This is a genomic window from Vibrio sp. Vb1755 (assembly GCF_033338635.1).
Lineage (GTDB): Bacteria > Pseudomonadota > Gammaproteobacteria > Enterobacterales > Vibrionaceae > Vibrio > Vibrio alginolyticus.
This window is the reverse complement of record NZ_JAWOTA010000010.1, coordinates 1-57,671: the sequence shown is the minus strand read 5'-3', so window position 1 is coordinate 57,671 and position 57,671 is coordinate 1. Positions and strand designations below refer to the sequence as shown.

At 45.4% G+C, this 57,671-nt stretch carries 45 protein-coding genes and 1 tRNA gene (1 of these 46 running past the window's edge); 26 read left to right on the top strand and 20 right to left on the bottom strand.

Annotated features, from left to right (window positions below; translation table 11 throughout):
* From R7E00_RS11275 to R7E00_RS11240, 8 genes are all read left to right on the top strand, one after another.
* Window positions 1-372 carry the 3' portion of an SH3 domain-containing protein gene (locus R7E00_RS11275; protein ID WP_054574255.1) on the top strand. Its footprint begins 426 nt before the window's first position, so only the last 372 of its 798 coding nucleotides appear in the window; its start codon lies off the left edge, out of view; its stop codon occupies window positions 370-372.
* 152 nt (window positions 373-524) lie between these two features.
* The gene (locus tag R7E00_RS11270) at window positions 525-1,073 is read left to right on the top strand and encodes a phosphatase PAP2 family protein (protein ID WP_005379690.1); all 549 of its coding nucleotides are present in this window, start codon (window positions 525-527) and stop codon (window positions 1,071-1,073) included.
* Between the two features lie 3 nt (window positions 1,074-1,076).
* Window positions 1,077-2,123, top strand: a complete 1,047-nt coding sequence (locus R7E00_RS11265) for an MJ1255/VC2487 family glycosyltransferase (protein ID WP_158173627.1) — start codon at window positions 1,077-1,079, stop codon at window positions 2,121-2,123.
* A gap of 541 nt (window positions 2,124-2,664) precedes the next feature.
* Window positions 2,665-3,624, top strand: a complete 960-nt coding sequence (gene calR / locus R7E00_RS11260) for a LysR family transcriptional regulator CalR (RefSeq protein ID WP_005379693.1) — start codon at window positions 2,665-2,667, stop codon at window positions 3,622-3,624.
* A 293-nt stretch (window positions 3,625-3,917) separates the two neighbouring features.
* Window positions 3,918-5,726, top strand: a complete 1,809-nt coding sequence (locus R7E00_RS11255; RefSeq protein ID WP_005379694.1) for an AMP-dependent synthetase/ligase — start codon at window positions 3,918-3,920, stop codon at window positions 5,724-5,726.
* A 449-nt stretch (window positions 5,727-6,175) separates the two neighbouring features.
* On the top strand, window positions 6,176-7,900 hold the full coding sequence (locus R7E00_RS11250; RefSeq protein ID WP_005379695.1) for an acetolactate synthase 3 large subunit: 1,725 nt from the start codon (window positions 6,176-6,178) through the stop codon (window positions 7,898-7,900).
* A gap of 1 nt (window position 7,901) precedes the next feature.
* The gene (ilvN, locus tag R7E00_RS11245; protein WP_005379697.1) at window positions 7,902-8,396 is read left to right on the top strand and encodes an acetolactate synthase small subunit; all 495 of its coding nucleotides are present in this window, start codon (window positions 7,902-7,904) and stop codon (window positions 8,394-8,396) included.
* Between the two features lie 110 nt (window positions 8,397-8,506).
* Window positions 8,507-10,387, top strand: coding sequence for a GGDEF domain-containing protein (locus tag R7E00_RS11240; RefSeq protein WP_005379698.1), 1,881 nt, complete (start codon window positions 8,507-8,509; stop codon window positions 10,385-10,387).
* Between the two features lie 54 nt (window positions 10,388-10,441).
* Here R7E00_RS11240 and R7E00_RS11235 read toward each other — a convergent pair whose 3' ends face one another.
* Both R7E00_RS11235 and pykF read right to left on the bottom strand, forming a co-directional pair.
* Window positions 10,442-11,128, bottom strand: coding sequence for a GntR family transcriptional regulator (locus R7E00_RS11235; protein WP_262606263.1), 687 nt, complete (start codon window positions 11,126-11,128; stop codon window positions 10,442-10,444).
* 157 nt (window positions 11,129-11,285) lie between these two features.
* Window positions 11,286-12,698: a pyruvate kinase PykF gene (gene pykF, locus R7E00_RS11230; RefSeq protein ID WP_213889106.1), complete on the bottom strand. Its 1,413-nt coding sequence runs from the start codon at window positions 12,696-12,698 to the stop codon at window positions 11,286-11,288.
* 433 nt (window positions 12,699-13,131) lie between these two features.
* Between pykF and R7E00_RS11225 the strand changes: the two genes are divergently transcribed.
* Together R7E00_RS11225 and glmS are read left to right on the top strand one after the other, a co-directional pair.
* Window positions 13,132-13,893, top strand: coding sequence for a DeoR/GlpR family DNA-binding transcription regulator (locus tag R7E00_RS11225; RefSeq protein WP_005379701.1), 762 nt, complete (start codon window positions 13,132-13,134; stop codon window positions 13,891-13,893).
* A 110-nt stretch (window positions 13,894-14,003) separates the two neighbouring features.
* Window positions 14,004-15,836, top strand: coding sequence for a glutamine--fructose-6-phosphate transaminase (isomerizing) (gene glmS, locus R7E00_RS11220; RefSeq protein WP_005379702.1), 1,833 nt, complete (start codon window positions 14,004-14,006; stop codon window positions 15,834-15,836).
* Between the two features lie 82 nt (window positions 15,837-15,918).
* Here glmS and R7E00_RS11215 read toward each other — a convergent pair whose 3' ends face one another.
* Window positions 15,919-17,001: a glycerol dehydrogenase gene (locus tag R7E00_RS11215; RefSeq protein ID WP_262606262.1), complete on the bottom strand. Its 1,083-nt coding sequence runs from the start codon at window positions 16,999-17,001 to the stop codon at window positions 15,919-15,921.
* Window positions 17,002-17,353: 352 nt separating this feature from the next.
* On the opposite strand from R7E00_RS11215, the gene dhaK reads away from it, so the two are divergent.
* Genes dhaK through ptsP form a run of 3 tightly spaced genes read left to right on the top strand, consistent with a single transcriptional unit; the run spans window position 17,354 to window position 21,464 of the window.
* Window positions 17,354-18,412, top strand: coding sequence for a dihydroxyacetone kinase subunit DhaK (dhaK, locus tag R7E00_RS11210; RefSeq protein WP_005379704.1), 1,059 nt, complete (start codon window positions 17,354-17,356; stop codon window positions 18,410-18,412).
* 15 nt (window positions 18,413-18,427) lie between these two features.
* Window positions 18,428-19,063: a dihydroxyacetone kinase subunit DhaL gene (gene dhaL / locus R7E00_RS11205; protein ID WP_262606261.1), complete on the top strand. Its 636-nt coding sequence runs from the start codon at window positions 18,428-18,430 to the stop codon at window positions 19,061-19,063.
* A gap of 1 nt (window position 19,064) precedes the next feature.
* Window positions 19,065-21,464 (top strand): phosphoenolpyruvate--protein phosphotransferase, encoded by a 2,400-nt coding sequence (gene ptsP / locus R7E00_RS11200; RefSeq protein WP_064353602.1) that lies wholly within the window; start codon window positions 19,065-19,067, stop codon window positions 21,462-21,464.
* Between the two features lie 80 nt (window positions 21,465-21,544).
* Here ptsP and dhaR read toward each other — a convergent pair whose 3' ends face one another.
* The 5 genes from dhaR to R7E00_RS11175 form a co-directional block, all read right to left on the bottom strand.
* The gene (gene dhaR / locus R7E00_RS11195) at window positions 21,545-23,470 is read right to left on the bottom strand and encodes a dihydroxyacetone kinase operon transcriptional regulator DhaR (RefSeq protein ID WP_064353603.1); all 1,926 of its coding nucleotides are present in this window, start codon (window positions 23,468-23,470) and stop codon (window positions 21,545-21,547) included.
* A gap of 145 nt (window positions 23,471-23,615) precedes the next feature.
* Window positions 23,616-24,146 (bottom strand): MltR family transcriptional regulator, encoded by a 531-nt coding sequence (locus R7E00_RS11190; RefSeq protein ID WP_258641472.1) that lies wholly within the window; start codon window positions 24,144-24,146, stop codon window positions 23,616-23,618.
* Window positions 24,147-24,232: 86 nt separating this feature from the next.
* Window positions 24,233-25,381 carry a mannitol-1-phosphate 5-dehydrogenase gene (locus R7E00_RS11185; protein WP_262606260.1) on the bottom strand — a complete coding sequence of 383 codons (1,149 nt, stop codon included), beginning with the start codon at window positions 25,379-25,381 and terminating at the stop codon, window positions 24,233-24,235.
* Between the two features lie 111 nt (window positions 25,382-25,492).
* Window positions 25,493-27,445, bottom strand: coding sequence for a PTS mannitol transporter subunit IICBA (locus R7E00_RS11180; protein WP_033906054.1), 1,953 nt, complete (start codon window positions 27,443-27,445; stop codon window positions 25,493-25,495).
* A gap of 608 nt (window positions 27,446-28,053) precedes the next feature.
* On the bottom strand, window positions 28,054-29,805 hold the full coding sequence (locus tag R7E00_RS11175; RefSeq protein ID WP_238842881.1) for a lysophospholipid acyltransferase family protein: 1,752 nt from the start codon (window positions 29,803-29,805) through the stop codon (window positions 28,054-28,056).
* A 233-nt stretch (window positions 29,806-30,038) separates the two neighbouring features.
* On the opposite strand from R7E00_RS11175, the gene R7E00_RS11170 reads away from it, so the two are divergent.
* Both R7E00_RS11170 and R7E00_RS11165 read left to right on the top strand, forming a co-directional pair.
* The gene (locus tag R7E00_RS11170) at window positions 30,039-30,758 is read left to right on the top strand and encodes an SIMPL domain-containing protein (protein ID WP_005379714.1); all 720 of its coding nucleotides are present in this window, start codon (window positions 30,039-30,041) and stop codon (window positions 30,756-30,758) included.
* Between the two features lie 223 nt (window positions 30,759-30,981).
* Window positions 30,982-31,257, top strand: coding sequence for a hypothetical protein (locus tag R7E00_RS11165; protein WP_005383040.1), 276 nt, complete (start codon window positions 30,982-30,984; stop codon window positions 31,255-31,257).
* A gap of 94 nt (window positions 31,258-31,351) precedes the next feature.
* Here R7E00_RS11165 and R7E00_RS11160 read toward each other — a convergent pair whose 3' ends face one another.
* The 6 genes from R7E00_RS11160 to rpsU all read right to left on the bottom strand — a co-directional run bounded on the left by R7E00_RS11160 (window position 31,352) and on the right by rpsU (window position 37,213).
* Complete coding sequence (locus R7E00_RS11160) at window positions 31,352-32,155, bottom strand: MetQ/NlpA family ABC transporter substrate-binding protein (RefSeq protein WP_017633488.1); 804 nt, start codon at window positions 32,153-32,155, stop codon at window positions 31,352-31,354.
* Window positions 32,156-32,417: 262 nt separating this feature from the next.
* Window positions 32,418-32,493: transfer RNA gene (locus R7E00_RS11155), tRNA-Ile, on the bottom strand.
* A gap of 155 nt (window positions 32,494-32,648) precedes the next feature.
* Window positions 32,649-34,511: an RNA polymerase sigma factor RpoD gene (gene rpoD, locus R7E00_RS11150; protein ID WP_005395986.1), complete on the bottom strand. Its 1,863-nt coding sequence runs from the start codon at window positions 34,509-34,511 to the stop codon at window positions 32,649-32,651.
* A 99-nt stretch (window positions 34,512-34,610) separates the two neighbouring features.
* Window positions 34,611-36,377, bottom strand: a complete 1,767-nt coding sequence (gene dnaG, locus R7E00_RS11145) for a DNA primase (RefSeq protein WP_005379719.1) — start codon at window positions 36,375-36,377, stop codon at window positions 34,611-34,613.
* Window positions 36,378-36,526: 149 nt separating this feature from the next.
* Window positions 36,527-36,970: a GatB/YqeY domain-containing protein gene (locus R7E00_RS11140; RefSeq protein WP_005379720.1), complete on the bottom strand. Its 444-nt coding sequence runs from the start codon at window positions 36,968-36,970 to the stop codon at window positions 36,527-36,529.
* Between the two features lie 27 nt (window positions 36,971-36,997).
* Window positions 36,998-37,213 carry a 30S ribosomal protein S21 gene (gene rpsU / locus R7E00_RS11135; protein ID WP_001145625.1) on the bottom strand — a complete coding sequence of 72 codons (216 nt, stop codon included), beginning with the start codon at window positions 37,211-37,213 and terminating at the stop codon, window positions 36,998-37,000.
* 230 nt (window positions 37,214-37,443) lie between these two features.
* Here rpsU and tsaD point away from each other — a divergent pair, with 230 nt between their 5' ends.
* Window positions 37,444-38,460, top strand: coding sequence for a tRNA (adenosine(37)-N6)-threonylcarbamoyltransferase complex transferase subunit TsaD (gene tsaD / locus R7E00_RS11130; protein WP_005379854.1), 1,017 nt, complete (start codon window positions 37,444-37,446; stop codon window positions 38,458-38,460).
* Window positions 38,461-38,636: 176 nt separating this feature from the next.
* Complete coding sequence (locus R7E00_RS11125) at window positions 38,637-39,452, top strand: alpha/beta fold hydrolase (protein WP_065274166.1); 816 nt, start codon at window positions 38,637-38,639, stop codon at window positions 39,450-39,452.
* A gap of 34 nt (window positions 39,453-39,486) precedes the next feature.
* Here the strand turns inward: R7E00_RS11125 and plsY are convergent, their stop codons facing one another.
* Window positions 39,487-40,098 (bottom strand): glycerol-3-phosphate 1-O-acyltransferase PlsY, encoded by a 612-nt coding sequence (gene plsY, locus R7E00_RS11120; protein WP_005379857.1) that lies wholly within the window; start codon window positions 40,096-40,098, stop codon window positions 39,487-39,489.
* A gap of 250 nt (window positions 40,099-40,348) precedes the next feature.
* Between plsY and folB the strand changes: the two genes are divergently transcribed.
* The 3 genes from folB to R7E00_RS11105 are packed head-to-tail and all read left to right on the top strand — an operon-like array spanning window position 40,349 to window position 42,005.
* On the top strand, window positions 40,349-40,708 hold the full coding sequence (gene folB, locus R7E00_RS11115; protein ID WP_213867127.1) for a bifunctional dihydroneopterin aldolase/7,8-dihydroneopterin epimerase: 360 nt from the start codon (window positions 40,349-40,351) through the stop codon (window positions 40,706-40,708).
* A complete protein-coding gene (folK, locus tag R7E00_RS11110; RefSeq protein WP_005387457.1) occupies window positions 40,705-41,187 on the top strand; it encodes a 2-amino-4-hydroxy-6-hydroxymethyldihydropteridine diphosphokinase in 483 nt (160 codons plus the stop codon). Before folB ends, folK begins: the two co-directional genes overlap by 4 nt.
* A 14-nt stretch (window positions 41,188-41,201) precedes the next feature.
* The gene (locus R7E00_RS11105; RefSeq protein WP_033906080.1) at window positions 41,202-42,005 is read left to right on the top strand and encodes an undecaprenyl-diphosphate phosphatase; all 804 of its coding nucleotides are present in this window, start codon (window positions 41,202-41,204) and stop codon (window positions 42,003-42,005) included.
* A gap of 52 nt (window positions 42,006-42,057) precedes the next feature.
* Here the strand turns inward: R7E00_RS11105 and R7E00_RS11100 are convergent, their stop codons facing one another.
* The gene (locus tag R7E00_RS11100; RefSeq protein ID WP_053306866.1) at window positions 42,058-43,278 is read right to left on the bottom strand and encodes a multifunctional CCA addition/repair protein; all 1,221 of its coding nucleotides are present in this window, start codon (window positions 43,276-43,278) and stop codon (window positions 42,058-42,060) included.
* Between the two features lie 137 nt (window positions 43,279-43,415).
* On the opposite strand from R7E00_RS11100, the gene R7E00_RS11095 reads away from it, so the two are divergent.
* From R7E00_RS11095 to ggt, 3 genes are all read left to right on the top strand, one after another.
* Window positions 43,416-45,032: an ExeA family protein gene (locus tag R7E00_RS11095; RefSeq protein WP_025768392.1), complete on the top strand. Its 1,617-nt coding sequence runs from the start codon at window positions 43,416-43,418 to the stop codon at window positions 45,030-45,032.
* A complete protein-coding gene (locus tag R7E00_RS11090; protein ID WP_005379904.1) occupies window positions 45,032-45,718 on the top strand; it encodes a general secretion pathway protein GspB in 687 nt (228 codons plus the stop codon). The genes R7E00_RS11095 and R7E00_RS11090 overlap by 1 nt, the downstream gene beginning before the upstream one ends.
* Window positions 45,719-45,991: 273 nt before the next feature.
* Window positions 45,992-47,722, top strand: a complete 1,731-nt coding sequence (gene ggt, locus R7E00_RS11085; RefSeq protein WP_025768393.1) for a gamma-glutamyltransferase — start codon at window positions 45,992-45,994, stop codon at window positions 47,720-47,722.
* An 88-nt stretch (window positions 47,723-47,810) separates the two neighbouring features.
* Here the strand turns inward: ggt and R7E00_RS11080 are convergent, their stop codons facing one another.
* From R7E00_RS11080 to R7E00_RS11070, 3 genes are all read right to left on the bottom strand, one after another.
* Window positions 47,811-48,422: a TIGR04211 family SH3 domain-containing protein gene (locus R7E00_RS11080; protein WP_005379900.1), complete on the bottom strand. Its 612-nt coding sequence runs from the start codon at window positions 48,420-48,422 to the stop codon at window positions 47,811-47,813.
* A gap of 178 nt (window positions 48,423-48,600) precedes the next feature.
* Window positions 48,601-49,860 (bottom strand): inorganic phosphate transporter, encoded by a 1,260-nt coding sequence (locus R7E00_RS11075; RefSeq protein WP_005379898.1) that lies wholly within the window; start codon window positions 49,858-49,860, stop codon window positions 48,601-48,603.
* A 131-nt stretch (window positions 49,861-49,991) separates the two neighbouring features.
* Window positions 49,992-50,672, bottom strand: coding sequence for a TIGR00153 family protein (locus tag R7E00_RS11070; protein ID WP_005379896.1), 681 nt, complete (start codon window positions 50,670-50,672; stop codon window positions 49,992-49,994).
* Window positions 50,673-50,884: 212 nt separating this feature from the next.
* Here R7E00_RS11070 and R7E00_RS11065 point away from each other — a divergent pair, with 212 nt between their 5' ends.
* Window positions 50,885-52,417 (top strand): inorganic triphosphatase, encoded by a 1,533-nt coding sequence (locus R7E00_RS11065; RefSeq protein WP_005379894.1) that lies wholly within the window; start codon window positions 50,885-50,887, stop codon window positions 52,415-52,417.
* Window positions 52,418-52,458: 41 nt separating this feature from the next.
* Here R7E00_RS11065 and R7E00_RS11060 read toward each other — a convergent pair whose 3' ends face one another.
* A complete protein-coding gene (locus R7E00_RS11060) occupies window positions 52,459-53,232 on the bottom strand; it encodes a potassium channel family protein (protein WP_005387432.1) in 774 nt (257 codons plus the stop codon).
* A gap of 105 nt (window positions 53,233-53,337) precedes the next feature.
* Here R7E00_RS11060 and R7E00_RS11055 point away from each other — a divergent pair, with 105 nt between their 5' ends.
* Entirely contained in the window at window positions 53,338-54,594 is a 1,257-nt protein-coding gene (locus tag R7E00_RS11055) for a methyl-accepting chemotaxis protein (protein ID WP_005379890.1), read from the top strand.
* Between the two features lie 113 nt (window positions 54,595-54,707).
* Window positions 54,708-57,551, top strand: coding sequence for a bifunctional [glutamate--ammonia ligase]-adenylyl-L-tyrosine phosphorylase/[glutamate--ammonia-ligase] adenylyltransferase (gene glnE / locus R7E00_RS11050; protein ID WP_262606258.1), 2,844 nt, complete (start codon window positions 54,708-54,710; stop codon window positions 57,549-57,551).
* The last annotated feature ends 120 nt before the right edge of the window (window positions 57,552-57,671 follow it).

Genomic DNA, 57,671 nt, shown 5'->3' with positions numbered 1-57,671 from the left:
GGGGCAAAGCTTGGCGTATTATCGAAAGGGGAAGTCTTTAATGTGCTAGCAAAAGTGGTTGATCAACCTTGGTTTCTCGTTGAACAGAAAGGAGTGATAAAAGGTTATGTCCATAAGGATTATGCGCGCAGCAATGTGATAAATCGTGACATTTTATCTACTCAGCCTAACCCTCTACTAGAGCCTAACTCGAGTAAAACGGAGCAAACGAGTATAGAGCATGAACTGTCGGGAAACTATACTTGCCGCTCACTGAGCTATGAGCTTACAAAAGATGGCGACATGACGACGGGCTCTTTGCGCGCCTGCCGCAAGAAGAGAAAAGTCTGGTATATAGACACCCCTCAACCGCAACCATCAAACCCTTCTTAATGTTCTATTTTTATGGTTATGCCCAATAGATAAATTGTTGGGCACACCTTAATTTGGCCTTTGTCATTAATTGTCCAAACTCCCGTCATGCTGTTGTCACCTAAACCTCCTACTTTTCACACAAAGGCGTTGTCAAAGTAAGGAAAGGTCACATGCGAACCATAGAGACAATTACACAGCCAATTGCAACCATTGCTAAGTTTGATTTAGCGCTCTCTAGTGTTTGTCTTAAGCACCGTTTTAATCAACAAGTCGCCAATATCAGCAAAGGAGTCTCCCACAGTGGTGACGGGCACCTTTACTTGGTGTTGGGTTTATTAGCTTGGTATTTAGATAAGGAGCAAGGAGTCTGGTTTTTACTGGCGGGTTTACTTGCTTTTGCTATCGAGCTACCAATTTATTGGACGCTGAAAAATAGTTTTAAGCGTCGTCGTCCTGAAGAGCTTAGTGCACTCCTTCCTGCTTTTATTACCCCCTCTGATCGCTATAGTCTTCCTTCAGGACACACTGCCGCTGCGTTTGTCATGGCGACGCTGATTGACCATTTCTATCCGAGCCTAGGCGTTGCTGCATTCTTTTGGGCAAGTTTAATCGGAACCGCGCGAATCTTATTGGGTGTGCACTTTTTTACCGATGTCATCATTGGTGCACTGCTTGGCAGTCTTTGTGGTGGATTAGCGATTGCGATGTTGGGAGGCTAATTGATGAAAATCTTGTACGGTGTTCAAGGGACAGGAAACGGACATATTGCACGCGCAAGGGCGATGAGTCATGCGTTTAAAGAGCACGATGTTGAGGTCGACTTTTTGTTTTCTGGGCGAGCGCCGGAAAAATATTTTTCAATGGAAGCATTTGGCGATTACCAGACTCGCCGAGGCTTCACCTTTATTACCGAAAAAGGCTCTGTAAACTACGCGAAAACAGCATTGAATAACAATTTGGTGCAGTTTTTCAAAGAAGTTAAGCAACTCGATCTGTCGTCCTACGATCTTATCATTAATGATTTCGAACCTGTGACAGCGTGGGCAGCGAGACAACAAAATAAACCTTCTATTGGTATCAGCCACCAAAATGCTTTTCGTTATCCGGTGCCACTAAAGGGAGCAAGTTGGTTAGATAAATCCGTCATTGAATACTTTGCGCCTTCTCAACACCACCTTGGTTTGCATTGGCATCATTTTGATCAACCTTTGTTACCGCCGATAGTGCATACCGTCGATAGCCAAGCAGAAAACGACGACTTCGTGTTGGTGTATCTACCGTTCGAATCGATTGAAGATATCTCGGACTTATTGTTCCACTTTAATCAACAAGCGTTTATCTGTTATCACCCGGATGTGATCGAATGTGAGCAGGTAGAAAACATAGAACTGCGCCCTTTATGCCACAGCAACTTCCAACATCATTTGCATCGCTGTAGTGGTGTCATTGCTAATGGTGGGTTTGAGCTTCCTTCAGAAGCCTTGTCTTTGGGGAAAAAATTGTTACTAAAGCCACTCGCGGGTCAATTCGAGCAGCAGAGCAATGTTGCGACCTTAGAAGACTTAGGGCTTGCGATGTCGATGGAGAGCTTAGACATTTCCGTAGTACGCCAGTGGCTAAAGGAGCAACAAGCCGAAAGTGTGAAATACCCAGATGTTGCTCAGGCTATTGTTCATTGGGTACTGCAAGGTGCATGGGATTCAAAAGCAGAGTTATCCAGACAACTGTGGGAGCAGGTTGATTTTCCAAGTTACGTGTCGAACATTTAAGTACGTTGTTCCTTCCATTTTTGACACGATTTTGTTGCAGCCTTTCTGTTTGGAAGGCTGCATTTTTATTCTTCCTCTCTCATTTCTATTCAGTGTGTATTTGCTGATAATTTGACTGATAAGTGCAAAATTCAATCAGAGATATAGCTGTCATCTGTTGTTCTTATTTCAACTAATAACTGAGCTAAATGTATGCTTGTGTTGAACGCCTGTCCTATCAATTTGCTAAATACGTCCTCAAAGAATGCATTTTTACGTGTTTTATAGTTTTTTATGTTTTTATCAAGCTTTTGTTATTTAACAAATAAATACCTAATTGGCTAAAATTTACTGATTAAATATCAATCTAGTTGCGAAACCGCAATCGATTAGTTGATAGTACAGTTCGAGCCGGAAGTATCCGGACGATAAATATAATAAAAAGTTAGGTTATCTATTCGTAAAATGATTCGAATCCAGCCGCCGTCTTTTGTGCGAGATGGGATTCTATTCGTTATGAATTTAATGAACAAAGTTGACGATTACAAAAGAGGCGCACTCAATGTTAGAGAAGAAAGACGCGATGAGCGCAATTGCTAGCTACCGTATGGAAAGCACTTTGCGTGGTGTAGATTTAAACCTACTGACTGTATTTGATGCTGTAATGCAAGAGCAAAATATTACTCGTGCAGCACATAACCTAGGCATGTCTCAACCGGCGGTAAGTAACGCCGTGGCACGCTTAAAAGTGATGTTTAACGACGAGCTATTCATGCGCCAAGGCCGTGGTATTCAGCCTACGCAACGAGCTCGTCAACTGTTTGGCCCTATTCGCCAAGCACTACAGCTGATTCGCAATGAACTTCCTAGCTCTGTATTCCAACCAGAATCTTCGACTCGCTTATTCAAGCTTGCGATTTGCAGCCCTTGTGACATGCGTTTTGCTCCGAAGATCATGGCAAAAGTGAATCAACAAGCACCAAACGTTCAGCTTCATCTAGATGCAGAATTTGACCGTTTGTTGTCTGAGCGTATGCGCTACCAAGAAATTGATTTCGTGATCGACTACGCTCGTTTTGATGAGCAAGGTTTCTCAAGTACTGAAATCTTCAAAGATGAATTAGTGGTTATCGCATCAAAAACCCACCCACGCATTCAAGGTGGTGTGACGGCTGAGCAACTGCTTAACGAAAAGCATGCGAAGTTATCGAAAGTGCATGGCCAACGTAGTTTCTCAGAGCAAGCGTACCGTGAACTGGATTGCCAAGCGGCGTATGAAGGTTCTAGTTTAAGCAACCTACTATACGTGGTGGGTCAATCTGAGCTTGTGACTATTGCACCACGTTGGATGGCGGAAAATGCGGTAAACAGCGATCAACTGCAAATTCTTGATTTCCCATTTGCGAACAAAGAAATCAGCGGATTCTTAAGCTGGCATGAATCAAGTGAAAAAGATAAAGGCCACATTTGGCTACGCGATCAACTGATGATCACTTGTGGTGAAGTCGTTGCCGCAAAATAAGATGACGTTTGGTTTTCTCGATTAGACCATATTGGTAATCATCAATTTTTACAATTCATTGGTCCCCGAGCGATTTTTGTCTCTCGGGGCTTTTTGTTTTCGTAATCAACAATCGAAACAGTAAGTTAAATAGAGTAATCATTCAGCAATTTGAGGTACGTTCGCGACGTATAAGTGATAGTTGTCTCTTATTAGTGATAAGTTTGATACTGGTCAGTTGCGTTTTAGCAAGCCGTGAGTACACTTGTTCGCTCAATTAGCTTACGCCTGTAAGCCAAAAGGTAAGTAAAAGAATGGCCAAGTTAGATTTTCATATCGTTAAACGTATTCGTGAACAAATTGCGAACGGTGGTACACGCGTTGCACTCAAGCATAAAGTGGGTGAGGAGTGGCAAGGTATTACGTGGACGCAATTTGGTCAGCAAGTTGATGCTTTATCACTTGCACTTTTGGCTCAGGGATTAGGAGTCCAAGATAAGATCGGCATTTTCTCGAACAACATGCCGCAATGGACGATCGCTGATATCGCAGCACTGCAATTACGCAGCGTGACAGTACCTATTTACCCAACCAATACTGCCGCCCAGTCGGCGTACATCATTAACAATGCAGACGTCAAAGTTCTGTTTGTTGGTGAACAGCCTCAATTTGATGCAGCAGTGAGCATTTTCGACCAGTGCGAACAGTTAGAGCTCATTGTTGCGATGTCTGATGATATAGAACTTGGCGATCATGATTTCGTTATCTCTTGGCAAGCATTTGTTGCCAAAGGCGACGCTACATATCAAGTTGAATTGGACGCGCGTTTAGATCAGGCAAAAGAAGATGATCTACTCACGCTGATCTACACCTCGGGTACAACAGGCCAGCCAAAAGGCGTTATGTTGGACTACGCAAACATTGCGGCGCAATTGGAAGGGCACGATCAGCGCTTGAGCCTTTCTCAAAGTGACGTGTCATTATGTTTCCTTCCGTTGTCACACGTATTTGAGCGCGCTTGGACCTTTTATGTATTGTACAAAGGGGCGACCAACTGCTATTTGCAAGACACCATGCAAGTACGTGATGCACTGAGCCAGGTGCGACCTACCGTGATGTGTGCCGTACCGCGTTTCTATGAGAAGATCTTCTCTGCGATTCACGAGAAAGTGTCTCGCGCGCCGATTCACCGTAAGATCATGTTTACTTGGGCAGTCAACATGGGCGCAAAAATGGCCGCTTGTCATCAAGAAAAACGTCAGCCATCGCTCTTGCTGCGTAAGTCATACGCTTTGGCGGATAAGTTGGTTCTGAGCAAACTGCGTGCGCTACTTGGCGGGCAAATCAACTTTATGCCTTGTGGCGGTGCAAAGCTGGATGAAACCATCGGTCGATTCTTCCATGCGATTGGTATCAACGTTAAGTTGGGCTACGGCATGACTGAAACCACGGCGACAGTATCGTGTTGGGATGATAAATGTTTTAACCCCGACTCTATTGGTATGTCGATGCCTGGCGCACAGGTTAAGATCGGCGAAAACAACGAGATTCTGGTTCGTGGTCCAATGGTGATGCGTGGCTATTACAAAATGCCAGAAGAGACGGAAAAGACCTTTGATGAGCACGGTTTCCTAAAAACGGGCGACGCTGGTTACATTGATGAAAATGGCAACTTGTTCATCACCGACCGTATCAAAGAGTTGATGAAAACTTCAGGTGGTAAATACATCGCTCCACAAATGATTGAAGGTGCGATTGGTAAAGACCACTTTATCGAGCAAATCGCAGTCATTGCGGATACTCGTAAGTTTGTTTCTGCGCTTATCGTGCCTTGTTATGATTCGCTAGAAGAGTACGCGAAAGAGCTGAATATCAAATATCACGATCGCGTTGAGTTGATTAAGCACCACCAGGTGGTCGAAATGCTTGAGAAGCGTGTGAACGATCTTCAAAAAGAGTTGGCAAAGTTTGAACAAGTGAAGAAGTTTAAACTGTTACCAAGAGCTTTCTCTATGGATGATGGTGAGTTAACGCCAACTCAAAAACTTCGTCGTAAAGTCATCAATGACAAATACCAAGATGAAATTGAAGAAATGTATAAGGAAAAGTCGGATAAAAAGTAACTTAAGCTGACTTAGATTTTATATTGATGAAAAAATCCCCAGTGATGTGATCGCGCATTGCTGGGGATTTTTGTTTGTATTGATTTTTTCTGCTTTGCTCGTCAAATAACGCTATTTCGCACCCAATAGCTAAAAGCTTATGAAATAATGTTCTTTTTTTGAGCGTTGACTTTTTAGTTTGTACTGTGAAATAGGAGATGTGTGGCTGCTATTCCTACTAACATTCTAATTACTAGTATCTTGTTTAAAAAGTAGACCAATCTCTCATTAGACCCTTTGATAATAAAACGTTACATTTGTTGGGTAACCTTGCGGGATGTTATGACGAACGCAAGACATAGCCGAAAACGTGGAAGTATTTCGATTAGGCTACGAATAAGACCTAGACTATGTAAAACCAGACCAATCCGTTGACCTTACGGTGAGGAAACTGGCTAAGGAGAGCAATTATGACAGCAATGTTGTCAGGCGCAGAGATGGTGGTTCAATCTCTGATAGAAGAGCACGTAGAGCAGATCTTTGGCTACCCAGGTGGCTCTGTTTTGGATATCTACGATGCACTGCATGCCAAAACCGATCAAATCAAACACGTACTTGTAAGGCATGAGCAAGCCGCCACTCATATGGCAGATGGTTACGCTCGAGCTACCGGTAAACCGGGTGTCGTACTTGTGTGCTCGGGGCCGGGCGCGACCAATACCATTACGGGTATTGCAACAGCGTATATGGACTCTATCCCAATGATCGTTATCTCGGGTAACGTACCAAATAGCCTAATTGGTAATGATGCTTTCCAAGAGTGTGACATCGTCGGTGTCTCCCGCCCAGTGGTCAAACACAGCTTTTTAGTAAAAAAAGCGGAAGATATTCCTGAAACAATCAAAAAAGCGTTTTATATCGCGACTACAGGTCGACCTGGTCCAGTTGTGATTGATTTGCCAAAAGATGTAATGAACCCGCAAATCAAACTGCCTTATCAATATCCAGAAACGCTTTCTATGCGCTCTTACAAGCCGACAACTTCGGGCCATAAAGGCCAGATTAAAAAAGCGCTTAAATCGCTATTAGAAGCGAAAAAACCAGTGCTTTATATCGGTGGTGGTGCGGTGATTTCTGGCGCCCATGAACATATTTTAGAGCTTTCCGACAAACTGAACCTACCAGTAGTGAGTACTTTGATGGGCTTGGGGGCATTCCCGGGTACACATAAAAACTCACTGGGCATGTTGGGTATGCACGGCACTTACGAAGCTAATATGGCAATGCATGAAGCGGATCTTATTTTTGGTATCGGTGTGCGTTTTGATGACCGTACAACCAACAACCTTGAAAAGTACTGCCCAAACGCAAAAGTGATGCATATTGATATCGATCCGTCATCGATCTCGAAAAACGTGAAAGTGGATTTGCCGATCGTAGGTTCTGCGGAAAAAGTGCTGACAACCATGCTCGGGCTGCTTGCAGAGCAAGGTAGTGGAAATGATCAAGATGCTATCACTGCATGGTGGGATGACATTCAAGTATGGCGTGACCGCAACTGCTTGTCTTATGAAACGTCTCCAGAACGAATCAAGCCACAGCAAGTAATTGAAACGCTGCACAAGCTAACTAATGGCGACGCATATGTGGCGTCTGATGTGGGCCAGCATCAGATGTTTGCGGCGCTGTACTACCCATTCAATAAGCCGCGCCGTTGGATAAACTCTGGTGGTCTTGGCACCATGGGATTTGGTCTTCCGGCTGGCATGGGCGTGAAGTTTGCCATGCCACAAGAAGAGGTCGTGGTTGTGACTGGTGACGGCAGTATTCAGATGAATATTCAAGAATTGTCGACAGCCATGCAATACGACATTCCAGTGAAGATCATCAACCTGAACAACCGATTCTTAGGCATGGTAAAACAGTGGCAAGACATTATTTATCAAGGCCGTCACTCTAATTCTTACATGAGTTCTGTTCCTGACTTTGCAGCGATTGCAGAAGCTTATGGTCACGTCGGTATTCGTATCGAAACGCCTGATCAGCTCGAAGAAGGGCTACAAAAAGCGTTGGATATGAAAGATCGTCTGGTGTTTGTGGACATCAACGTAGACGAAACCGAACACGTATACCCGATGCAAATCAAAGGTGAGGGTATGGATAAAATGTGGCTAAGCAAAACGGAGAGAACTTAATATGAGACACATTATTTCATTGCTATTGGAAAACCAACCGGGTGCGTTGTCTCGTGTTGTTGGTTTGTTCTCTCAACGTGGTTACAACATTGAATCTTTGACGGTATCACCGACTGATGATGAAACCCTGTCGCGAATGAACATTACCACGACATCTGATGAGATGCAGTTGGAACAAATTCAGAAGCAGTTACACAAATTGATCGATGTGCTGAAAGTGCAAGAAGTCACCGAGTATGAGCACATTGAGCGTGAACTGATGATGGTGAAAGTGAAAGCCAGTGGTTTTGCGCGAGCAGAAGTGAAGCGGACGGCAGACATCTTTCGTGGCCAGATCGTGGATGTCACGGCTTCCCAATACACCGTACAACTTGCGGGTACGAGTGAAAAGCTAGATGCCTTCATTCAAGCGATATCCGAAGTGACCGAAGTTGTCGAAGTTGCTCGTAGTGGTGTCGTTGGCATTGCGCGAGGAGAGCGAGCTCTCAAACCTTAACTCTCTGATTGCATATAGAAAAGCCACTTAATCTAAGTGGCTTTTTTGTTTAGAAAATAACAATTAATGATATAATTGTCGTTTTAGTAAGCATGATAGGCATTAGACGTGTGAAAGTACCTAAGCGAGTCGGCACCTTATTGGCGACAGCACTATTTTTTAGTGCACTCACTGCCGCTTACTACTATCAGAAATATCTGACGTTGTTAGAAAACAATGTTGAGAACACCGCTCAAGAAGCGTTACATCAATTGGCCTATACTGGCCGTGAATACAGCAATATTCAGGATCAAATCGAAACGATCAGTGACCTACTTGGTCACAGCCAAAGTCTGTATGAATATCTGCGCCAACCTAACCGGGTGAACCGTTCCATCTTAGAAGACATGTGGATCTCGGTCGCAATCAATCAAAAGTTGTATAAGCAAATTCGCTTTCTTGATGTTTCTGGTCGAGAAAAAGTGAGGATTAATTATGAGATTGAAACAGGCGCTGCGTTGCCCGCGATCAAATTGCAAAATAAGTCAGAGCGAGACTACTTTCAATTCGCTAAGAACTTAGACGATGGCGAAATCGCTTCGTGGGGGATAGGTTTAGAACGAGAGTATGGCGAGTTAGTCTATCCCTATAGCCCGTCACTGCGTATTTTGATGCCTATTTCGCTTAACGGAAAGCGCGAAGGGTATCTTGTGCTTAATGTTGATATTGACTATTTATCCTCTCGACTCAACTATTCGTCAGTGCTTGATTTCCATATTGAGCTGATTAAGAGTGACGGATTTTACATTGATAGCCCTAAATCAGCTCGTTTGTATGGCCATATAATTCCCGCTCGCTCTCAATTTAATTTTGGCCGGATGTACCCAAACATTTGGCGTAGTTTAAATTCAAAAGATTCGGGCTATGCTTACAATGGTTCGAATTTGGTCGCGTATCGCACCATCCAGTTTGTTTCTAGCGAACCTCTTCATCTGGTTATTGATCTTACCAATGAGCAGTTATTATCCCGAGCTCAGAGGGATATTGATGACTTAATCCAAGAAGCGTTTTTTGTTCTAAGTTTGGTGCTCGGCTTCACTTTGCCGACGGCAGCCCTTGCTCTGCATTATCGGCGTCATAGTATGGAATCGAAGTTGGCTCGAGCTGCTCTTGATGGTATGACTGCGGTGATGATCTCGGATGCTTCACATAGAATCATCATGGTTAATCAAGAGTTTGAAAACATGATGGGTTACTCAACCAAGCATGCCCAAGGTTGGAGTGCACATCATTTAATTCTCTTACCTGAAGATCTCGAAGCAAACCTGAGTATCTGGAAAACACTGAAGAGTGAACACGTATGGGAAGGGGAGATTCGTTGTCGAACTAAGTTTAATCAAGTCTTTACTGCAATAATGCGTATTCAGGCGAATTTAACCAAATCAGGTAAAGTGAGTTATTACATTACGTCGCTGGTGGATATCTCTGGGCAAAAAGAGTTAGAAGAAAAATTACGAAACCTAAGCGAAAAAGATGGCTTGACGGGGTTGTGGAACCGCCGAAAATTTGAAGAGCAATTGGCGCAATATGCGGGGATTATTGAACGCTATCCTGATAGCCCTCCTGCTTGTTTGGCGTTGTTTGATATTGACCATTTTAAGCGTATTAATGACGAGCTAGGCCACGACGAAGGAGACAAGGTGATTTGTAGTGTCGCAGAAACCCTCCTAGAAGAAGTCCGCAGCACAGACTTTGTATCTCGTGTCGGTGGTGAGGAATTTGCAGTGATCATGCCGCATACAACACTAGAAGAGGCTGAAATTGTATTGAACAGGCTACGTGTCGCGGTTCAAATGCGTAGTGATAGAGGCATTACTGTCAGTGCTGGGTATAGTGATTTAACCTCTGATCGTACAAGAACGTATAAATGTGCTGATATTGCTTTGTATGAGTCAAAAAGTGCAGGGCGCAACTGCGTATCGCTGTGTCATAGTTATGATGATATTGCTTAGTGCTTTTACAAAAACGAAAAAACGGGGATAGACCCCCGCTTTTTAGTCTCAGCGTTATTCGCTAGCCAGTATGCGACATTGGTTGTCGATGGCGGCTTCGATACACTGTATTGACTGTCTCAAATAACGCTCTAGATAACCTAAAGCATCCTGACTCTTTTTGTCTAGCGATGCCTTCATCAGTATTTCTTGCTCATCGAGATTACAGTGCCCAGGGTTCCCTGTGCCTAAAATCTGCATCGCGAAGTATTGGTAGCGTTTAATTTGCGTGAGTAGATCGCGGAAAAACCCAAACATATTGACAGAGCCAGCACCTTCAAAAAGCGCAGTAAGAAACTGATTTTGGCGCTCTTCCCATTCCCTCCAACAAAAGCTTTCGCCAGGTTTTACTCGGGATAACTTGTGATAAGCAGTTCGTACATCCAGTTCCCATTTTTCATCGCCAATCATAATTGCCTTACTGAGTAAGCATGCGGAGACCATTTGCAGGCTTTCGTACAAGTCATGTAACTCATCTTTACATACAGGCGCAACCCAGCAGCCTTTTTGCGGCTCGAGTTTGACGTATTTGCTCCAAGATAATTGCACCAATGCTTCTCGAATGGGTGACGCTCCTACGTTGTACTTCTCTTTGAGTTCGGCAACCACGAGTTTTTGACCTGGTTTAAGCTCGCCATCGAGAATATCCTGACGGATCATTCTTAATACTTTGTCGGTAAGAGTGGGACTAGACACATACACCTCATAGAAACTTTAATCGTGACGATAAAATTAAACAGTACGAAATTCTGATAGAGGTAAATAATACAATTAGCCTATTATGAGAGCAAGAAAGCCATATAAAAAAGGAGGGCATAAGCCCTCCTTCTCAAGAAACTGAAGTGTTAAAAGTTCAGTCTTATAGCACGTGTACAGAAGCTGTGTTCGTAGTACCTGAAGCTACTAGAGCACCAGAAACCATAACAACGATGTCGCCTTTGTTACCTAGACCAGATTCTAGAGCAAGTTCTTTACCTGCTACGTAGAACGCGTCTGTGTTCGCGATAGAGTCAACAACTACTGGAGTAACACCTTTAGTTAGAACTAGCTGTGCAGCAGTCTTAGTGTTAGTAGTTAGTGCTAGGATGTTTGCAGTTGGGAAGTACTTACGTACTGAACGTGCAGACTTACCACCTTCAGTTGCAACAACGATAAGTGGAGCAGCTAGTTTCTCAGCTGTGTCTACTGCGCCTTTACATACTGCTTCAGTGATGCGTAGACGTGGGCTGTCTAGACGAGAACCTAGCTCAGCTTTTAGAGCTGAATCAGTGCGGTTCGCGATTTGAGCCATGATAGTTACCGCTTCAACTGGGTACTTACCTTTAGCAGTTTCACCAGAAAGCATTACTGCGTCAGTACCGTCCATTACCGCGTTAGCAACGTCGCCTGCTTCCGCACGAGTAGGGCGTGGGTTGTTGATCATAGAATCAAGCATTTGAGTTGCAGTGATAACCATCTTACGTGCACGGTTACACTTCTCGATCATCATTTTCTGAGCGAAGATTACTTCTTCAGCTGGGATTTCAACACCTAGGTCACCACGAGCAACCATGATGCCGTCAGAAAGCTCTAGGATCTCGTCGAAGTTATCAACACCTTCTTGGTTTTCGATCTTAGAGATGATGTGGATGTTCTCGCCGCCGTTTGCAGCAAGTACTTCACGGATTTCTTGAACGTCAGACGCTTTACGGATGAAAGAAGCTGCTACGAAGTCAACGCCTTGCTCACAACCAAATTTAAGGTCGTTCTTATCTTTTTCAGATAGTGCAGGTAGGTTTACAGAAACGCCAGGAAGGTTAACACCTTTGTTTTCGCCTAGTGCACCGTTGTTAAGAACTTTACATTTAACTTCAGTTTCAGTCTTAGAGATAACTTCCATCTCGATTAGACCGTCGTCTACTAGGATAGTGTTACCTACGTTTAGGTCTGCTGCGAAACCAGCGTAAGTTACTGCAACTTTATCTTTGTTACCTACAACTGAAGTGTCAGTTGTGAAAGTGAATTCTTGACCTGCTACTAGATCAACATCGTTACCGCCTTCTAGCTTGATAGTGCGGATTTCTGGACCTTTAGTATCTAGAAGAATTGCTAGTGGTTTGCCAGTAGCTTCCATTACTTTACGGAAGTTCGCGATACGAGTGCCGTGTTCTTCGTAGTCACCGTGAGAGAAGTTAAGGCGCATTACGTTCATGCCTGCGTTAACTAGTTCAGTTAGCTTCTCTACAGATTCTGTTTTAGGGCCAATCGTACATACGATTTTGGTCTTTTTCATGGAAGATACTCTCCGGTAAGTATAGTTACAATTTGAAAGTCGGTTATTTACTCTGAAGTCAGGACGTTTTTGATGACATTTAGTACCTGTCACCCACCGATTTTTCGTCTCATTATTAGAACTTCAGATTCTGAAAGTCTTTCACCAAGTTTAGTCATTTTATGACTAAAAGATCGGCGATTTTGGTTACCTTTTTGTGACTAATCCCACTTTATATGCAGAAAGTTGCAAAAAAATAGCCTTCAATTCTGTAATTTTTTTTCTTTTCGGTGGCGAATTCTACCACTGAATGAATCCAATATCACTGTTTAAGAATTGTCTTAGGACAAGGTTTTATCGAGAAATATTAATTTTTTGGATCGAAATAAATGGACTTAAAAGTTTCGGTTTGACTATAATAAGTTTCACATCGAAACTTAAAATCAAAACTTAAATGTCGAAACGAAATACTCAATTAAGAAGACACGCCATTTCTAACTTGGTTTCTGAACTAGGAGAAGTCAGCGTTGATGAACTTGCTCAGAAATTCGAAACCTCAGAGGTCACGATTAGAAAGGATTTAGCTTCTTTAGAGAAAAACGGCCAACTTCTACGCCGCTATGGCGGTGCGATTGCTATCCCAAAGGAAGTCATTCACGAAGAATTGGGCGCTAATGTTTCGACTCGAAAGTTAAGCTTAGCAAAAGCAGCAGCATCATTGATTCGCGATCATAATCGCATCGTGATCGACAGTGGCAGCACGACTGCCGCGCTGATTCAACAGTTGAATGATAAACGTGGCTTAGTGGTCATGACCAACTCGTTGCATGTTGCTAACGCTCTTAATGAATTAGAGAGCGAACCGACACTGCTGATGACTGGCGGTACTTGGGATACGCACTCAGAGTCCTTTCAAGGCAAAGTAGCCGAATCTGTATTACGAGCTTACGACTTTGACCAACTATTCATCGGTGCGGATGGCATCGATCTCGAGCGTGGAACCACGACATTTAATGAATTGGTTGGCTTAAGTAAGGTAATGGCAGAAGCGTCACGTGAAGTGATCGTAATGATCGAGTCCGAAAAAATCGGCCGTAAGATCCCAAACTTAGAGCTCGCTTGGCATCAAGTTGATGTGTTGGTGACCGATGCAGATATCCAAGCAGAGCATAAAGTACAGATTGAACAACATGGCGTGAAAGTCATTTGCGCCTAATAATGTAATCAGTTTCATATTTCACTTCCCTCTGGATAAAGGCCTTTGCTTGCTGCCTCTATTTGAAATCATGGCTAGGGAAGGACAAAACTACAAACGGAGATAAACACATGTGTGGAATCGTAGGTGCAGTAGCACAACGAGATGTTGCAGAAATTTTGGTTGAAGGTCTACGCCGCTTAGAGTACCGCGGTTACGACTCTGCTGGCGTTGCGGTTGTTGATGGCGAATCAAACCTAACGCGCGTTCGTCGCTTGGGTAAAGTACAAGAATTGGCTGATGCAGTAGAAGAAGCAAAAGTGATCGGCGGAACTGGTATTGCGCACACTCGTTGGGCGACGCACGGTGAACCTTCTGAAATCAATGCTCACCCACACATGTCTGGTGATATCGCAGTGGTCCATAACGGCATCATCGAAAACCATGAAGAGCTGCGTGAGCTGCTTCAATCTCGTGGCTACGTGTTTGAATCGCAAACGGACACAGAAGTTATCGCACACATGGTTGAGTGGGAACTTCGTACTTCAGAAACGCTATTAGAAGCGGTACAAAAAACAGCAAAACAACTTGAAGGCGCATACGGCACGGTAGCGTTGGATCGCAAAGACCCATCTCGCATCGTAGTAGCACGTTCAGGCAGCCCGATCGTGATCGGTTTTGGTGTAGGTGAAAACTTCCTAGCGTCTGACCAACTTGCATTACTTAACGTTACGCGCCGTTTCATGTACCTAGAAGAAGGGGACGTAGCAGAAATTACTCGCCGTGAAGTCACTGTGTTTGATGCAACGGGTGAGCCAGTTGAGCGTGAAATTGTTGAATCTAATGCAGAGCATGATGCAGGTGATAAAGGCCAATACCGTCACTTCATGCAAAAAGAAATCTATGAGCAACCTAAAGCGTTGATCAACACAATGGAAGGTCGTATCACGTCAGATTCTGTTGTGACAGACGCGATCGGTGTGCACGCGGCAGACATTCTAAGCAAAGTAGAACACGTACAAATCGTGGCGTGTGGTACGTCTTACAACGCAGGTATGACGGCACGTTACTGGTTTGAAGACATTGCAGGCGTTAGCTGTGATGTAGAAATTGCGTCTGAATTCCGTTACCGCAAGTTTGTGACTCGTCCAAACAGCCTTCTTATTACGTTGTCTCAGTCTGGTGAAACTGCAGATACGTTAGCAGCACTTCGCCTAGCAAAAGAGAAAGGTTACATGGCGGCGATGACCATTTGTAACGTAGCAGGCTCTTCTCTGGTTCGTGAATCAGATTTTGCGTTCATGACTCGCGCTGGTGTTGAAATCGGTGTGGCTTCAACCAAAGCGTTCACGACTCAGCTTTCTGCACTACTTATGCTGGTAACAGCACTGGGTAAAGAGCAAGGTCGCATCAGCAAAGAGAAAGAAAAAGAGATTGTTGAAGCGCTACACGCACTTCCTAAGCAAATCAACGCGGCACTTTCTTTCGAGAAAGAAATTGAAGCACTAGCAACGGATTTTGCAGACAAGCACCACACATTGTTCCTAGGCCGTGGCGAGTTCTACCCAATCGCGATGGAAGCGTCTCTAAAACTGAAAGAGATCTCGTACATCCACGCAGAAGCGTACGCGGCGGGTGAACTGAAACACGGTCCTCTTGCGCTGATTGATGCTGACATGCCTGTTGTTGTGGTTGCACCAAGCAACGACCTACTTGAAAAGCTAAAATCAAACGTTGAGGAAGTACGTGCGCGTGGCGGTCTTCTGTATGTATTCGCAGATGCAGACGCAGGCTTCGAAGGCGATGAAACAATGAAGATCATCACGATGCCTCACGTTAGTGAAATCACGGCGGCGATCTACTACACCATCCCAATGCAATTGCTGTCTTACTACGTAGCACTGATCAAAGGTACGGACGTAGACCAACCACGTAACCTGGCGAAAGCGGTAACGGTTGAGTAATTGCGCTTAACAGCAAAAATCCAAGCGGCACATGCGAGAGTATGTGCCGCTTTTTTATTTAAGCCCACTTTAAGGGGGTGAGTTATTGACCCAACTGGTGAGCGGTTAGAATTGCAGAGTAGACATTTTCTGCCGTCACTGGGAATGGCATATTGTGGATGGTTTCTCCCTCGGCCGTTGAGGCTTCGGCGACCTCGCGCAACTTAGCGTGGTTAAGCTCTTTAACGCCCATATCAAATAAGTTGGTTGGTAGACCTACAGAGCGGCAGAATGCAAGAACCGTATTAATCTCTTCCATCGCTGCGTTTTCTAATACCAGCTGAACTAGTGTGCCGAACGCGACTTTCTCACCATGATAGAGATGATGACACTCTTCAAGCTTAGTTAGGCCGTTATGAATAGCGTGAGCACCCGCTAGACCACTGCTTTCAAAACCGATACCGCTCAGGTATGTATTGGCTTCAATAATGTTTTCTACCGCTTTGGTGCTCACACCATTTTCTACCGCAGCTTTTGCTTTTACACCATCTTCAAGCAAGGTTTCATAGCAAAGTTTCGCAAGCGCTTGTGCTGAACGCGTCGCTAACCCACCAGCCATTGTTGCCTTACCAGAAGTCATGTTGGCACGAGCTTCAAAGTAGGTGGAAAGCGCGTCGCCCATCCCCGATACAAGTAAGCGAACAGGGGCTTTGGCGATGACTGACGTATCCATGATGACCATGTCTGGGTTTTTAGGGATCATCAAATATTCTTCAAATTCACCTTCAGGGGTGTATATCACCGCAAGCGCTGAGGTTGGCGCATCAGTCGAGGCAATCGTAGGAACCACCACGACAGGAATTTTGGTGTAAAACGCAACAGCCTTTGCTGTATCTAACGTTTTACCACCACCAATACCGACAATGACATCGTGTTTTTGAGTGGCACAAATGTCCGTGATGCGTTCAATCTCAACGCGCGAACATTCGCCACCAAAAATGTTCATAGTGAGTGGAAGCTTTTCGTCAGCAAAGCTTTGTTTGACGTCATCACCAACCAGGTTAGTCACGAACTCATCGGCAATTACTAACGGACGTTCACCTAATGTTTTCACATAGTGAGCGATAGATGTAAGTACTTGTTCACCTTGGACGTATTTGCTTGGGCTGATAATAATTTTGTCCATAATTCAAACCTTTAACCTTTTTATGTGTGTTTTGGACTGCAATGAATATCCATTGTAGGGATAAGGTTTATATTAGGTTTGGTGTGGTAAGTGGTGAAGGATATCTCTGCTTTTGTTCCATGCTTTTATGACCTCTGTGTCAAACTGACTCTCAGAAGTAATAAGCATCAGCATGCTTTATGGCGCCGATCACTATTCAAGCGAATCTGTCGTTTTTCGTTTCATATTGAAACGAAAATACCGAAGTCGTTGTTTCAATATGAAACAGATTGATTTTTGTTGAGCACGTTTTTTCTCTGTTTAAGATGAATTCATACCCTACATAAAAATATAAATGGAACGAGATAGAACGATGAAAAAGTTAATTAACCAAGTCGATGATGTTGTATTGCAGCAAATGGAAGGCCTAGCATTGTCCCGCCCTGAGCTAAAAGCTAACTACGAACCTCGTTACATGTGGCACGAGGAAACGCCGGGGCAAGTGGCACTGGTTTCTGGTGGTGGCTGTGGTCACGAACCTTTGCACGCTGGTTTTATTGGTAAAGGCATGCTGACAGGCGCCTGCCCTGGAGAGGTATTTACTTCACCAACGCCAGATCAAATGTACGAATGTGGCAACCAAGTGAATACTGGTGAAGGCGTGCTATTTATCATTAAAAACTACACCGGAGACGTGTTGAACTTTGAAACGGCTGTGGAGCTGCTTCATACCGATGGCATCAAAGTTGGGTCGGTGTTGGTGGATGACGATGTTGCAGTCAAAGACAGCCTGTATACCGCTGGTCGCCGTGGCGTAGCTGGAACGGTATTGGTTGAAAAGTTAGTTGGGGCTGCCGCGAGCAAAGGTTATTCGTTGGAGCAATGTGAAGCACTGGCTCGTCGCGTTAATAATCACTGTCGTTCATTTGGCGTGGCGCTTAATGCTTGTGTTGTACCCGCAGCAGGTAAACCATCTTTTGTTCTGGAAGATGATGAAGTGGAGTTTGGTGTTGGTATCCATGGTGAACCAGGTATCAAGCGAGTGAAATACACCGATGTCGATACGTTAGTGGATGAAATGTTTGCTGAAGTTGCTGAAAACACACCTTATCAGCGCACATTGCGTATTTGGAATCGTGACGAAGGTGAATGGGATGAAGTGGAATCCAGCATTGAGCCTTTCGCCGCTGAACACGACTACATCGTGATGGTGAATGGTATGGGTGGTACGCCAACTTCAGAGCTTTACGGAGTGTACCGCCGTCTGGCTCATAACTGCGAGCAAGCAGGGTTCCGTATCGTGCGTAATATGGTTGGTAACTTCTGTACGTCACTCGATATGGAAGGCGTTTCGATTACGTTGCTGAAGGCAGATAAAGAGATGTTGGAGCTGTTCGATGCTCCTGTCGATACGGCCGCGATCAAGTGGTAAGAGGGGGGAGCAAACATGCAAATTGAAAAACAACATATCGTTCACTGGCTAGAGTTATGTGCAAAAACGTATCAAGAGAATCAAGATTTTCTGACCGACCTTGATCGTGATATTGGTGACGCAGACCATGGTCTCAATATGAACCGTGGCTTTAAAAAAGTTACTGAAAAACTGCCGCAATTTGCGGACCAAAATATCGGCAGCATTCTCAAGAATACGGGCATGACCTTACTTTCTAGTGTTGGTGGGGCAAGTGGCCCGCTGTATGGCACGCTGTTTATTCGCACGGCTGCCGCTGTCGGAACCCGAGAGCAACTAACGTTTGAAGAGTTGGTCGATGCACTAAAAAGCGGTGTGGATGGCGTGGTGTCTCGTGGTAAAGCAGAGCTGGGTGATAAAACCATGTGTGATGTTTGGTTACCCGTTTTAGTTAGCGTGAAGGCGTCGTTAGAAAATGGTATGAGCGCCGATCACTTACTGAATGAAATGGTTGAGCTAGCAGAAACGAGCGCGGTTGCCACGATTGAAATGTTGGCGAAAAAAGGGCGAGCAAGCTATCTGGGGGAACGTAGTATTGGTCACCAAGATCCCGGTGCAACCTCTTCTTTGTTAATGATTAAAGCACTCCAGCAGGTAATAGCAGGTAATTAAGATGGTGGGAATTGTAGTTGTATCTCATAGTCGTCGACTTGCAGAAGGGGTGGCAGAACTTGCCACCCAAATGACGCAAGGCAAAGCCAAGCTTGCGATTGCTGCTGGGATTGATGATCCAGAGAACCCGATCGGAACCGATGCCATTGCCGTGATGGAAGCGATTGAGCAGGTACAAGATCAACAAGGGGTTGTTGTGTTGATGGATCTTGGCAGCGCGTTGCTTAGCACGGAAATGGCTCTGGACCTGATTGATGATCATGTGAGGGAAAATGTCACCCTTATCTCGGCACCTATTGTTGAAGGAACCATGGCGGCGTCGGTGGCTGCTGCTGCCGGACTACCTTTATCGACGGTAGTCGAAGAGGCACAGAATGCGTTAAGCGTAAAACAAGAGCATCTTGGTGATCAGCCACTAACATCCGCTGAGATAGCGCCAGTATCAGAGAACTTTGAGCAAGAACGGACATTTGATTGGGTAGTGCAAAATCCGCATGGATTACATGCTCGTCCCGCTGCGGCCATTGTTGGTGCACTCGCGCCTTTCGACTGTCAATTATGGTTGAAAAAAGGCGAGCGCCGTGTGAACGCGAAAAGCTTGAACAGCATTGCGAAACTTGGCGTTCGTAGTCAAGAGACGATCACGCTGTGCGCACTCGGCTCTCAATCCAGTGAAGCAATCAAGGCATTTGAAGCCTTAGCTAGTGAGCACTTCGGAGAAAAAGAGGCGGTTGAGCAAGGCATTGTCGAACCTGAAGAAAGCTCGGATACTCTGCTCGATGGCATGGCCTCAAATCAGATTGAAGGTGCTGTTGTTGGTATTCGAGTCAATGACGGTATCGCTACTGCTCCTGCTGTCCTTTTTACTCATGAAATGCCAGCAGTGCCTGAACGTGATTTCCAAAGTGAACAAGATGAAATTGAACGGGTTAAGCGTGCGATAGGCGTGGTTGTTCAACATTTGCAGGAGCAAGCGAAGCAGCCGAAAGGGGAAATATTTTCCGCTCATAGCATGATGCTCAGTGACCCAGAATTATGGGCATCGGTCGAGTCGCGAATTCAAACGGGCATGATAGCCGAGCAAGCTTGGGTAGAATCACTGCAAACGTTGGCCGAAGAGTTTCGCCAGGCAGAAAGTCAGTACATGCGGGAACGCGAAGCAGATGTGCATGATATCGCACGCCAAGTTATGGTCGAAATGACAGGCGTAACGCCTAATGCCATCGACATTCAGGAACCGAGTATTTTGTTGGCCCGCGACCTGATGCCTTCTGATGTGGCCGGGCTTGATAAATCGAAAGTGCTTGGTATCTGTTTGAGTGAGGGAGGGAAAACCTCTCACAGTGCGATTCTTGCTCGTGCGATGGGGATTCCTGCCATCGTTAAAGCTCAGGGCTGCCTTGATGCTGTGCGTGCTGGTCAAGTGGTGACTATTGATGGCTTTCGAGGGCATTTATGGTTCTCTCCTTCAGATGCCGTACAGCAGGAATTAGAAGCGCAACAAATTGAGTGGCAAAGCACCCGACAAAGTGCGCTAGCGAGTGCTCAGCAAGCCGCAGTCACCTGTGATGGTGTCCATATTCCAGTATTCGCCAATATTGGTGGACCGAAAGATATTGATGATGCACTAACATCAGGAGCTGAGGGCGTTGGTCTATTCCGGACTGAGTTTCTATTTCAAAACAGTGATGAGTTGCCGACTGAGGAAGCGCAATACCAAGTGTATCGTGATATTGCTGCCGCACTTGGTGATAAGCCACTTACGATTCGTAGTCTAGATGTTGGCGGTGATAAGCCTTTAGCCGCTTATCCTATGCCAGCAGAAGATAATCCATTTTTAGGTTTGAGAGGGGTGCGGTTGTGCCTTCAACATGAGTCATTGTTTACCGCTCAACTTCGAGCCATTCTGAGAGCCTTTCACGAGCAACCGAATATTCAATTGATGATACCGATGGTGGCTCAGGTTGAAGAAGTGAGAAAAGTAAAAGTGCTGTTGGCGCATCAAGCAAACCAACTCGGCTTGGATGCGACTCATTTGCCCGTTGGTATTATGATTGAGGTACCAGCCGCGGTGTTAAATGCTGATGCGTTAGCCCAAGAAGTCGACTTTTTCTCTATCGGCACCAATGATTTGACTCAATATGTTATGGCCGCCGATCGAGGTAACGCCGCTGTTGCTGAATTGGTGAACTACTTTGAACCATCGGTACTAAAAGCCATTGAGCTCACGTGTGCAGCAGGCGATTGCGCGGGCATACCGGTTAGTATGTGTGGTGAGATGGCTGGCGATCCAAATGCCACAGAAACATTGCTTCGCGTGGGGTTGCGAAAATTCAGCGCCAGTTCGAGCATGCTACCGGGACTAAAAGCGCAGATTCGTCAGTTGTCTGTCGATGTTTAATCGATACCTTATCGTTAGTACACCTGTACCGGCGTGCTTACGCCGGTTTTACTTTTGTTATAGGAACGCCAATTCACGACTTAATACAGCTTCATTTGCTCCTGCAGCCCAAACTTATTAATTTTTCTCCATAAGGTCGTGCGGCCAATTTGCAATGCTTTCGCCATATCATGCATTTTGCCATCACACTGATTCCAAGCCTGAACAATCGCTCTTCTCTCGGCTTCTTCTAACGTGATTACTGGCGTATTTTCTGCGGTATGGCGAGAATTCAGTTTAATGTCTTCAGGAATATCGTTCAGCTTGATTAAGTTGGAACTGCGGTTAAGCAAAATTCGCTCAGTTCGATTTCTTAATTCAGAGTTGTTGCCTGACCAACGAAAATTCATCAACGCTTCCAGTGCGACTGGCTCTATCGAGATCGTCACATTGTGGCGGCGTTCATAATGGCTGATAAGTTGCTGGACGAGAAATTCAATGTCTTCTTTACGCTTTCGTAGTGGCGGAATATGCAGCTCGTTCGAGGAGATTTCATAATAAAGTTGCCGACCAAATGAGCGCTGAGTGACATACTCGCTGATCTCTGAAGCGGTGCTGGTAATAAGTTGAAAATCTACGGGGATCAATCGCAAACTGTCGCTGCGGCTGACGAGCCCAGTTTTTAACAACTTAAGTAGCACGGCTTGTAAATCGGGCGACAGATATTCCACCTTTTCTAAAAAGAGCGTACCGCCATGGGCGAGCTCAAACTTTGAAGGCATGCCTTGCCCTTCGTCATACCCCAGAGTTTCTTTGACCAGTTGCTCTGTATTGATGGAGCGGCAGTTGAGCGTAATGAACGGCCCTTCTTTGTAAGTGCTTTCGTTATGGATCGCCATGGCGAGAGTGGCTTTTCCTACACCTTCTTCACCCGTAATTAGAATCGGTGATTTGGACTTTATGGCCCGTTTTGCAACGGTAATGACATGCTTCATTTTTCGTGAAATGACAGGCAAAGTGCTGAACGTATAGCGCGCACTGCCACCTATTTGTTGTTGAGCAAGTTCGCGAATTTTATCGATAGGGTGCAAGAACAATAAGTGTGTGCCGTCGTTGAGTGGACGCAAGGTGATGATCGCTTCAACAAACTCGCCACGAACCTCTACCGTTGTGAGTTTACGGTTTATGCTCGCACCTGACTCAATACTAGTAAGGACATTCGGTGGGAAGCGCAAAACAGAAAAGACTTCTTTATCCAAGACCTGACTGGCTTTAATGTTTAACAAGCGCTCGGACTGGTGATTTACCATGGTTATACGGCTCTCTTCATCCCAGGCCAGAAGGCCGTCATCCATGCACTCTAACGTTGCGTTATGCGCACAAGTGAGGCGGTTCATGTTTTCTTGTTCCGACTGAATGTGGATTTGCAAGCTGACTTCTTTCGCGCTCGACGCGATGATGACTAAGTCTTCTTTCTTATAGCTTTCCGCTTTTCTGAAAAGGCATGTTGTACCGCGTAATTTGCCAAATTGGTCAAAAACAGGCGCCGCTACAGAGGCGTAAGAGTGCAAGTGGCGATTGAAATGTTCGGCAGCAAAAACTTCACACGGGATATGAGTGTTGATACAGAGATTGACTGCATTTGTGCCTATCTTTCCTTCGGAGAGAAAACAGCCTTGTTTAATACCGAGCGCCTGCATCTCTTGTTGCATTGAGTTATGTCCCACAACAGATAGAACGCAGCCGTTGCCGTCAGTCACCATCAATACCAGGTCTTCGTCACCAAGCATATCGTACGTATCTTCAAGCACGGTCGTGGCGCATTCGATGAGATATTCGTTGCGCTTCATTAGAGATGAGAAGGTAAATCCAGAAGCAATATGTGGTTTTGACCAGGTGTAAGGGCTGCATTGCTTTATGCAACGCTCCCACGACTCGAGGACGGGAGTGCGGGAAAATTCTGGAGATACCCAGTGGTGTTTCTGGAAAAACTCCCACTTAGTTTTAGTGTCTTCGATTGAAAGCATGCGATACCGTTTCAATACTAGCGATAGATTGGTCTGATGTTACAGAGACATCGGAATATGGACTGTGATGGCTTTCACGCACGTTGTATAGAAGAATGTGCAAAAAGGGGGGCGAGTTGAGGAGGCTTCCGTGCCAGTTTTTCGATTAAAAAGGGCTGTCTTTGCCGAGCTCATTGCAAATCTCGACAATGGCAAGTGAGAGCCCTGACTTAATGATTTGTTGTTGACGTTGCAGTTGTAGCTGATAAAACTCAAGGTCGATGTCGTCATCGGGTTCGTTGACTTCCAATTGCACCATGCCCATTTTCTTCACCAGATGCAGTTTTTTGATCGGTTCTAGGATATTCGGGTCAGTGAATTCGTAATCTGAAGCGTCACTATTGAGTTGGTTTTTGAGTTTGATGATGTCTTCGATGTCGTGGTAAATGTCATCGGGGAGCACTCCCAAGCCAAACAATAACTTCAAACGAACAGACAGATCGCCCAGCGGTCCAGAGTCTTGTAGCAGCGGACCGACAACTGATTGAACAGCGAAGTTATCTTTACGAAAGATTCTTTGCACCAACCCGTCGATCGAATCGTTAAAAACGTCGACTGCTGCAATGAAAAAGCCTCGTACCGATGGTGCGCTGTTTAATCGCTCAATGATCTCGGTTTCGTTGATGTTATCTGCCATATACTGAATACATTTCTAATTATTAGCTATCCCAACTCTTCAAGCAGAGAAGGACATAGAAGGGGAGCCGAGCTCCCCTAGGTAAATCAAAGTTGGTTGTAAAGTGTCTCGATTTGAGCCACTTCAGCACTGTCTTCTGCAAGACCTGTGTATGTCGCTAGCGTCTTCTTCACACCCACTTCTTTTAATGAGTTTTGTAGCTCTACGGCTTGTGGGTCAGTGTCGTTAGTGTACTTCAACGCAGCGGCAATGCCTTTCAAAAGTGTTTGATTTTCAGTGCTATACTCAATTGTACCGAGTAAAGGCTTCACTAATCTATCGTTTGCACCTAATTTACGAATTGGTTGGCGACCAACACGATCAACTTCATCAACTAAATAAGGGTTGGCAAAGCGTCCTAAAATCTTCTCGATGTAGGCGTTGTGCATGTCACGGTCGAAGCCGTAACGTTTGATCAGCACTTCACCACTCTCTTGCATCGCCTGTTTTACTTCAGCGTGAATGCTTGGGTCTTCAATTGCTTCACGAATGGTACGATGGCCTTTCAAGCAACCTAGGTAAGCGGTAATGCAGTGACCTGTATTGAGGGTGAAGAGCTTACGCTCTACAAACGCCATTAGGTTATTGGTTCTTTCCATGCCTGCGATGTCAGGGATTTCGCCCTTGAATTGCTGCTCATCCACAATCCATTCGCTAAAGCTCTCTACCGTCACTTCTAGTGGGTCATCGTTCGCTGCTTCTGCTGGTGGGACGATACGGTCTACCGCTGAATCGACAAAGCCAACCAGTTCGTCTGCTTTCGCGTGCAATGATTCATCCAAGTGTTTGTACACTTCACCTTTTAGGTGTGTGGTGCCGCGAACCATGTTTTCACACGCTATGATGTTCAATGGTTTATCGTTACCTGCTGCAAAGCGTTTAGCAATGCCGGTAGCGATGGTTTTTGCAATGATGTCCAGTACGTTAGGGCCAACCGCTGTTGTTACCAAGTCGGTTTTTACAATGCGGTCGATGACATCTTCACTGGCTGAGTTTACCGCGGTGACGTGAGTTACTGTGTCGATTTGGCACTCAGTACCGACCACTTTTACTTTGTATTCTTGCTTGTGACTCAGTTGGTCGACGAGTGGAGCGTCAACGTCTGCAAATGTGACCTCGACTTCTGCATCTGCTAAGAGTTTTCCGATGAAGCCACGACCAATGTTACCTGCGCCAAAATGAACTGCGTTTTTCATAATTCTTACCTACCAATGTCTAAAATGTTGACTTACGAAACTAGGGGGAGGCCAACCGCATAGGGGGTGACAGCTGACCTCATTTGCCTCAGGAGCAAATTAAAGGGGTAATTAAGCCGCTTGTTGACCGCCAAGGATGTTTAGAATCTCTTCCACATCGTTGGTGCTGGTTAGCTTCTCAATTGCCTCCGGCTCATCGAGCGCGTTCGTAATGGTGGTAATCACCTGGATGTGCTCATCGTTCTTAGCGGCAATGCCGATAACCAGTTTCGCTACATCATCGTCGTCTTCAGTAAATTGGATACCCGATGGGTATTGGCAGATTACAATGCCGGTTTTCTTCACGCGGTCTTTCGCTTCTACCGTGCCGTGAGGCACTGCGATAGATTCGCCTAGGTAAGTTGGAACCAATGCTTCACGCTCAAACATCGCGTCTACGTATTCTGGTTCTGCGTAGCCAAGTTCGACCAACTTGTTACCCGCGAAGCGAATCGCTTCTTCTTTGTTGGCAGCTTTCAAACCTAGGTGAATGTTTTCACGCTGGATTTGGAACACCGACGTTTGCTGTGGCTCGAAGTTGTCGTCGTTTGCTGCCACGAGCGAAACTTTTACCATTTGGTCGTCATTGGCTGCGGATTGGTTTTGCGCTGCTAGTAGTTTGGTGACTAGCTGGTTGTACATCTCGCTGTCTAGGAAGTTAGTCAATGAAATGTGGTGTGCGTTTGGAGCATGCTTACGTGCACGATCCGTTAAGTCTTTATGAGTAATCACGATATCTGCACTCTCTGGTAAGCTGTTAATGGCAAGGTTGGTTACGTGGATGTTCAGACCTGCGTCTTGAACCTTTTTGCGTAGCATGCTCGCGCCCATTGCACTCGAGCCCATGCCCGCATCACAAGCGACAATGATGCTTTGTACTGTCGCTAGGTCTACGTCACCTTTGCTTTGGTTGTTTACCACCGCATCGTTTTTAGATGCAGATTTCATGTCTTTCATTTGTGATGTTGCTTTTTCTAGTGCTGCTTCATCACCGTCTTCTTCTGTTGACGTTTGCGTCTTCATTAGCAGTGCTGCTACGGCGAATGACACGCCTGTTGCTGCTGCGATAGACGCTAGAACACCAACGATTGAGCCTTTCTGAGTCATCAACAAGATTGCAAAGATTGAACCTGGTGATGCTGGAGAAACGATACCTGCGTTAAAGATAGTTAGAACGAATACGCCAGTCATACCACCTGCGATAGCCGCAAGGATTAGGCGAGGGTTCATTAGGATGTATGGGAAGTAAATCTCGTGGATACCGCCGAAGAAGTGGATGATTGATGCACCACCTGCCGTTTGACGAGCCGTACCTTTACCAAACACCATGTAAGCTAGCAGGATACCTAGACCAGGACCTGGGTTTGCTTCGATTAGGAAGAAGATCGATTGACCTGTTTCAGACGCTTGTTGGATACCCAGTGGAGAGAAAATACCGTGGTTGATCGCATTGTTTAGGAACAGGATCTTCGCAGGTTCAACGAAGATTGAAGTCAGTGGTAGTAGGTGAGCAGAAACTAGGAAGTTAACGCCAGCCGCCAAGCCACCAGAAAGAATTTTTACGAATGGACCGATAAAGATGAAGGCAAGGATCGCACATAGCATGCCGATGATGCCCGCAGAGAAGTTGTTAACCAACATCTCGAAGCCACTTTTTACTTTACCATCGATGTAGTTATCGAATTTCTTGATAGCCCAGCCGCCCATTGGGCCGACCATCATTGCCCCCATAAACATTGGGATGTCGGTGCCGACAATCACACCCATTGTTGTGATTGCACCGACTACCGCACCACGATCGCCACCAACTAATTTACCACCGGTGTAACCGATAAGTAGTGGCAGCAAGTAGGTAATCATTGGGCCAACCATAGAGGCTAACGTTTCGTTTGGTAGCCATCCAGTTGGGATAAATAGAGCAGTGATAAAGCCCCACGCGATAAACGCGCCGATGTTTGGCATTACCATGTTTGACAGAAAACGACCAAAATTTTGTATCTTGATCTTGGCATCTGGTGATATCATAACAATTCCCCGTTCGATGTTCTGATGAATCTTGTTGTAGTAAACGGTTCGCCAAAACCGTTTGTTTGATTGCTTAGTACCCAATCAATTTACCACACATTTTCCAATTGGAACTGACAACGGGTTTTTCGTGATCTACGCCCGCATTTCTTAGGCTGAGAAACGGTTTTTAAGTGACCAAGTTCAACTTATTAACTTGTAACTTAATAACAAAAAGCCACTTTTAAATCTGTCAATAAAAATCTTAGTGATCAATCCGATCTTCTGACAAATTTAAAATCAAAATACTTTGTGACTTTGATCACTTTTGATTTTTTTTGAAATTCGAATTAAATACTTGTAATGATCAATGTCACGTTTTGTGTTGAGTTGTGGTGGATTTAAAGTGTGACCTGGATCTGTTTTTGTTTTTTGTGAAAGTTTGTGACGGAATTGGTGAGATAAATGCTATCTAGATCTTTCGATAGATTGTATCTATGAGAGTCTTTTCGGCGCACTTCACGGAGCACGCCTAATTAGTTGATGAAAGGGTAAATAAAGAGAGTCGCCACACGGTTCTTCTTGTGATTCCCAACTCTCTATTTAATCACTGTTCTTAATCATCGTTGCTATTTAGTATGATAGACGAGGTAGTCATGAGCTTGCTCGCGTCCCATATACCTTGCCAACGTCTTTTCTTGAACATCGCGCAAATCCACCATAATCAATCCATCTAGAGCGTTATTGAATGCAGGGTCGACGTTGAAGCATACCAGCTTGCCATTGAGGCTTAAGTACTGACGCAGCAAAACGGGCACTCCTTTCCCTTCATCGATTCTGGCAATGACACGTGACAATAGCTGTAAATCACCCAGAGCAGTGAGCATGCTGGTGTTCCAGTCACGGTGGTGCTCAGGAAGTGGGTTAGAAGGTGTGACATACTCTGCGCAGTTGTTATCGTAGTGGTGAAGCGTCATTGATTGAGCCAGCAGTTGGCGTGCAGTATCACTATAGTCGTTGCTAATGCTTACCGGACCAAATAGGTGAGTGTAATCTGGGTTTTGATGAACGAACGTTGCGATGCCTTTCCACAGCAGCAGTAGCGCGCTCATGCTCTTTTGATATTGCTGTGCAATCACAGAGCGCCCCATCTCAATGGATTTACCCATTTGGTCGATAAAGCGTTGGTCATAGTTAAACAACGTTCGTGAATACAGACCTGCTACGCCGCGCTTTTCAATCAGTTGATCAACCAGACCTAAACGATACGCGCCCACCAAGCATTGGTTCTCTCTGTCCCACACAAACAGATGCAGGTAATCATGATCGAAATGGTCAATGTCTATTGCTAGTCCAGTCCCTTCGCCAACTTGTCGGAAATTGAGCTCACGTAGGCGACCAATTTCATGCAGTAGGGAAGGGATACTCTGCGACTCCGTGCAGTAAACATCGAACTCACCACTTGTTAGCAGCTTGGACTCTTTTGGTAAGTTGTTCAGCTCTTCAAGCAATTCGCCTACGGGTAACCCTGCCGCTATTGGAGAGAGCAGTTCTGATGAAGAAGAAGGCTTAACTGATTGGGTTTCACGATTGAGCAAGTAAGTGTTGAGCCGCAAATAGTTCACCACTTGATCATCGTTAAGTGTGTTGAGCTCTTTGAATTTAATCGCTTGGCCAAAAGACAAGTTGATGGTTTGTGCATGTTTGTTCAGTAGCTCCCGCCCGAGCATTAGGGTACGCAAAAGTGGATGGATTTTCCCTGCCATATAGAAGCGTTTCGAGTTCTGACCACTGATGAATACTGGAACTGTCGTTGCTTTGTTTTTGCGGATCAGGCTACTTACGCTTCGACTCCACGCTTTGTCTTCCAAGCGTTGCTGTTTGGCATCGACTAACTGGGAAACCTCACCGGCAGGAAAGACAAGCAATAAGCCGCCACTTGCGAGGTGTTTATTAGCCGCTCTGAGGGCCTTCATATTCGATTTGACGGCGTCTCTGCCTTCAAACACATCGACACCAATGAAGAGCTGATCTAACTCTGGTACGGTTTTCAGGTATTGATTGGCTAGAATTTGGATATCGTCTCGTACCATCAACAAGAGTTCGGCCAAGATGACGCCTTCCACACAACCAAGCGGGTGGTTCGCCACAATGACGGTAGCTCCTTGTTTAGGTACTGAGTCGAGTGAACCATGAGCAATGCGATAATCGATACCTAAGATATCCAGCGTGAAGCGGAGAAAAGTTTTGGTATCGGCATTAACGGGGCGTTGGGCGTAGAACTTATCAAGTTGGTTTAAACCGGTTGCCCATTCAGCAACGTTTTCACCAATGCCAAACGGCGTTTTACGAGGGAGACGAAAAGGGGTTGAACTATCCATATTTACCTCAGCGTACAAGTTGCTGATTGGATAGTAGAAATTACAGATGACAGTTAAGAGGCAAAAGCATGAGCCTTTGGTGACAAACCAATGAAGCTTTATTGACTAAAGAAAACGGTATATCACTGTGCTATGAATCAAAACTCGCGTTATGTCTCCCTCTTAAAACAATAGATAGGCTATCTTATCTAGAACAAAGATTAAGCTAAGTTGATATTTATCAGGGGGAAATAATGGAACGAGTTTCCAATAAAGCAGCACTTTGGATTGGGCTAAGTTTGATACTTGGTCTTGGCATCCTTGGCTATTTTATGCAGCAGACGGCGGTGAAATACCGAGCCTATGAAAGAGTCGTGACAGTAAAAGGTTTGTCGGAGCGTGAGTATCCTGCTGATACGGTGATTTGGCCGATTCAATTTACTCTAGCGAGTAATGATATGGGAGCCATGTTTGATGAAATTGACCAGCAAACCCGTTTGATTTTGGACTTTCTAAGTGCCAAAGGGCTTCCTGAAACCAGCGTTTCCCTTTCTTCCCCAGCGGTCATTGACAGAAAAGCACAGCAATATGGGAGCGAGCAAGACATTGAGTATCGTTATTTGGCCTCGCGAACCGTTACGGTTTATAGCCAGAGTGTTGATGTTGTTCGAGCGGCAATCAATGAAATAGGTGAGCTAGGAAAGCAAGGCGTTTTGCTTAACCAAGATCCTTATGCAAATCGTGTTGAGTACAGCTTTACTAAGCTGAATGATGTGAAGCCAGACATGATCGAAGAAGCGACTAAGAATGCGCGTGAAGTGGCTGAGAAATTTGCGAAAGACTCACAGAGTTCACTGGGTAAGATCAAACGTGCAACTCAAGGGCAGTTCTCGATTTATGACCGAGACAGCAACACGCCTTACATTAAGAAAGTACGAGTGGTATCGACGGTTCAATATTACTTATCTGATTAAAGTTGCGCTCATATAGTCAATAGTTGGTCGTTCCATCACCTTCTATTTGTAGAGGTATCTATGCTCTGTGATAGGGAAATCAGTCTTCGATGACGCTATATACAAGTACTTTTTTATAAAACTAAGTTCTTAACAGTGATGAGGTGAGTTTGATAATAATCAAGCTCACTTGTTTCTTATGAGCGTAAGTTAGTATGACTTATTGCTAGAAGGAATTAGTATCATGGCATACAAGCACTTTATTAGAGAACTACTGGGTTTAGCGATTGTTGTCTCTGTCGTCTTTGGCGTATTAGGCGTGATGTTAGAGCTCTTCGCACTGACGGCACTTTGGGAGCATCAGCAAACGATAGCCGATGTTTTCTTCCATGAATCACTCTACTTCATCGTATTTTTAATCCCACCATACTTCCTCTGGAAGTTGATTAACCGTCCTGAATTGGTTTCTGCTGACCAAGCTTATTTGGCAATGAAGTTAGAGGCTGAAAGTCGACAATGAGTCGATTTAGTGAGTAATGAAAAGAAGAGGCTATGAGAAAACATTAGCCTCTTTTCTATCTGATTCGTGGGCAAAGTATTCGCTGCTTTATTGATTAAAAAGCTGCTTCGATTGTGCCTTTGAACGTACGATCGAGATAATCACGAATCGCTTGAGATTGATAAATAGAAACGAACTTTTTATACGCTTCATTATTTTTGTCTGCGTCACGAGTGGCGATGACCATGACTGCTAATGGGGCGTCTTTTGCTTCAAGATAGATACTTTGTTTCTTCGGATCTAAACCAGAAGACATTACGTAGTTCATTGTAATCGCAGCCGCGTCCACATCATCTAATGTTCTTGGTAGCTGAGCGGCATCTACCTCGACAAATTCAAATGATTTTGCGTTTTTTGTGATATCAGTTAGGGCGGCTTTATGGCCAACACCCTGTTTCAGCTCAATTAAACCTGCATCGGCGAGTAGCAACAGACCACGACCACCGTTGGTAGGGTCATTTGGAAGCGCTATACGTGCATTGTTTGGAAGCTCTTGCAGTGAGCGATACTTATTGGAATAAAGCCCCATACGCATAAGAATGGACTGACCAATTGATACTAATTGGGCGTTATGGCTACTGTTGAAGTTGTCTAAAAATGGCTGGTGCTGATAGCTATTAATATCGATGCTACCATCGCTAAGAGCGGCATTAGGTGTCACGTAGTCAGAAAACTCAATGACTTCGACATTCAAACCTTGCTTTGCTGCCTCCTTCGCTACCGCCTCGACTACTTGTGCATGTGGTCCAACTGTCGCGCCCACTTTAATGACAGAGTCATCTTTTTCTCCACAAGCGCTTAAGCCGACTACTGCCGTGAGAATCAAAGCTAGTTTCTTTAAGTGACCAATACTTTTCATTGTAGCTCCATTTTTTGTTTTAGACGTCCATACGTTTGTATGTCCATCCTATCAGAAGTTGTCTGAGGGTCAATGGTTTAAATCACGAGCGGACATTTTGTTTCATTGCTACATATAGAAAGCCAGATAAGGGTTAAAGAAAAGGGGAAGAGGAAAAGCTATTACGAGGTTAGTGACGAGTTACCGCAACCGAAACTGTACCCAAAGATATAAGATACAAAAAAAGCGTAGTAGGTATTAACCTGCTACGCCTTTCGGAATATGGTGGCCCCTCGCAGACTTGAACTGCGGACCAATCGATTATGAGTCGACTGCTCTAACCACTGAGCTAAGGGGCCTTAATAGGACAACGATTATAGGGGAAGCGTTGCAAGGTGTCTAGATACCAACTAGGGCAATTGCGCTTAGTTTTTATCCACTTAGAACAGTAGATAATAAAAAAGGTGACCTAAAGTCACCTTTTTTGATTTCTAAAAGCTTGTATGCGCTGCGATTATTCGTCTAGGAAGCTGCGCAGAGTCTCTGAGCGGCTTGGGTGACGAAGTTTACGTAGTGCTTTTGCTTCGATCTGACGGATACGCTCACGAGTAACGTCGAACTGCTTACCAACTTCTTCTAGAGTATGGTCAGTGTTCATGTCAATACCAAAACGCATACGAAGTACTTTCGCTTCACGTGGCGTTAGACCTGCAAGCACGTCTTTTGTTGCCACCTTAAGGCTAGTTGCAGTTGCAGAATCTAGCGGAAGTTCTAGCGTTGTATCTTCGATAAAATCACCTAGATGCGAATCTTCGTCGTCACCGATTGGTGTCTCCATTGAGATAGGCTCTTTAGCGATTTTTAGAACTTTACGAATCTTGTCTTCTGGCATTTGCATGCGCTCTGCCAGTTCTTCCGGTAGTGGCTCGCGACCCATCTCTTGCAACATTTGACGAGAAATACGGTTTAGCTTGTTGATCGTTTCGATCATGTGTACCGGGATACGAATCGTACGTGCTTGGTCCGCGATTGAACGAGTGATTGCCTGACGGATCCACCACGTTGCGTAAGTCGAGAACTTGTAACCACGACGATATTCGAACTTATCTACTGCTTTCATCAGACCGATGTTACCTTCCTGGATCAGATCCAAGAACTGTAGGCCACGGTTGGTGTATTTCTTCGCGATAGAAATTACAAGACGCAAGTTCGCTTCAACCATCTCTTTCTTCGCACGGCGAGCTTTTGCTTCACCGATAGACATACGACGGCTGATGTCTTTAATGTTCTGTACGTTTAGAGAAGTCTCTTCTTCAATCATTTTTAGCTTAGCGATTGAACGACGGATTTCTTCTTCGTTACGTTTGATCTTTTCAGCGTATGGCTTGTCTGAAGCAAGAACTTCATCCAACCAAGCTTCACTTGATTCATTACCAGTGAACAGCGCGATGAATGATTTCTTCGGCATTTTGCCGTATTCAACGACAGACTTCATGATCAGGCGCTCTTGAGTACGAACGCGATCCATAGCAGTACGCAGTTCATTCACTAGGTGATCAAACTGTTTAGGTGTTAGACGAAACTCGCGGAATACGTCTAGCATCATTTCATTAGCAACGGTTGCTTTCGGGCTGTTATAGCCGTACTCGTTGATTGCTAATTGAAGATTTTGATAGGTGCTGCGTAGTTGGTTGAATTTCTCTAGCGCTAATTCTGGATCGATACCTACATCTTCTTCAGAATCATCTGAATCGTCATCGCTATCTTCGTCGTCATCAACGTCTTCATCGTCTTCTTCTTCTAACTGAGATTCAGTCAGTTCAGAACCGATGTGTGTTGCCGTTGGTGCAGCGGTGTCGTCAGCATCTGGATCTACAAAACCCGAAATTAGGTCTGTAAGACGTAGTTCTTCAGCTTGAACTTTGTCAAATTGCTCAAGAATGTACGGAATTGTGCCTGGGTATTCAGCAACAGACGATTGAACTTGGTTAATACCTTCTTCAATACGTTTTGCGATGTCGATTTCGCCTTCGCGAGTTAGAAGTTCGACAGTACCCATCTCACGCATGTACATACGTACTGGGTCTGTTGTACGACCAATCTCACTCTCTACGCTAGAAAGTGCAGCGGCTGCAGCTTCGGCTGCATCTTCATCGGTAATATTTGTGTCATCGTTCAGTGCTAAATCATCAGCATCAGGAGCAGTTTCTACTACCTTAATGCCCATGTCGTTGATCATCTGAATGATGTCTTCTACCTGTTCTGAATCTACGATTTCAGCAGGTAGGTGGTCATTTACTTCGGCGTAGGTCAGATAGCCTTGTTCCTTGCCTTTAATAACAAGTGACTTTAGCTGTGACTGCGGATTGTGATCCATAGACGGTATCCAACTTCGTAATCTGGTGAAGGAATCAGTATGCGAAATGCAAACCACTTACTATAACAAATTAAATCGTTGCTGACTAATTAAACAGGGTTACGCTTTTAAATCTAGCATAAGTGCTAGCAGCTCCCTTTTCTCTTCGGCTGATAAACCGACACTTCTTGCTTTGGCCTGCAGGTTTTCAATTTGTTTTTCTACGCACTGGGCAATAATTTTATCCAGTGAGTCTAAAAAGATTTCTTCTTGGTTGTCCTCATCGAGTGGAATGTCCCAACTCGCGAGACGAGACAGAAGGGTCTCATTTTGGCTGTTTCGCCAATGCTCTAATAATTGGCCTGTGTTGATATGGGGATGCGCTTGGCATTTATCAAGTACATCAACAAATAAACTTAGACCAGGAATGGGCAAATCTCTAACGCTAGTTAGATCTGGCACCATACTTACGTATTGTGGGTTTTGAATCAGTAACGCGATCACTTCTCGCATCGGCGTTCGCTTGATTTCTTTATGAGGTTGAGGCCTTTTATCCTCTTTACCTTGTTTTGAAATTAGCTGCTGTAGTTGGCGTTCATCAACCAAACCCAAACGGCGGCCAAGCAATTCTCTCAAGTATAGTCTTAAAGTGCCGCCAGGGACTTTATCAATGAGAGGAACCGCAAGAGTACTCAGTTTTGCCATGCCTTCTTTCGTGCTCATATCGACCTGCTGAGTCAATGAGCTGAACATGAATTCAGACAAGGGCATCGCATTAGACACTTGCTGCTCAAATGCTTGTTTTCCGTTTTGTCGGATATAAGAGTCGGGATCTTCTCCATCCGGCAAAAACATGAATTTTAACTGGCGACCATCCGTTAGGTAAGGCAATGCATTTTCCATGGCACGCCACGCGGCTTCACGGCCTGCGCGGTCACCGTCATAACAACACACGACGGTGCTTGTTTGCCTGAATAACACTTGCAAGTGATCGCCCGTTGTCGAGGTTCCCAATGAGGCAACGGAATAATCTACGCCATATTGAGCAAGCGCGACAACATCCATATAGCCTTCAACCACTAAAATTTGTGGTGGCTCACGATACGCTTGTAGTACTTCATAAAGGCCATACAACTCTTTACCTTTATGAAATATCGGGGTTTCGGGTGAGTTGAGATATTTTGGTGTCCCATCACCTAATACTCGACCACCAAAGCCTATTACTCGGCCGCGTCTGTCTCGAATAGGAAACATCACTCGACCACGGAATCGGTCGTAGCGGTTGCCTTTATCGTTTTCAATCAACATGCCGCCTGTGACGAGCATGTCTTGGTTTTCTTTATTCTGGCCAAAGTTCTTACGAACTAAATCCCATTCATCAGCCACATAGCCGATGCCAAACTTCTGGACGATTTCACCAGATAGGCCGCGATCTTTTAGATACTCAATCGCCACCTTACTTGCTGGCTGTTTGAGTTGGTTACGATAAAATTGAGCAATGCTGCCCATTAAGTCGTATAGGTTACGTTTTTCACTGCTGCTTGCTTGTGGGCCTGATTGAAACGAACCATTACCGCCGCTACGTTGTTCGCGAGGAACATCTAAACCCAAGTATGAAGCGAGTTCTTCAATGGCTTCGACGAATTCTAGTCGGTCGAATTCCATCAAAAAATCGATGGCATTTCCATGCGCGCCACAACCAAAACAATGGTAGAACTGCTTTTCTTGACTGACACTGAATGAGGGTGTCTTTTCGTTGTGGAAAGGGCAGCATGCGCCGTAGTTTTTGCCTTTTTTCTTAAGTTTCACACGTGCGTCGATGATATCGACAATATCAAGTCGAGCTAGAAGGTCATCGATAAAACTGCGAGGGATGTGTCCAGCCATAAAACCTAACAAAAAAAGAAGATGATGAGTGGAGTGAATGCCTTAAAAGAATGAGCGTATTGCCCATTGATTTCATTCCATCCATCCAGATACAAACAAGCCGTGCGCTCCAAAGGATAGCACGGCTTGCTGCAATTGGGTGGGGTACCTTAAGCCAATTTAGCGCGAACTAAACCGCTTACTTTACCCATATCTGCACGCCCTTGAATTTGCGGTTTCAGAACGCCCATTACTTTGCCCATGTCTTGCATGCCAGCTGCGCCAGATTCAGCAATCGCGTTCTCGATGAGAGCCGCTACTTCTTCGTCTGTCAGTGGTTGAGGCATAAAGTCCTCAAGAACGGTAATTTCTGCTTGTTCCGCATCAGCAAGATCTTGACGACCCGCTGCTTCAAACTGCGCTACAGAGTCGCGACGTTGTTTAACCATCTTGGTCAATACTGCAAGAATGTCGTCATCGTTCAGAGTAATCTGTTCGTCAACTTCACGTTGCTTGATTGCTGATAGGGCTAAACGAATAGTACCAAGGCGCAATTTGTCCTTGGCTTTCATCGCTAATTTTTGCTCTTCTTTGAGTTGATCAATCAGAGCCATAACTAAATTCCTTTTGGAGCTCAGTTATTAGTACAGGCGAACGCGACGAGCGTTTTCGCGAGCTAGCTTCTTAGCGTGACGCTTTTGAGCTGCTGCTTTAGCGCGTTTGCGAACTGTAGTTGGTTTTTCGTAGTGCTCACGACGACGCACTTCAGAAAGGATACCTGCTTTTTCGCAAGAGCGCTTAAAACGACGTAGAGCAACGTCGAACGGTTCGTTTTCACGTACTTTAACTACTGGCATATGCCTTTCACCTCAGGGGTTATTCGTTAACGCTGGTATTCAACAGACCAAATCACAATTGTTAGGTCTCTTACCAGCTTGATCAAAAATGGTGCGGAATTTTAATCCGATCACAACTACTTTGTAAAGCCTTTTGTCGATTATTGTCTGTACAAAATTTGTTTGCAGCACCAAGGCGAGGTAATATGACGCCCAAATTTCCTCTATACAGAAAGCATACTGAGAAAACCATGCGCATTATTGGTATTGAAACCTCTTGTGACGAGACTGGCATCGCAATTTATGACGATGAAAACGGTCTCTTGTCACACAAGCTATACAGCCAAGTAAAACTGCACGCAGATTACGGCGGTGTGGTGCCTGAGTTGGCTTCACGTGACCACGTAAAGAAAACCATTCCTCTTATTAAAGAGGCACTAAAAGAAGCGAACTTAACTTCAAAAGACATCGATGGTGTCGCGTATACCGCGGGGCCTGGTCTTGTTGGGGCGCTATTAGTGGGTGCGACTATCGGTCGCAGTATTGCTTATGCTTGGGGAGTGCCAGCGGTACCTGTTCATCATATGGAAGGTCACCTATTGGCCCCAATGTTGGAAGATAACCCTCCACCGTTCCCGTTTGTGGCGGTATTAGTATCGGGCGGCCACTCTATGATGGTGGAAGTGAGAGGCATCGGTGAGTACAAAATTCTAGGTGAGTCGATTGATGATGCGGCGGGCGAAGCGTTTGATAAAACAGCGAAGCTAATGGGTTTGGATTACCCAGGCGGTCCACTATTATCTAAACTGGCGGAAAAAGGTACACCGGGCCGCTTTAAGTTCCCGCGCCCAATGACGAATGTGCCAGGTTTGGACATGAGTTTCTCTGGTCTAAAAACCTTTACGGCTAACACGATTGCTGCAAACGGTGATGACGAGCAAACTCGCGCGGACATCGCATTAGCATTTGAAGAAGCTGTGTGTGCTACGTTGGCTATTAAATGTAAGCGCGCGCTTGAGCAAACAGGCATGAAACGTATTGTTATTGCTGGTGGTGTGAGTGCTAACCGTCGTTTGCGAGCTGAGTTAGAGAAGTTAGCGAAGAAAGTTGGCGGCGAAGTTTACTACCCACGTACTGAGTTCTGTACAGATAACGGTGCGATGATCGCTTACGCAGGCATGCAGCGCTTGAAGAATGGCGAAGTGGCTGACATGTCAGTAGAGGCTCGTCCACGTTGGCCAATTGATCAACTAACACCTGTCGCTTAGTCAAATTTATGCGGTAGGTTTGAAACCGGTTCTGTGTAATAAAGGTCTCTGCTCCTCAGAGGCCTTTATTTTTAATTATTCAATGAACCGCCTCGTTTTACATTCTGACTGATGCGATCAGTTCGCGATTGTTTCAGTGCTAGGATGACGTGGAAAAATAAGAAATGGATATAACAATGAATAAGTTTGAAATTGAAGGTCAGCAACTTGCTTATCTAGATAAAGGTGAGGGCCCTGTGCTTCTATTTGGTCATAGTTACCTTTGGGATAGCCAAATGTGGGCGCCGCAAGTTGAGGTTTTAAGCCAGTCATTCCGTTGTATTGTGCCAGATCTTTGGGCACATGGTGAATCGGACGCTGCACCTGCATCGACACAGTCATTGGCCGACTATGCACAACATATGTTGGCATTGATGGATCATTTAGATATCGAAGAGTTCTCGATAGTGGGCTTATCTGTTGGCGGCATGTGGGGAGCAGAGCTAACGGCTCAAGCGCCGCAACGTGTTAAGTCACTGGTATTGATGGATACCTTCATTGGCTGGGAGCCAGAAGTTACGTATAAAAAGTATTTTGCAATGCTTGATACCATCAGCCAAGTCCAAGCAGTGCCTGCGCCAATTATTGAAGCCGTTGTGCCGCTGTTCTTTGCCAATAACGTCAATCAGGATAACCCTAAACTTGTCGCTTCATTCAAACGCAGTTTAGAAGACCTGAATGGTGAGCGTGCGGTGGAAGTCGCTCGCATAGGGCGCATGGTGTTTGGTCGCCGGGATGTGATTGAGGATTCGGAAAAATTTGCTCTGCCGACGTTAATTGCAGTGGGCTGTGAAGATAAACCACGTCCAGTTTTTGAATCTTATTTAATGAAAGACTGTATCACAGGCAGTGAGTTGGTGGAGATTCCCCAAGCGGGACACATCAGTTGTTTAGAGCAGCCTGAGTTCGTCAACCAGATGTTGTTGAACTTCCTGAATCGAGTTCATGCGTAACCAATACATCCTTCTTTAAACGAAAAACTCGGCATTAAGCCGAGTTTTTTTGTGTCAGTTTTTTCTCGCCGATTTTTGGCTCGTCGCCAGACAAAAGCCGACGAATATTTTGATGATGCTTAAATACGATTAAGCAGCACAGCATAGCAACAGGTAACGTGTATTGCGGTTTAAACATCCAAGTATAAAACGGAGTGACCAAAACCGTGACGAGAGCCGCTAAGGATGAATAGCGGAATAGCGCGGCTACTGACAGCCAAGTTAACATTACCAATCCTGTTAAGTCCAAACCAATCGGAGCGATAGCGCCAAGCGCGGTTGCGACACCTTTTCCGCCTTTAAAGTGGAAAAAGATGGGGTACATGTGGCCAAGACAGGCAGCAATGGCGATGACGCCAAGAATGATAGGGTCGATACCAAGAAAGTATCCGCCCCACACGGGGATAGTGCCTTTGAGCATATCGCACAACAAGACTGAAACAGCGGCTCCTCGTCCGCCAATACGCAATACGTTCGTTGCTCCAGGATTGTTAGATCCCACACTGCGTGGGTCTGGCAGTTTTAAGAGTCGACAGATCAAAACCGCACTGGAAACCGAACCTAATAAATAGGCGGCCATTGTCATTATCAGTGCCAGTGCGTCCATAGAAGTCCTTGATGGATTGGAATTTAATGCTCGGTTCCCGCGTAGTTGCTATCATACCCCGAATTTACATAATGCAGAAATCCTCACTGTGATAGAGCTTGCATTATGTGATTTCTTGTATATAAAGATGCTTTCGCAGTTTATACCTAAGTAACATTGTGATGACCAAAGTAAATGTTACTTAGGTATAGAATACTACGATCAAATTACCCCTCACGGGTATCCGACCTCTGTAATAGAAGGACATAAGATGGCTCTGGATAAAGTTTTTATTGAACATTTAGAAGTAATCACCACCATTGGCGTGTACGACTGGGAACAACAAATCAAACAAAAGTTGGTTCTAGATATTGAAATGGCACACGATAATAAACCTGCGGGCAAAAGTGATGATGTGCAAGATGCACTGGATTATTCGCAGGTGAGTGAGGCGGTACTTAACCACATTGAAAATGGTCGTTTCTTATTGGTCGAGCGCGTGGCTGAAGAAGTAGCAGAGCTTATCATGCAGCGTTTCTCTGTGCCTTGGGTGAAAATCCGCCTAGCGAAGCCTGGCGCCGTGCCGCAAGCACGTGCTGTTGGTGTGGTGATTGAGCGAGGCCGAGCATGATCACCACTTATATCGGTGTTGGGACGAACGTAGAAAGAGAGCAACATGTGCTTGCTGCGTATCAGGAGCTGCAACGGCTTGGAGAAAATCTCCTCGTATCACCGATATATGAATGCGAACCTATTGGTTTTAGCAGCAAGAATTTCTACAACTTTGTCGTTGCAATGCGTACCGAGTTGTCATTAGAAGAGTTGAGCCATCAACTACGCGAGATTGAATTTAAGTGGGGACGCGAAGAAAACGCGCAAAAGTATCAGGATCGAACACTGGATCTCGATATAGTGTTGTTCGGTGAGCGCGTCTCCAAGAAAAAACCTGAGCTACCTCGCAGTGATATCTACAAATATCCTTTTGTCACAAAGCCGCTGTATGATCTCGAACCGCAATTAGTGATCCCAGGCGATGGACGCACAGTCGCAGACATTTGGCATGCTATGCAGCCAGTCGATTCGCTCAAACCCGTTTCCTTTCATTTTTAATTTGAGTTGTTTACATGAGTTATTTTGAAGCCTTTATTTTGGCTCTGATTCAGGGGCTGACAGAGTTTTTGCCTATCTCAAGCTCTGCCCATTTGATCCTGCCTTCCGCTATTTTAGGATGGGAAGATCAAGGTCTGGCCTTTGATGTTGCTGTTCACGTCGGTACATTAATGGCTGTCGTGATCTATTTTCGTCATGAAGTAATCACTTTGTTTCAAGCGTTATTTGCTTCGATCTTTAAAGGAGATCGCAGTAAAGAAGCTAAATTGGCTTGGATGATCGTGATTGCGACGATTCCAGCTTGTGTGTTCGGCTTATTGATGAAAGACATCATTGAAGTGTATCTACGTAGCGCTTACGTTATCGCGACTACTACGATCGTATTTGGCCTGTTGCTATGGTGGGTAGACAAAAACGCTAAACTCGTTGCCGATGAATACCAAACGGGTTGGAAGAAAGCTGTATTTATCGGTATTGCTCAAGCCTTAGCGATGATTCCTGGAACTTCACGTTCAGGGGCGACCATCACAGCAGCGCTTTACCTTGGCTTTACTCGAGAAGCGGCTGCGCGCTTTTCATTTTTAATGTCGATCCCAATCATTACATTAGCTGGTAGCTACTTAGGCATGAAGTTAGTGACCAGTGGTGAACCTGTCCATGTTGGTTTCTTAATGACTGGCATTATCACATCGTTTATCAGTGCGTACATCTGTATCCACTTCTTCTTGAAGATGATTTCACGCATGGGCATGACACCGTTTGTGATTTACCGTCTGATTTTGGGCATCGGTTTGTTCGCTTTTCTATTAAGTTCATAATTGATGTTAACGAAAAACGCCCGCGAAATCCGCGGGCGTTTTTGTTTGTTCGTTACTTCTTAAGTGCTGCTTTCACTGCTTCAATACGTCGTTTTTCTTGCTCGTCACGAATCGCAGGGCCTTTAAAGCCCTCTTTGATTATGATTTGAACGTCAACTGCCGCTGCTGCTTGGTAGGCTTGCCTAAAAATATCCGCCTGTGGATATGGTTGCGTTTCCAGTCCTTTACGACCAGCGTGATCCGCTTGGCAGCAAAGCAAGATATCTTGCAGACGTTCGGACTTACGCCACACATCGAGCTTATTGAGTATTTTAATTATGGTTTGTGGTTTAAGTTCAGCCGCGCGATGAATATTGGAGTGCTGTTCGCACACCATCAAGGCTAAATCACGAAACTCATTTGGTACCCGGACACGTTCGCACAGCTTTTTGATCAGTTTTAATCCTGTATGGCAATGCATTTTGTGGCTTGGCCATTCGCTCTCTGGCGTCACGCCCTTACCCAAGTCATGCACTTGGGCGGCAAACCTGACGGGGAGTGAGTTACTCAATTTTGCGGCTTGCTCTGCCACCATCAAAGTATGGATGCCAGTATCAATTTCTGGATGCCACTTCTCAGGTTGAGGTACGCCAAATAGTGCATCAATTTCAGGTAACACCACGGTTAATGCACCACAGTCTCGTAGAACCGATAAGAAAATATCAGGGCGAGGAGTAGAGAGAGATTTATGCCATTCTTGCCAAACACGCTCGGGAGTCAGTGTGCTCAGCTCTCCGGACTCTGCCATGTGACGCATTAACCGCATGGTTTCGTCGGCAACCGTAAAGTTTAGATCAGCAAGCTTCGCTGCGAAGCGAGCGACACGTAAAACGCGTAGAGGGTCTTCAATAAAGGCGTCTGATACATGGCGTAGCAGTTTATCGTTGAGATCTTGCTGGCCACCATATGGGTCATGGATCGTGCCATCACTCTCCATTGCCATCGCGTTAATGGTTAAATCACGACGTATCAAATCTTCTTCTAAGGTGACGTTTTGATCGAAGAAACATTCAAAACCAGTGTAACCAGAACCTGACTTTCTCTCTGTTCGTGCAAGGGCATATTCTTCTTTACTTTTGGGATGCAGAAATACAGGAAAGTCTTTACCAACGGCGGTGTATCCTTGGGACAGCATCATCTCGGGCGTCGCGCCTACGACCACCCAGTCGTTGTCATAACTATCAATTCCGAGCAATTTATCTCGAACTGCGCCACCTACTAAATAAACTTGCACGAATTACCTCTTAATTTATGGATATGCCGTTGGACATTGTAGCAAGCAATGGTACTTTTCTTTACTCCTAAGAATAGAAGAAGAGCGTTTATACCATGTCTGACTATTCCCAGGTGGTTTTTTAGCTGGAGAGCCTAATGTATAAGGACTTTTTTGGGTTTGTCGAACAACCATTTTCGATTGTTCCAAACTCACGTTATTTGTATTTAAGCCAACGTCACAAAGAGGCAATCACACATCTCCAAGCTGGGCTAGGCGATGGCGGTGGCTTTGCTATGCTTACTGGCGAAGTAGGTACAGGCAAAACGACCGTCGCAAAAGCGATGCTGGCGAATTTGGGTGATAACACCAAAGCGGGTCTTATTCTCAATCCCACGTTTTCGAGTAGAGACTTGCTCGAAGCCATTTGCGATGAGTTCAAAATCACCTATCCGCCAGATGCAAACCTCAAACAGCTAAACCAGGTTATCCATCAATATTTGCTGCGTAATTATCGTTCAGGCTGGCAGACATTGCTGGTCATTGATGAGGCTCAACACCTTGCTGCCGACGTTCTAGAGCAGTTGCGCTTGTTGACCAACTTGGAAACCGATACCAGAAAATTGCTCAAAGTGTTGTTGGTCGGGCAGCCTGAATTGCAGCGGTTATTACAAACAACACAACTACGCCAACTTGCCCAGCGTATTACCGGGCGTTATCACCTGTTGCCGTTGGATGAAAAAGAGACAGAAGATTACATCGCATTTCGACTACATACAGCAGGTGGCGACCAGCAACTGTTTAATCGTGCTTCTTGTAAACTTATAGCCAAATACAGTCACGGTATACCGCGGCTCATCAACCTTATCTGTGACAAATCCCTCAACATTAGTTATCACCAGGGTAATGTGGTGGTGGATAAGCAAACCGTTCAGCAGGCCTGTGAAGAGGTGATGCAGTTTCAGGCAGATATTTATCAGCAAGATAAAAAAGAGCGCCGGACTTTCCGTTGGCCTGCTTGGGGCTCTGTCACGGTAGGCCTTATTGCTGCATTAAGTACGGGGTGGGCGGTCGTGAATTATATGCCAGCTCAAGCGACGTCAGTGTTGACACAAGTGACGGAGCCAAGAGTAGAGCCAACACCAACCGTCGTAAGCCAACAGTTAACGGATGAGCAGCGTGATTTATTGTTAACACAAAAACAGTCGAACCTCGCTGTAAATGATTTGTATCGTTTGTGGGGGTATCAAGCATCGGTTCGCGATAATCTTTGTTTGTCAGAACCGCAGTCGACTATGCGTTGTGAGCGTAAAATGGCGACTTGGCCGCTGTTGATGCAACAAAATCGCCCTGTGATCTTGGAGTTGAATTATCAAGGTGATGTTGGGTATGTCATTCTATATGCCGTCGGTAATGACCAAGCTGAAGTGCTCAATGGCAAGCAGCGTCTGCGTCTGCCAGTTTCGTGGCTAAAGCCGTTGTGGCAGGGCAATATTATCGAACTGCGGCATGCTCCGCTGAATGAAACATTACGTTTAGACATGGAAGGCCCTGCGATTGAAGTATTAGACCGATTATTAGCAGAAGCGGTGAGTGAGCCACTGCTTGAAACGTCTATTTTTGATGGTGCGATGAAAGAGCGAGTCGAGTTATTTCAACGTTGGCAAGGAATTGGTGTCGATGGTATTGCAGGTAAGCGAACGCTAGACCGACTTCAGCAAAATGTTCAGCCAGATGCGCCTCAACTGGCGAGAATAGAGAAGGAGGACGCATAATGTCAGCTGTGAAACATATAGGTCTCTTCTTGCTGCCAATCACTGCTTCTGCTATCGGAGTCGCTTGGTACTTAGATCTCTTTGCACCGAGTGTTGAAGTAGATACAACGTCCCCGATAGAAAAGGTCGAAGTGGTATCACCTTTCAAAGTATTAGACTATCCAGAGAACACCCAGTTGGCCCAATTGCCAAGAGAGTGGCCAAGTGCAGAGCTATCGCGTGATTTTGGTACATTTACCACCCCCGATGAATACACGAGCCATACACCAAGCAGAGATGAAACACGCGACTCAGCATCAACCCAAACGACTTCTGCTGCTGAAGAGGACCTCGGGTTGTCTTTGGATGATCTGGATTTATCCTCATTATCTCCAGATTTAGCTAGGAAGGTCGAAAATGCCTTATCCCGAGATGATGACAATTCGTCATCACAAACGGCACGCGTGAACGATTTAGAGCGCAACGCTCACCAGTGGCAAGGGCGTCTACCTGCGCTTAATTTGCAAACCCATATGTACGCTAGTGATGAAAATCGCCGTTGGGTGAAAATTAACAATGTTGAGTATCATCAGGGGGATGTCGTTGATGATCAGGTCACTCTAAGAGAAATACAACCGCAAGCTGTGATTGTTGAGTTCCAAGGTGAGCAAATTCGTATACCAGCGTTGTATGAGTGGAAAGGGTAACTCTTGTAGAAACACATCAAGCCAGCGAAATCATATCGCTGGCTTTTTATTTTTCAGAGCATCTTTTGCATCTATTCTGGTGATGATTTCTAGATACTCAAACAAGCAAAATATAGCTTTCCTCAGTCGTTTAAATAGCACCAATATCATTCATCTATTGATAGCGCGATTCCAGTCAGCGTTGTGTAAAAAGACACCATCTTCACGAACTTCGGAGTAATGACTTGGTCCACGTTAGACCCCATCACATAATAGGAGTCTAAACAGAGACACATGCGTATTCTGATTTTTTCTTTAAGCATTGTTGCATCGACAAGCTATGCAGCAAAGCCAGACCCATTCCCAGTTACACCAGATAGTCGCGGGCAAGATTTCATGGTCAGTGCGACGAATCCTTACGTGAGCAGTACCGGTTACTCAATATTGAAAGAAGGCGGTAATGCTGTTGATGCTATGGTCGCGATGCAGATGGTGATGTCTGTCGTTGAGCCAGATATGACCGGAATTGGCGGCGGGACTTTCGCGCTGTTTTATCAACATGACGAGAAAAAATTTCTGGCCCTTGATGGTCGAGATGAAGCGCCCTCTAGCGCGAACCCTGAAATGTTTGTTGAGAATGGGGAAGTACTCAGTCGCAACGAAATATTAGGCCCTCGTTCTGTTGCGGTTCCGGGCACATTGCGGTTGCTTTACACCACTCATGAACAATATGGCAAGTTGCCATGGGCAGAGCTGATTAAGCCGGCGATTACATTGGCGAGCAATGGGTACGCGATGAACAGCTACACCTACGACATCGTAGTAAGAGAGCAAAGCCGACTTGAGCAAGATCCGGAAGTGAAAGCCTTGTATTGGCAAGGGGACGATATTAAGCCGACGGGAACCTTGATGAAGAACCCTAAGATGGCTGAGACGCTGAGGAAGATCGCGCAACAAGGCGATCGTTACCTTTATGGTGGTGAGCTTGGTCAGCACATCGTAGAGACGGTTAATAGTCGTATTGATGACCAACACGAGAAGTTGTCTTTAGAAGATTTTAAACATTACCAAGTGAAGCAGCGTGACATCATTGAGAGCGACTACCGTGGGAATAAAATCGTCTCTTTTGGTTACCCAGCTTCGGGCGGTGTGATGGTCGCTCAGAGTCTTGAACTGCTCGCACCCTATGACATTGCCCATATGGCGAAAACGGATGTGGAACCTTGGCGTCTCATGACTGAAGCGATGCGAATTGCAAAAGCCGATCGTATTGCGTATGCCGGAGATCCGGATTATGTGGAAACGCCAGTTGAACAGTTGTTGTCTAAAGCCTATCTAGATCAGAGACGTGATTTAATCCCTGATAATGGCACTTTAAAAGAGGATCCAAAAGCAGGACAGATAACGCAAACTCAGTATGCGCAATATCAAGGCTTCGAGAGCAAAGATACAGGGCATATTTCTATCGTCGATAGAGATGGAAATGCAATTGCGATGACCAGCACGGTAGGAACGGGTATGGGCTCGGGTGTGATGGTCGATGGCGTTATCTTGAATGCGCAGATGGCTAACTTCTCACCTCAGCCAACGGTTAACGGCAAGCCTACGCAAAACTCAATTGAAGCGGGCAAGCGTCCACGTTCGGCTATTACGCCATTAATGGTGATGGACAGTGATGATAACTTGCGTTTGGTGGTTGGGTCACCAGGTAGTTCACAAATCCCGGGGTATGTACTCAAAACCGTGGTTGGGGTGCTGGATTGGAATTTATCAGCGCAAGAGGCTATTGACTTACCAAACATCCAGTATGGCACTAAGATAGACCGCACCAAGTCTTATGACCCGACTGGTTTGCTGGTGGAAAAGAAAACGTTCGCAGAAATGTTGGTGCCTGAGTTTATGGAGCTTGGCTACCCAGTGCACGTTATTCCAGTGGTAAGCGGTTTGAATGCAATTGAGCTAAAAGATGGCAAGCTTTATGGCGCAACGGATCGTCGTCGAGCCTCTAGTTCAATGGGGGAGTAGTACTCACTTCTATCAAACGAAGCAAACTAAAAAGCCAGTCAATATCGACTGGCTTTTGCGTTCTTTTTAAAGATAAAAGCGTAAGGGTTTATGCCCAACCCGCAGGAGAGCGCTTTCTACGAGGCATGACATGCGGAAGAATCAAACCAAATAGTAAACCTAAACCTGCAACACCGCCGCCATAAGTGAAGTACTTAAGCAGCATGTCATCTTTTTGTGTATCCAGCTTTGCGCGTAGCTCGCGGTTTTCTGTTTCAACAGAAGTAAGCTGATCACTGATCTCAGAGTATTTATTTTCTAGATCTGAAATTTGTTGGTTACGTGTTTCGAGAGAGGTAACAAGACCTGCTTTCTCTGCATCAGAAGTTTGACGAGCATTAGCAAGCTGCTCTTTTACTTCGGCTAGCTCTTTCTCAATGCGAGGAAGGCGAATTGCCATGCTCTCTTGGTTTGTCACAAACTTGCTTTGTACCCAACCAGTGCGACCACGGTCATCACGAACTTGCGTGTAGCCAGTATCTCGGTTGGTTTTAATCAGTTGTACTTTAGAACCGGCGTTAACACTACCAATAATACGGTAGGTGTTATTTGGACCTGAGTGCATAAAAGTGAAGAGGTCATCAGAAATATAACGGTCTGCTGCTAGGGCCGCTGGCGCTGCTAGCAAAGTAAACAAAACCGTGATGATTAGTTTTTTCACAGTAAATCCCTTAACGATTTTTCTTGGAGACAGCGTTGGCACCGAATGATTGGAGCCGGAAATAGACGAATAGTATGCAGTTTCAAACTTCGGTGCAACAAAGAAGGGAGGCAAAGCCTCCCTTTCTGTGCGTTTGAGTCAATAATGACAAAGCGCTTACATTCTATTGACGAGTGTCTTAAGCGAACATCGCTTGAAGTCCGTAGAAGAATACTACGGCCAATAACGCACCCGCTGGTAGTGTAACGATCCATGATGCCACGATGTTACGAACTACGCCTAGGTTCAGTGCTGCGATACCACGAGCAAAGCCAACACCGAGAACCGCACCAACCAATGTTTGAGTGGTTGAAATTGGCAGGCCTGTACCAGACGCTAGAACTACCGTACATGCTGTTGCTAGCTGTGCTGCAAAACCGCGGCTAGGCGTTAGCTCAGTGATGCCTGTACCAACGGTTGCCATTACTTTGTGACCTAGTGTTGCAAGACCGACCACGATACCAATACCACCAAGAGGTAGAATCCACCAAGCGATGGTGCTTTTCGTGCTGATTTCGCCCATGTGTTCAACAGTCGATACGACAGCAGACAGTGGACCAATGGCGTTTGCAACGTCGTTTGAACCGTGTGCAAATGCCATCGCACAAGCGGTGATAACCATCAGAACGCTGAAGATACCTTCCACGCCAGAAAAGCTGCGGTCTTCTTCGCGATTAGCGAATTTTTTCTGGATGTATACGTAGCCGCCAATCATCACAAGTGCTGAAACTGCTGCTGCCCACATCCAGGCTTCACCATTGGTCAGGTGAAGACCAACGTGTTTTAGACCTTTTTTGATGGTTACAAGTGCAATCACCATTGTTGTGATGAACATGTAAACAGGTACAAAACGTTTCGCGTTAAACAGAGGGTTCTCAGTATCAAAAATCAGGCGCTGTGCGCTGACAAAGATAACGTAAGCAAAGAAACCTGAAATCACTGGCGTAATAATCCAGCTACCAACAATGCCTTGAACGCTGCCCCAGTCAACCGCTTCAGTACCTACTGATACGCATGCAAAACCAATGATTGCACCGATGATTGAGTGAGTCGTTGATACTGGCCAGCCCATGTAAGAAGCAAGAAGCAGCCATGTACCTGCTGCTAAAAGCGCAGACATCATGCCGTAGACAAGAACATCTGGTTGACTAGCAAATAAAGAAGTTTCGATTACACCTTTACGGATAGTGTCGGTTACTTCACCGCCTGCAAGGTAAGCACCTGCAAATTCGAAGATCATCGCAATGATGATAGCTTGTTTTACAGTTAGCGCTTTTGAACCTACAGATGTACCCATCGCATTAGCAACGTCGTTCGCGCCAATACCAATCGCCATCATGAAACCAAAAATCGCTGCAACAATAATCAGGACAGTGCCGTAGTTCGCAAGGATATCCATCGTAATACCTAGTTGTTTTATAACAAGCGGAACAAAATTTTACGCGCGCCAAACCATAAGACGATGAAAATAGTCATCGTCCCTATGACACGTGTTAATTATGCTCTTCGTTATGTCGTTAACTTTATGTTTTAAGATCGAGATAGCATGACTTCCAAACGAGCACCTACGCGCTGCGCTTGGTCGGCAATACCACCTACCCATTCAAGAATCTTGTATAGGAACATGACATCGATAGGGTTCATGTCAGCTTCAATCACCATCAACTGTTGGCGAAGTTCAATCTGCATGGCATCGGTATCATCTTCGATAACGTCTAATTGATGAATCATTTCAGCGACGAGCGTCACTTCACGGCCTTTGAAGCCGGTTTCTAGCAATTCATCAAGTTCATTGATTACCTTTTGCGCCTGATCGGCAGCATCAAGACAACGTTGAACGTAAGCGAGGAAGTTTGGTTGGAGAGCCTCAGGGATGACAAGTTGACGACCATATACACGGCCAGCAATGTCTTTTGCCAGGTTTGCAAGTTTGTCCTGTTGAGTCAAAAGCTCAAGCATGTCAGTACGGTCGACTGGCATGAACAAACCGCGAGGCAGTTTTAGACGGATTTCACGTTTCAGCACATCCGCTTCTTTCTCTAGGTGAGAAATTTGTGCACGGATTTCTGCTGCTTTTTCCCAATCACCCTTTGAAGATACTTCAAAGAATTTCACCAAGTGTGAACAACATTCGTTGACACACACAACGTGGCGTTGCAAAGGCTTAATTGGGGACTTTGCAAATAACCCCATAATTGTATTTACTGGCATGGTCATTCAACCTAATAACTATAACCTTAAAAAAACATACACCATTTCTGAGTGCTTGGCGAAATGTTGAACGATGGCTATAAAGGCGCGCATGGTAACGCATTAAATCGCTCATTAAAACTGTTTTAGATCATCATTCCGGCGATATTTCTCTCTTGCCGTGTGAGAAATTACGCAATATCCTGTTTCTATCTGCTTTGAAAGGTATAGCTATGGAAACCGAAATAGAACTGAAGTTTTTTGTTTCTCCTGAATTTTCAGAAACTTTAAAAGAAAAAATTTCTGAGACAAAAGTACTTCAGCATAGTTGTCGTGACTTGGGTAACACCTATTTTGATACTGCCGATAAATGGCTTCGAAAGCACGACATTGGTTTAAGAATTCGCCGTTTTGATGATGTATTCGTCCAAACCGTAAAGACAGCAGGACGCGTCGTCGCAGGCTTACATCAAAGACCAGAATACAATGCTGAGCACACTAGCGACGAGCCTAATCTGTCGCTTCATCCTCTAGATATTTGGCCTCCAGGTAAAGATGCAGAAACGCTGCAATCCGAGCTTATGCCATTATTCTCGACCAACTTCACACGTGAACAATGGCTGATTGGCATGCCCGATGGCAGTCAGATTGAAGTTGCCTTTGACCAAGGCTTAGTTGTAGCCAAAGGTGAAGACGAAGAAGAGAAGCAAGAGCCGATTTGCGAAGTTGAACTGGAACTTAAGTCTGGCCAAACCGAAGCTTTATTCACGCTGGCACGCAGCTTTTGCGAGCAAGGCGGTATGCGCTTGGGTAACTTGAGCAAAGCGGCGAAAGGTTATCGACTTGCAAGCGGTTATGCGGGTGATGAAGTAAAATCATTGGCACTTGTGGACAGTAGTCCGACGGATACCGTTGAATTTTGCTTGATCAACTCTTTAGAGCACGCTTTGTCTCATTGGCATTATCACGAGCAAATTTATGCTGAGCGTGACAGCGTGGAAGCACTGCGTGAAATCAGTAATGCCATTCGTTTCATTCGTCAAACATTGACTATTTTTGGCGGGATTGTCCCTCGTCGCGCGAGCGCGATTCTGCGCCAAGAGCTTAAATGGTTGGAAGAAGAACTGAGTTGGTTGGATGAACATGCACACCTTGAAGAGCTCTTAGATGACAAAGGTAATGTGCTGCGTAAGTTGGATGCGCGTAAGTTCTTAGTATCTGAGTTGACTCAGCAGTTACAAGAGTTGCCAAGCCGTGAAGAAGTGCTAGGGTTGCTCAATTCCGCGCGTTACACAGGGTTACTGCTGGATCTAAGCCGCTGGATCTTGGCGCGCGGTTGGCAGCCATTTCTTGATGAAAAAGCACGTGAAAAAATGGCAAGTAACATCATGCCGTTTTCAGTTACTCAGCTCGATCGCACTTGGGCTGAGCTAATGGAAGCTTTCCCAGCAGAGCGCGATTTGACGGCGCAAGAGTACGTTGATCAGCGTTATCGCTTATTGCGTAATCTCTATACCGGTATTGGTTTCGCGAGTTTGTATAACTCGGATGAGCGTAACAGCTTCCGTTTACCATGGGCGGATCTGGTGCATGGTATCGATGATCTTCTAATGCTGAACCACTTGCTCCCGTTGGTTGATATGCTGGAAGACGCAGAAAAAGAGCAGTTAGAACGCTGGTTGCACCGTCAAGAGCGCTCAATTTTACATGCAATGGATCAAACCCGAGCGATTAGTGTGGAAGTGCAGCCTTATTGGCGTGAATGATCGTTCTGGTGATAAGAACAAAAAAATAGGACCGCATGGTCCTATTTTTTTGTCTCTGTTTTACGTTGTTGTAGCTCTTTTTCCATGAAATCGAGTCGTTCTAGTATTTGCGCTTGTTGGCTTAGGAGCTGCTCGAGCATACGTTCTTTATTGATTGAACTGTGCGTCTGTTGTTTCGTTGGGGCAGTAAGGATAGATGTGATAAGACCCGAGATCATACCAAAGATACCCACCCCGCAAACAATGATGATGACAGCCAAAAACTTTCCTATGGAGGTCACAGGATAATGATCGCCGTAACCAACCGTTGAGATCGTTACAAATACCCACCACAAAGCATCGGCGCCAGTGCGAATATTCGCTTCTGGGTTTTTCGCTTCGATAAACAGCATTGCACTAGAACCGAGCGTTATGAGGATAACCATCAATAGCAGTATAGAGGCGACCGTAGTTTCGCGGCGGTTTTCTTTGAGCTGATGCAAAATGAACTTTGACGAACGCAGTACTAATACCACTCGCATAATATGAAAAATACGAGCAAAGCGCAGGGGCTCTATCAATGGGATGCTCGCCACGAAATCTATCCAATGACGTTTAAGGAATAACCAGCGATCTGTGGACCGGATCAAATCAATGGTGAGCTGTAGTAGAAAAATACTACAGATTATGAAATCCAGACCGATAAGAACTTGACGGGTTTCGTGATCGATCGGGAAAAACAACAAGCCAGAGATCACAAATAGTGCCATAAAAGACAATATTAGTGACAACAGGCCCATCGGTCGTGTGCTGTCTTTGATATCATTGTTTTTCATACGAAGCTCAAAATAAATCGCGTAACCACGCAAAGCGCGAACATAACTATAAGTAATATAAAGATTATAGATAAAGACTATATAAGACTCGGTGGAGAACTGACAATGGAAAAGCTGGCATTTAAGCCATGGGAAAGGGTCATATCCGACATTCGACTGGTGCCTAAAATGGTCATGTTGATGGTCTTCAGTACTGTCCTGATCGTGGCAAAACAACTGTGGGACGCAAACACTTTTTACGACTCACTTTTAGCGGCGACACAAAACGCGCAAGTTGCCCAACAGCATTATGAAGCATACTTAACGCAAGTTGCTTGGCAAACCGCCTTATTGATAGTGGTTTTTGTCGTGCTCTTATTAGCGGCGGCTAGAGTGATGTTGCGTCAAACACAGTATCTGAGCGACGCGATCAAACTGATGGCGAGCAAGAACCTCTCTGTTCCATTTGGTATGGATTGTAAAGATGAATACGGAGACGTGGCACGTGAATTAGAAAAGACACGTCGACAATTGCACGATGTGATTCAAATGCAAATTAATGCGTCTGATGAATTATCAACGCTCACCGAAGTCATGACACTGAGCATGTCGGAAACGAAGGAATCGGCGCAAGAAGAGTTTAACGAAATTGATCAACTTGCTACGGCGATGAGTGAAATGTCGTCGACGGTCCAAACGGTTGCGGAACATGCCCAGACGGCCTCTTCTCTGACAGAGCAAGCTTCCGCACAAGCAATTTCTGGTCAGCAGTTCTTGCAAAGTACAATGGCGAAAATGAGTGAACTTTCGTCGGATATCGCTTCATCGGCACAAGCGGTTAACCAAGTTGAAGAACGTGTTGAAGCCATTGGTAGCGTTGTAGGGACGATTCAAGGCATTTCTGAACAAACCAACCTGCTTGCACTGAATGCGGCGATTGAAGCGGCGCGAGCTGGCGAGGCTGGGCGGGGTTTTGCTGTGGTTGCAGATGAAGTTCGTAACCTTGCCCAACGTACACAACAAGCGACGGTAGAAATTCAAGAGATGATCGCACAGCTGCAAACCAGTGCTGAATCTGCGGTAGAACTCATGGAAAAAAGCGTTGTAGAAGCGGCAGATGGAAACGAGCTGGTTTCTAATGCTGGATCTGAGCTCGATGGTATTGTTGGGCAAGTGACGCAAATCAATGACATGAACTTCCAGATCGCGACGGCGTCTGGTCAGCAAAGCAGTGTTGCAGAAGAGATGAGCCAAAACCTCACCAATGTACGTGAGTTGGTGGAAGCCTCAGTTGTTGTTGTTACCGAGCTGCTAGAAACCTCTGAAATGATGCAAAATAATGCAGGTGAGCTAGACAAGAAGATCAAATCTTTCCAAGTTTAATATTCGATCCCGAACTTTTGATAAAACGCCCACAAACCTTTTGTGGGCGTTTTTATTTGCTTTCAGTCTGGTATAAAGAGTGAGTTACCGTGCTTTTCAAACAAGGAAGAAAAATGCAGCTGCCTTCGCCACTGATTTCTATCGCTGAATCTGCCGTACAAGACGCCCAAGACGCAGGTTATTTTCCCCTTTGGCCCGATGAGGTTGCGCAGCAATTTCGTTATGTGGCGGGCTTAAGCCAGTTTATAACTGAAGCCATTCATCGCGATGAAGTCCTAGCCCGTGAGTTGCCAAGTATGTTAGCGCAGCCAAGTCGTCAGGAGTCTTACCGCTCACGCCTTGCTGAACTGTTGGAACAATGTCCTGATGAGATGTCTGGTCATCGCGTATTGCGTCAGTTTCGCAACCGAGAAATGGTGTACATTGCGTGGAAGGATTTCACGCATGCATGGTCGCTAGAGACGTCTTTAAGCCACTTATCTGAGTTGGCAGAAGCGATGATTTTTGAAACCTATCAATGGCAATATCAAGTGTGTTGTCAGGAGTGGGGCACGCCAACAAGTGAGGACGGTGAAGTGCAGCCGATGTTAATTATCGGCATGGGGAAACTGGGTGGTGGCGAGTTAAACTTTTCTTCCGATATTGATCTAATTTTCACGTACCCAGAGAATGGCGAAACCCAAGGCGCACGCCGCAGCATTGCCAATGCCCAGTTCTTTACTCGTCTTGGTCAACGCATCATCAAAGCGCTCGACCAACAAACCTTCGATGGTTTTTGCTACCGCGTCGACATGCGACTTCGCCCATTTGGAGAAAGTGGCCCCTTGGTAATGAGCTATGCCGCACTTGAAGATTATTACCAAGAGCAGGGGCGAGATTGGGAACGTTACGCGATGATCAAAGCTCGGGTGATGGGATGTGAGATGTACCCGCAGTATCAAGAGCTACGCCAAATGCTGCGCCCTTTTGTTTTTCGTCGTTATATTGATTTCAGTGCGATTCAATCTTTGCGTCGAATGAAGTCGATGATCAGTAGCGAGGTTCGCCGCCGAGGGTTGAATAACAACATTAAGCTAGGTGCGGGTGGCATTCGAGAAATTGAATTTATCGCTCAAGTTTTTCAATTGATTCGAGGTGGTCGAGAACCTTCTTTACGTAATCGAGGGCTGTTGGAAACGCTGCAAGGCATTGAAGAACTGGCATTGCTTACTCCACAAGAAGTCAGCGATCTAGAAGCCGCATACAAGTACTTGCGTCAATTAGAAAACTTGTTGCAAGCAATGGCGGATAAGCAAACCCAGACGCTGCCTGATTGCGAAACCGAACGCTTAAAGCTCGCCACCGCGATGAAAATGAGCTGTTGGGAGCAATTGATTGAGCAAACCCAGCAGCATATGGCAAATGTTCACCAAGTTTTTGAATCACTAATTGGTGATGATGAAGAAGACGAGGGGACTACCGTTGCTCGTCATTTTCATGAGCTATGGGATATGGCCGACAAACAAGATGTTCTTGAGCATATCTTGCAGCAGGATATTCAGATTGAAGACTTTGCTTCATGCGCGAAAACCATCATCAACTTTAAAACCGATCTGGCCAAAAAAACGTTAGGCCCACGTGGACGCGAAGTGCTCAATCGTTTGATGCCGAAAGTGTTTGATGCGGTCTTTGCCCATCCTGATGCACAGTTTGGTTTATCTCGTGTACTTCACTTGCTACACAACATCTGCACTCGCACGACTTACTTGGAATTATTGGATGAGCATCCAGCGGCTCTGGTGCAGCTCGTACGTTTGTGTACCGCAAGCCCAATGATTTCAGAGCAGCTGTCTCGTTATCCTATCTTGCTTGATGAGTTGATCGACCCTGCGCAGCTGTACAATCCCATTCCATTAGACAGTTACCGTACAGAGCTACGTGATTATTTGGCGCGTATTCCTGAAGATGATATGGAACAGCAAATGGAAGCGTTGCGTCAGTTTAAGCAAATTTGTATTTTGCGTATTGCAGCGGCAGATATTGCTGGCGCATTGCCAGTGATGAAAGTGAGTGACCATTTAACTTATTTAGCGGAAGCTATCGTTGATGCGGTGATCAGTCAGGCTTGGTTGCAAGTGTCTGAAAAGTACGGCGAGCCAACGCATGTGAAAGATCGTGAAGGTAAAGGCTTTGCTGTAATTGGCTATGGTAAAGTCGGAGGGTGGGAGCTCGGCTATAACTCCGACTTGGATATTGTCTTCATGCATGACTGCCCAGTCAATGTCTACACTGACGGCAAAAAAGAGATTGATGGTCGTCAGTTCTACCTTCGTTTAGCACAGCGTATCATTCATATTTTCTCCACTCGCACCGCTTCCGGTATTTTATACGAGGTCGATACCCGATTGCGTCCGTCGGGTGCATCGGGTTTGTTGGTTAGTCCAACGGACGCGTTCGACGACTATCAACATCAAGACGCGTGGACATGGGAGCATCAAGCACTTGTCCGCGCGCGCATGATTTATGGTGATGAACCACTGGCAATTGCATTTCACAATACGCGGCATGATGTGCTGTGCAAAGCACGCGATCAAGCTGAACTGAAAAAAGACGTTGTCGAAATGAGAGAAAAAATGCGCGGTCATCTTGGGGGGAAAAAGCCAGGCCGCTTTATGCTCAAGCAAGATGTAGGTGGGATTACCGATATCGAATTTCTCGCTCAGTACCTAGTGCTCAACTATAGTCACGATAAGCCGAAATTGACGCGTTGGTGTGATAATGTGCGCATCTTTGAAATGCTCATTGCGCAAGATGTTATGGACGAAGACCAAGCAATGCAGTTGATACGTGCTTACACGACAATGCGCAACGAAATACACCGCCGAAATCTACTCAATTTAGACGCTGATGTGGTGGAAGATAAGTTTGTTGCCGAAAGGGAGTGGGTAAAACAGGCTTGGAATCAGTGGTTCAGTTAAGACCATATATTTAGCCTCGATAAGGGCTGTGATAAACTCACTTCGATTTAATTTTTGGAGACCAACAATGAAACCAATTCTACCTGATTACAACAGCGCTGGTGTGCTCATCATCGGTGA

Coding starts and splice junctions, on each gene's coding strand:
- R7E00_RS11270 (WP_005379690.1), top strand. CDS start 525: ATGCGAACCATAGAGACAATTACACAGCCAATTGCAACCATTGCTAAG.
- R7E00_RS11265 (WP_158173627.1), top strand. CDS start 1,077: ATGAAAATCTTGTACGGTGTTCAAGGGACAGGAAACGGACATATTGCA.
- calR (WP_005379693.1), top strand. CDS start 2,665: ATGTTAGAGAAGAAAGACGCGATGAGCGCAATTGCTAGCTACCGTATG.
- R7E00_RS11255 (WP_005379694.1), top strand. CDS start 3,918: ATGGCCAAGTTAGATTTTCATATCGTTAAACGTATTCGTGAACAAATT.
- R7E00_RS11250 (WP_005379695.1), top strand. CDS start 6,176: ATGACAGCAATGTTGTCAGGCGCAGAGATGGTGGTTCAATCTCTGATA.
- ilvN (WP_005379697.1), top strand. CDS start 7,902: ATGAGACACATTATTTCATTGCTATTGGAAAACCAACCGGGTGCGTTG.
- pykF (WP_213889106.1), bottom strand. CDS start 12,698: ATGAAAAAGACCAAAATCGTATGTACGATTGGCCCTAAAACAGAATCT.
- R7E00_RS11225 (WP_005379701.1), top strand. CDS start 13,132: ATGTCGAAACGAAATACTCAATTAAGAAGACACGCCATTTCTAACTTG.
- glmS (WP_005379702.1), top strand. CDS start 14,004: ATGTGTGGAATCGTAGGTGCAGTAGCACAACGAGATGTTGCAGAAATT.
- R7E00_RS11215 (WP_262606262.1), bottom strand. CDS start 17,001: ATGGACAAAATTATTATCAGCCCAAGCAAATACGTCCAAGGTGAACAA.
- dhaK (WP_005379704.1), top strand. CDS start 17,354: ATGAAAAAGTTAATTAACCAAGTCGATGATGTTGTATTGCAGCAAATG.
- dhaL (WP_262606261.1), top strand. CDS start 18,428: ATGCAAATTGAAAAACAACATATCGTTCACTGGCTAGAGTTATGTGCA.
- ptsP (WP_064353602.1), top strand. CDS start 19,065: ATGGTGGGAATTGTAGTTGTATCTCATAGTCGTCGACTTGCAGAAGGG.
- dhaR (WP_064353603.1), bottom strand. CDS start 23,470: ATGCTTTCAATCGAAGACACTAAAACTAAGTGGGAGTTTTTCCAGAAA.
- R7E00_RS11190 (WP_258641472.1), bottom strand. CDS start 24,146: ATGGCAGATAACATCAACGAAACCGAGATCATTGAGCGATTAAACAGC.
- R7E00_RS11185 (WP_262606260.1), bottom strand. CDS start 25,381: ATGAAAAACGCAGTTCATTTTGGCGCAGGTAACATTGGTCGTGGCTTC.
- R7E00_RS11180 (WP_033906054.1), bottom strand. CDS start 27,445: ATGATATCACCAGATGCCAAGATCAAGATACAAAATTTTGGTCGTTTT.
- R7E00_RS11175 (WP_238842881.1), bottom strand. CDS start 29,805: ATGGATAGTTCAACCCCTTTTCGTCTCCCTCGTAAAACGCCGTTTGGC.
- R7E00_RS11170 (WP_005379714.1), top strand. CDS start 30,039: ATGGAACGAGTTTCCAATAAAGCAGCACTTTGGATTGGGCTAAGTTTG.
- R7E00_RS11165 (WP_005383040.1), top strand. CDS start 30,982: ATGGCATACAAGCACTTTATTAGAGAACTACTGGGTTTAGCGATTGTT.
- R7E00_RS11160 (WP_017633488.1), bottom strand. CDS start 32,155: ATGAAAAGTATTGGTCACTTAAAGAAACTAGCTTTGATTCTCACGGCA.
- rpoD (WP_005395986.1), bottom strand. CDS start 34,511: ATGGATCACAATCCGCAGTCACAGCTAAAGTCACTTGTTATTAAAGGC.
- dnaG (WP_005379719.1), bottom strand. CDS start 36,377: ATGGCTGGACACATCCCTCGCAGTTTTATCGATGACCTTCTAGCTCGA.
- R7E00_RS11140 (WP_005379720.1), bottom strand. CDS start 36,970: ATGGCTCTGATTGATCAACTCAAAGAAGAGCAAAAATTAGCGATGAAA.
- rpsU (WP_001145625.1), bottom strand. CDS start 37,213: ATGCCAGTAGTTAAAGTACGTGAAAACGAACCGTTCGACGTTGCTCTA.
- tsaD (WP_005379854.1), top strand. CDS start 37,444: ATGCGCATTATTGGTATTGAAACCTCTTGTGACGAGACTGGCATCGCA.
- R7E00_RS11125 (WP_065274166.1), top strand. CDS start 38,637: ATGAATAAGTTTGAAATTGAAGGTCAGCAACTTGCTTATCTAGATAAA.
- plsY (WP_005379857.1), bottom strand. CDS start 40,098: ATGGACGCACTGGCACTGATAATGACAATGGCCGCCTATTTATTAGGT.
- folB (WP_213867127.1), top strand. CDS start 40,349: ATGGCTCTGGATAAAGTTTTTATTGAACATTTAGAAGTAATCACCACC.
- folK (WP_005387457.1), top strand. CDS start 40,705: ATGATCACCACTTATATCGGTGTTGGGACGAACGTAGAAAGAGAGCAA.
- R7E00_RS11105 (WP_033906080.1), top strand. CDS start 41,202: ATGAGTTATTTTGAAGCCTTTATTTTGGCTCTGATTCAGGGGCTGACA.
- R7E00_RS11095 (WP_025768392.1), top strand. CDS start 43,416: ATGTATAAGGACTTTTTTGGGTTTGTCGAACAACCATTTTCGATTGTT.
- R7E00_RS11090 (WP_005379904.1), top strand. CDS start 45,032: ATGTCAGCTGTGAAACATATAGGTCTCTTCTTGCTGCCAATCACTGCT.
- ggt (WP_025768393.1), top strand. CDS start 45,992: ATGCGTATTCTGATTTTTTCTTTAAGCATTGTTGCATCGACAAGCTAT.
- R7E00_RS11075 (WP_005379898.1), bottom strand. CDS start 49,860: ATGGATATCCTTGCGAACTACGGCACTGTCCTGATTATTGTTGCAGCG.
- R7E00_RS11070 (WP_005379896.1), bottom strand. CDS start 50,672: ATGCCAGTAAATACAATTATGGGGTTATTTGCAAAGTCCCCAATTAAG.
- R7E00_RS11065 (WP_005379894.1), top strand. CDS start 50,885: ATGGAAACCGAAATAGAACTGAAGTTTTTTGTTTCTCCTGAATTTTCA.
- R7E00_RS11060 (WP_005387432.1), bottom strand. CDS start 53,232: ATGAAAAACAATGATATCAAAGACAGCACACGACCGATGGGCCTGTTG.
- R7E00_RS11055 (WP_005379890.1), top strand. CDS start 53,338: ATGGAAAAGCTGGCATTTAAGCCATGGGAAAGGGTCATATCCGACATT.
- glnE (WP_262606258.1), top strand. CDS start 54,708: ATGCAGCTGCCTTCGCCACTGATTTCTATCGCTGAATCTGCCGTACAA.